The sequence below is a fragment of the Aquibium sp. A9E412 genome (assembly GCF_030398335.1).
Taxonomy (GTDB): Bacteria; Pseudomonadota; Alphaproteobacteria; order Rhizobiales; family Rhizobiaceae; genus A9E412.
In genome coordinates, this window is the sequence record NZ_JAOAOP010000018.1 from 1 (window position 1) to 54,908 (window position 54,908).

Consider the following 54,908-nt stretch of genomic DNA (forward strand, 5'->3'; position numbering starts at 1 on the left):
CCGGCTCGTCTCGCGGCGCGGCGACGGCGTCCTCGAGGCCGAGATGACGCAGCAGCGCGGTGTCGATCTGGCCGGTCACCGACAGGCCGACGGCGCGCTGATAGCTCTCGATGGCGCTCTGCGTCATCGGCCCGCTCAGCCCGTCGACCGGACCCTTGTAGAGCGCCAGCTTGCCCAGCACCTGCTGCACCGCGCGCACCGTGGCGTCGCCGGCCGGCGCCTCGGCGCGTGCCGCCTCGCTCGCCGCCTGCTCGGGCGGCGGCGGCACGGCTCCGGTCGTCTCGCGGCGGTCGGGCGGCGGGGCGGGCACGGGCAGCGGCTCGGCGTCGCGCCGTGCCGCCTGCGGGGCGGCCGGCTGCGGCGCGGCGACGGTGCGCAGCGGCCGCTCGAGGCCGCTCGCGCCCGGCCGGGTGGCGAAGAAGGCGCCACCATGCGGGTGCGGCTGGTACCACAGCGCGTTGGCGGCGACGAAGGACAGCGCCACGACAAAGGCGGTCGCACCGCCGGCGACGGCGGGCCGGCGCAGCGCCGCGCCGGCGGCGGCCGCCAGCCCGGCGCGCAGCAGGCCGGGTGCCGGTTCGTCGGCGTCAAGCAGTCTTGCGTTGCGGCTCATCGATCCACTCGCTGTTGTGTAGCGCGACCGGCCGGCCGGCGGCGGTGCCGTCGCCGTCCGCCGCGGCGTCGGCCAGCGGCAGGCGGATGGTCACCGCCGTGCCCTCGCCGGGCGCGCTGTCGATGGTCATCGCCCCGCCCTGCAGCTCGACCAGGCCCTTGACCACGGCAAGCCCCAGCCCGGTGCCCTCGTAGCGGCGCGTGTAGTCGTTCTCGACCTGCATGAACGGCTTGCCGATGTGCTCGAGGTCGGCGGCCGCGATGCCGATGCCGTCGTCGGCGACGCAGAATTCCAGCATGCGGCCGCTGCGCCGGGCGCTCAGCGTCACGCTGCCGCCGGCCGGCGTGAACTTCACCGCGTTGGACAGCAGGTTGATGAGCACCTGCTGCAGCGCCCGCCGGTCGCAGGTCACCTCGGCCAGCGCCTCGTCGACGTCGCTGGTCAGCGCGATGCCCTTTTCCGCCGCGCGGCCGGCCGACAGCGACAGGCAGAGCTCCACCGCCTCGGCGAAGCGGAAGGGCTCCGGCTTCAGCTCGTAGGTGCCCGATTCGATCTTCGAGGCGTCGAGGATCGCGTTGACGACCGACAGCAGATGGCCGCCCGCCTCGCGGATCAGCCGCACGTGCTCGCGCTGGCGCTCGCCGCCCAGCGGGCCGAACATCTCGCTCGCCAGCACGTCGGAGAAGCCGAGAATGGCGTTGAGCGGCGTGCGCAGTTCGTGGCTGACGGCGGCGAGAAAGCGGCTCTTGGCGAGCTCGGAGCTTTCGGCGCTCTCGCTGGCACGGGCAAGCTCGGCCTCCAGCCCGGCGACCCGCGCGTCGTCGCGCAGCAGCGCGACCACCGCGCCGGCGTCGTCGCCGCGCATCAGCGTGAGCACGAAGGGGGCATGGTGCGCCGGGCCGCCGGTCTCGGCCGGTGCCGGCCGCAGGCGCAGGCGCACCTCGCGCGTCGCAGCGCCGTCGCGCAGCTGCGACAGCGCGCACAGATAAGGCACGCGGTCGGCCACCTGGACGCGCTCGAACAGGCCGTTGCCGAGCAGCATCTCGGGTGCCACGCCGAGCAGCGCCCGCGCGCGCTCGGAAGCCCCGGTCACCTCGCCCGCCGGCGACATGCGCAGCACGACGGCGTCGAGCAGCGCCTCCTCCACCACCGCCGGAGCCGGCACCTCGGCGCCCGCCGCGACGGCGCTCGCCCGCTCAAGGCGCAGCCACACGCTCGCGGCATAGATCAGCGGCACCAGCCAGTGCCAGGCGCTCGCGGCGGCGACCGCCGCGCCGGCCCACGCGAGCGCCAGAGCGGCGGCAACGGCAGCGGCGGCCAGCCCGGCCCCTCGCGCCCGGCGCGAGCGGCAAACCCAGTGCGCCTCGAAGGGCAGCGCGGCGAGGAGCAGTGCCAGCGGCGTCGCCAGCCCGCCGGCGGCGGCAAGCGTCGCGCCGATCGCCAGCGCCCCGGCGGCCAGCGCCGAAAGCCCGGCCACGGTGCTGCGCGCGCCGGCGGCCACCAGAAGCACGGCGAACCAGGCAGCGCCGAACAGCGCGCACATCAGGGCCAGCGTCAGCGCCACGCCGAGCTCGGCGGCGAAGACCTGCGCCGCCGCTCCGGCGAGCGGGAACGGCGCGGCCACCAGCACCGCCACCAGGCGGCGCCGCTCGGCGCGCTCCGCCGCATCGTTCAGCGCCGGCGGCACCAGCCTGTCGCAGGCCGCCGCGGCGGCCGTCAGCCATTCGCTCGGTTGGGACACGCCTGCACTCACTCGACGCACTCGCATGGGGGTCCGCTTTGCGGATCGTTCGTTGCAGGCGACCCTCGCACCGCAGCCTTTAAGGAAAGGATAAACGCCCGCCCCGCCCCGGCCACGGGCGGGCGCAATCGCGCCCTCTGCGGGCGGCGCGACGACCGGTTTTTGCCGTATGGTTAAGCGCCGGTAAACGGCCGGCATGCGCCCCGCGGCGGGCTACCCGCCTGGGGACGAAGGCGATTTCCGCGTCATTCCAGCGGCTTGGCTGGTTGACGTCCGGTTGCCGCGACCGCGACAATTCGATTGAAACCCGATGCGTCGGCGATCGTTCAAATTGATGCAAAATTTGCCGCGAATCGTCGCCATCGCCGCAAGCCCTCCTTTGCCCGCGGCGGGCAGTCTCGCGGGCAAGGACGCCGCCCCGGCCGCATCGGCAGGGCGGACGGGACCAGGGGACAGACGATGGGATTCTTGATCCGCTCCGCATTCTGGCTTTCGCTCGTGCTTCTGATCATTCCGATCGACGCGGGCAGCGGCGAGACGAAGGTCGAGCCGGTGGGCCCGATCGACGCCTTCTTCGCCGCGCGCGGCGCCATCCAGGACGTCGCCGGCCTGTGCGAGCGCCAGCCGCAGGTCTGCGAGACCGGCCGCGCGGCGCTCAGCACGATCGGCGCGCGCGCCCGCGAGGGCGTGCGCATGGCCTACGACGCCTTCGACGGCCCCGAGGCCGGGACCGCCGCGCCGGTGACCGCCGAGGCCACCGGCCCGGCCGGCGCCGGCGACGACGCGGCGCTGACCACCGGCAGCGTGCCCGCCGCCGACTGACCGCCGGGCGCACAATCTCGGCCGCGCCCCGTGACGCGCGCGGCCGCCTCGCCTATATCCGGGGCATGAGTGCTTCCATCGACACGATCCGCGACGACTTCGCCTTCCTGGACGACTGGGAAGACCGCTATCGCTACATCATCGACCTCGGCCGCGAGCTGCCGGCGTATCCGGACGCCGCGCGCGACGACGCCCACAAGGTCAAGGGCTGCGTCAGCCAGGTCTGGCTCGACACCCGGTTCGGCGAAGGGCCGGACCCGGTCATCACCTTTCGCGGCGATTCCGACGCGCACATCGTGCGCGGCCTGGTCGCCATCATGCTGGCGCTCTATTCCGGCCGCCGGGCGAGCGAGATCGTCGAGACCGACGCGGAGGAGACGATGCGCGCGCTCGGCCTCGACGAGCATCTCACGCCGCAGCGCGCCAACGGCCTGCGCGCCATGGTGCAACGCATCCAGCAGGAGGCGCGCGGCGCGCTGGCGCCGGCCGGCTGAGCGGGCGGCCGGCGCCGCTCAGCGGCTGATCGTCGGCCGGTAACCCGCGCCGCCCCAGTGCAGCGTCCTGCGGCCGGGCGCGGCTTCGGGCGGCGGCGCGTAGTGGCGCGCCAGGACGGCGAGCGCGGTCTTGAGCATCAGCTTGCCCGAGCGCACCGGCCAGCCGCGTTCGGCCTCCACCTGGCCGAGCCCCTTCAGGAAGCAGCACACGTCGACCAGCACGCCGGAAAGGTCCGGCCCGACGGCCTCGAGCGCGCGCTCCACGCGCCGGCGCGCGGCGAGCGCGGCGTCGTGCAGCTCGACGAGGTCGCGCGCCCCGCCGGCGCGCCGGCCGCCGGCCACCGCCGCCTCCCAGTTGGCGCCGAGCCGCGGCATGATGCGGCCGCGGTCGTAGTCGGCGCGCAGCCGCTCGCCGGCGGCCAGCTCGGCCGCCGTCAGGAACGGCGCGCCGTCCGGCCGCCGCAGGCGGGCGAGCTGGCCGAGCGGCGATTCGGCGCGGTTGACCAGCACGCGCTCGCGGCCGTTCGCGCCGGCAATCGTCGCCGTCTCCAGGTCGCGGTGCTGCGCGGCATGCGGCGCCTCGGCACACGCGGCACGGCGCGCGAAGGCGCGACCATCGGCCGTCAGGGCGTGCTCGTCGCCGCGGCGCGCCACCAGTCCGCGCCGGCACATCGCCGCCAGCACCGTCGCCTCGACCGCCACCGCGCCGCCGGCCGTGCCTTCCAGCACCACGCGGTCGTCGCGCGCCGCCGGCTGCGCCCGCGCCGGGCCACGGGCGAGAAAGCGCGCCACCCGGACCGCGCCGGCGCCGGCCTGCCGCCCGCGGCGTTCGCGCCCCGCCATCTAGCGCAGCTCCCGGTTGCGAAAGGCCGCCGCGGTCACCCGTTCGGTCATCGCCACCATGCGGTCGAACTCCGCGTCGTCGCGCAGGTCCTCGATCAGATGGCAGGCGTGCTGCACCGTCGTGCGGTCGCGGCCGAAGCCGCGGCCGACCTCCGTCATGTTCAGCCGCAGCACGACATGCGCCACATACATGCCGATCTGGCGCACCCGCGACACCGTCGTGGGGCCGCGACCGGAGCCGCGCAGCTCGCGGCCGCTGACGCCGAACAGCGCCGCCACGATATCGATCACGCATTCGCAGATGTCGACGACGCGCTCCTCGGCGACCGGGCTCAGGCGCGGCGCGCAGGCGGCGGCCTGCGTCGCATCGTCCGGCGGCGGGGAGACGGCTTGGAAGGACGCTGGAGACGGCACGGATCGACCTCGCGGCATGCAGGAAAAGGAATATTTTCCTTATATCCCCGCAACCGGGCCGTGTGAACAGACAAAGAACACGGCCGCCTTTCGGCGTCCGGTCAAGCCTTTGTAATGCCTGATCTTTCCGTCTTTTTCCGGCGCCGGTCGGCAGCCGCTTTGTCCCCGCCCGGCGCGCCGCACGGACAGTGGTCGCCCCCGGAAGCGTTCAAGGAGCGGTGGCGTGAGAGAATGGTACAGCGAGATCGCGGCGTTTCGCCGGCGCAAGGCGGATGCCGCGGCCGAGGCGGGCCAGGTCGCCGCCCTGCGGCTCATGTGCGGGCTCGATCTCGAAGCGGCGCTGGCCAGCCGCGGCGCCCGGCGGGCGGAGATCGTGCGCCAGGTGGCGCGTCTCGTCGAGCGCGAGCGGCTCAAGGGCGCGCACGGCCACTGGAGCTACGACCTCAACCGCCACATCGCGCTCAAGCAGGCGCTCGACCGGTTGCGGCCGCCGCGGGCCGCTGCGCCAAAACAAAGAAAAGGCGGCGCCACGGGGCGCCGCCAGGAGATTGATACGCGCGGTCACACTCGGGAGAAACGACCCGGATCACGGCGCAACACGGGTTAGCTGCGCTTGCGGCCGAGGCCCATCTTCTTGGCGAGCTTCGAGCGCGCCGCCGCGTAGCTCGGCGCGACCATCGGGTAGCTCGGATCGAGGCCCCACTTCTCGCGATACTGCTCCGGCGTGAGGTTGTAGTGGGTCATCAGGTGCCGCTTGAGCGACTTGAACTTCTTCCCGTCCTCGAGGCAGATGATGTAGTCTTCCTGCACCGAGCGCTTGGGATTGACGGCCGGCTTAGGCCGCTCCGCGGGCGCCTGCTCCTCGGCGGCGCCGACGCGGCCGAGCGCGGCGTGAACATCCGCGATCAGATTGGAAAGCTCGCTCACCGGGACCGGGTTGTTGCTGACATAGGCGGCCACCACGTCGGCGGTCAGCTCGATCAGCGTGTCCTGGTTGTTTGTCGGATTTTCGGTCATGTCCATCTCGTTTGCCCCATACTCAGTCGGTTGACCCCGTTTCGTTGCCGGAGCCTCTTTAGTTGCGGGCGACCGTTCTTGCGCCGTCCCGATTCGTGTTCCGTATCTAGTACGCACCGCCAGTAAAGCAAGTCAATTCAACATTGCTTTTCTGAAATGTTTTTTTTCGTCTGGCGAGCATTTGTACCGAAATCGAACGTATTGGTCGCGCGAAGCATGAAATTCATGCAACTTCACGTAAAGGGCGTGCAGCAAGACTGGTCGTCCTGCGGCGCGCCTCAGCCGGCGTCGGGCCTGTCCTTCATGTCGTCGTGCACGGAGTGGCGCCACAGCCGGTAGCCCGCGGCATAGGCGGCCTTGGCCAGGAGATGCGCCGAGATCGGCGCGGTCAGCAGGAAGAACACCACGCCGGCCAGCGCGCGCGTCACCGTCGCCTCGTCCTCGGCGAACACGGCGAGCGCGATGATCATCACGCCGGAGCCGAGCGTGCCGGCCTTGGAGGCGGCGTGCATGCGCGTGTAGAGGTCGGGCAGGCGCAGCAGGCCGATCGCGGCCACCAGCACGAAGAACGAGCCGACGATCATCAGCCCGCCGGCCACCAGGTTTTGCACGGTCCCGATCATTCGCCCCTGTCGACGTAGATGCCTTCGTCGTCCTCTTGCACGAACTCTTCCTCGTAGCGCCGGCTCATGATGAAGCGGGCGAAGGCCACCGTCGCCAGAAAGCCGACCAAGCCGAGCGCGATGGCGATGTCGATGTAGAGCGTGAAGCCGGTGCGGATGCCCAGAACGGCGATGAAGCCGATGGCGATGATGACCAGCATGTCGAGACCGAGCACGCGGTCCGGCAGGCTCGGCCCGACCATCACGCGGATCACGGTGAGCAGGAAGGACAGGCTGAGCACGGCGAGCGCGATCAGCTCGGCCAGCCGCAGGAACTCCTCCGGGCTGATCATCGGAACGCCTCCAGGATCTTGCGCTCGAAGCCGTCGGCGATGTCGCGGCGCGCGCTCTCGGGGTCGGAGCAATCGATGGCGTGGATGTAGAGCGTGCGCCGGTCCTCCGACACGTCGACCGACAGCGTGCCCGGCGTCAGCGTGATGAGGTTGGCCAGCATGGTGATCTCGAAGTCGCGGTCGACCTTGAGCGGATAGGCGAAGATGCCCGGCTTGATGTCCATGCGCGGCGACAGCACCAGCGTGGCCACGCGCACCGACGACAGCACCAGCTCGTAGAAGAACATCACCGCCAGCGACAGAAGCCGCCAGGTGCGCGTCAGGTAGCCGAGCGTGCCGATCTGCTCGCGGATCAGATAGAGCACCGCCACGCCCATCAGGAAACCGAACGCCAGGTTGGGCAGCGTGAAGGACCCGGTGACGGCGGCCCAGACGAAGGCGAACAGGAAGTTGACCAGATAGGGGGTCACGGCTGCACCCTTTCCGGAAAGACCGCGCCGACATAGCCGGTCGGATCGACGAGAACCGCGGCGGCCGCCTCGGCGACGTTGATGAACGGCTCGGGATAGAGGCCGAGCGCCAGGATCGGCAGCATCAGCGCGGCGAGCGAGGCGTAGCCGAGCCGCAGCACCGGCGCGGCCTCCGCCGGTGCCGCGGGCGCGGTGTCGCCGCCGTCGCTGCGCCAGAAGGTCAGCGCGAAGACGCGGCCGAGCGCCAGCGTCGTCAGGATGCCGGTCGCCAGGATGGCGAAGGCGAGCCAGGGCGCGCCGGCGGCCAGCGAGGCCTGCACCAGCATCACCTTGGGCCACAGGCCGGAGGCCGGCGGCAGACCCGCCGCCGCCAGCACGAGAAGCAGCGCGAAGGCCGTCAGCAGCGGATGGCCGCGGTAGAGCCCCTTCAGCGTCTCGACCGAATAGCTGCCGCCGACGCCGTTCATCACCCCGGCCAGCAGGTAGAGCGCCGTCATCGCCAGCATCGAGTGGACGGCGTAGACGATGGCGCCCGCGAGCCCCGCCTCGGTGCCGAGCGCGATGCCGGCCAGCATGATGCCGACGCCGGAGATCACCACGAAGCCGAGCACCCGGCGCATGTCGGACTGGGCGAGCGCGCCCATGATGCCGAGCACCATGGTGGCGGCCGCCACCCAGGCGATCACGTCCGACAGCAGCGCGCGCTCCGGTTCGAACAGCATCACCAGCACGCGCAGCAGCGCATAGACGCCGATCTTGGTCAGGATGCCGCCGAACAGCGCCGCCACCACGATGCGCGGCGTGTGATAGGAGGCGGGCAGCCAGAAGTTCAGCGGAAAGGCCGCCGCCTTCATGGCGAAGGCGAACAGGAACAGCGTGGCCAGCGTCGCCAGCGGCGCGGTGTCGCGCAGCTCGGCGGCCTTGCTCTGGACGTCGGCCATGTTGAGCGTGCCGAAGGTGCCGTAGAGCAGCGCCGTGGCCGTCAGGAAGAGCGTCGTGCCGACCAGGTTGAGGATGGCGTATTTCAGCGCGCCGTCGAGCTGGCGATGCTCGCAGCCGAGCACCAGCAGGCCGAACGAGGCGATCAGGAAGACCTCGAACCAGACGTAGAGATTGAACAGGTCGCCGGTCAGGAAGGCGCCGCTGACGCCGGCCATCATCAGCAGCATGAAGGGATAGAAGCCGTAGCGCCGCCCGGTCGTGCCGATGTCGGCGACGGCGAACACCGCGCACACCGCCGCCACCAGCACGCCGACCAGCGACAGCGCGACGCCGAGCGGATCGGCCACGAAGCTGATGCCGAACGGCGGCAGCCAGCGCCCCATGGTCATGGCGAGCGGCCCTTCCGCGAGCACGCGCGCCAGAAGCCCGGCATTGGCCGCCAGCGTCAGCGCGAAGGCGACGAGCGCCACGCCGGCATGCAGCCAGGTGCGGTGGCGCACCGTCAGGAGGAAAGCGGCGAAGACGAGCGGGATCGCCACCGGCGCGACGATCAGCCAGTCGGCCAGCGCCACCGGCTCGGTGATCATCGCCTGCGACAGGTCGGCGGCCTTTTCGGTGTCTGCGGCCATCGGCGCCTCAGTATCCCAGCGGCGGCATGGCATCGTCCTTCGGCTCGGCGACGCGCATGCCCTCCGCGTCGTCGGTGCCCAGCTCCTGGTAGGCGCGGAAGGTCAGCACCATCAGGAAGGCGAAGATGGAGAACGCGATGACGATCGCCGTCAGGATCAGCGCCTGCGGCAGCGGGTTCGCCGTCAGTTCGGGCGGCACCGGCAGCGCCTCGGGAATGATCGGCGGCACCTCGCTGACCACCCGGCCGGCGGTGAACAGCGTCAGGTTGACCGCGTTGCCGAACAGCACCACGCCCAGCATGATGCGGATGATGTGCTTCGACAACATCAGGTAGATGGCGGCGGCGAAGAACAGGCCGACCAGCACCGAAAGCACGGTTTCCATTATGCGCGCTCCCTTTCTTCCAGCGCCAGGGCGATGGAGGTGATCGAGCCGACGACGACGAGATAGACGCCGATGTCGAAGAACAGCACGGTCGACAGGTCGAGCTCGACGCCGAGGAAGCTCACCTTCGCCCACAGCCCCGTCAGCAGCGGCACCTGGAAGAAGATCGAGAACACGCCCGACAGCGCGGCCATCAGCAGGCCGAAGCCGGAGATCGCCATGGGATGGAAGTAGACGGCGCGGCGCACCGGCGCCACGCCGCAGGCGATGCCGTAGATGGCCAGCGCCGAGGCGGCGATCAGCCCGCCGATGAAGCCGCCGCCGGGCTCGTTGTGGCCGCGCAGCAGCACGAACACCGAAAACAGCAGCATCAGGCTGGTCAGATAGGGCGCGACCGTGCGGAAGATGACCGTGCGCATCTCAGCCCTCCGTTTGCGCCGCCGCGTCGCGCCGCCGGCGCGGCCGGATGCGCACCAGCGCGAGGATCGCCAGCCCGGCGACCATCACCACCGCGATCTCGCCCAGCGTGTCGAGGGCGCGGTAGTCGACGATGATGACGTTGACGATGTTGCGGCCGTGCGCGATCACCCGCGCGTGCTCGGCGAAGAAGGCGCTGAGCTCGCCGTCGAACGGGATCTGCGTGACCCGCAGCAGGATCAGCGTCAGCGCCAGGCCGCAGACGCCGGCCACCGCCATGCCGGTCAGTTTTTCCGGCGTCGGCCGGTGGTCGGCCGGCGACAGCCTGAGCCGGGTCATCACCAGCGCCAGGATGACCACCGAAAGCGTCTCGACCATGAACTGGGTGAACGACAGGTCCGGCGCGCCGAGCAGCATGAACAGCACCGCCAGCGCCAGGCCCTGGATGCCGAGCGAGACGATCGCCGTCAGCCGGTTGCGCGCGCGCAGCACCGCCCACAGGCCGAAGGCGGCGATCAGGATGATCGTCCACTCGTAGAAGGCGATGACGGGGAAGCGCGGCTGCGTCGGCAGGTCGCCGAAGGCGAGCATCGGCACCAGAAGCGCCAGCGCGAAGACGGCGAAGGTGGCCAGCATGTAGTAGTCGAGCCGGCCGCTCTGGACCACGCGCGTCACCGCGTAGGACAGCCGCACCGTGCCGCCGACGGCCTGGTCGAAGCCGCGGTCGGGGCCCCAGCCGATCGCCGCCAGCGTCGCGGCCATCGCCGCGCGGCCCCGCGCCAGCGCCAGATAGGCGAGGATGCCGAGCGCCACCGTGCCGATCGACAGGTAGAGCGCCATGCCGACATGCGGGATCAGCGAGATGGTGACGGTGGCCGGCTCGCCGTAGACGGCGCTCGTCATCGGGTCGGTGACGAAGCGATGGCTCGTCTGCGACCACAGGGCGGCGGCCAGCGCCACCAAGCCGAGCGTCAGCGGCCCGAGCCACATCAGGGCCGGGCCCTCATGGGCGTGCTTGGGCGTTTCCACCTTCTCGCCAAGAAACGGCTTGAGCGCGACCGCGAAGCCGACGGCGAACATCAGCGCGTTGCCGACCACCGCCACGATGGTGAACAGCGTGCTCCAGCCGTCGGCGAAGCCGAGCGCGGCATACATCTCCTCCTTGGCGAGGAAGCCGAACAGCGGCGGCAGGCCGCCCATCGAGACGGCGCCGAGCACGGCGGCGGCGAAGGTGATCGGCATCGCCCGCATCAGCCCGCCGAGCCGCGTGATGTCGCGCGTGCCGCTCTCGTGGTCGACCAGGCCGGCGACCATGAACAGGCCGCCCTTGAACAGCGAATGGGCGACCAGATAGAGCACGGCGGCGGCGACCGCGAGCTTGTTGCCGAAGCCCGTCAGCATGACCAGCAGGCCGAGCGAGGCGACCGTGGTGTAGGCCAGCATCAGCTTGAGGTCGGTCTGGCGCACCGCCAGCAGCGTGCCGACGATCAGCGTCGTGCCGCCGAACACCGGCAGCACCGTCTCCCACAGCGCCGTGTCGCCCATCGCCGGGTTGAGGCGCATGACGAGATAGACGCCCGCCTTCACCATCGTCGCCGAATGCAGGTAGGCCGACACCGGCGTCGGCGCCTCCATGGCGTTGGGCAGCCAGAAGTGGAAGGGAAACTGCGCCGACTTGGTGAAGGCGCCGCCGAGCACGAGCAGGAACGCGGCGAGATAGAGCGGGCTGTCGCGCAGGAGGTCCGGCGCGGCGAGCAGCTCCGACATCGCGCCGGCGCCGGTCGCCGCGCGGATGACCAGCAGGCCGGCGAGCAGCGCCAGGCCGCCGAGCCCGGTCACCACCAGCGCCTGCAGCGCGGCCCGCCGGGAGGCCTCGCGGCGGTGGTCGAAGCCGATCAGCAGGAAGGAGGTGATCGACGTCAGCTCCCAGAAGACGAACAGCGTCAGGAAGGAGTCGGCGACCACGAGCCCGAGCATCGAGCCCATGAACATCAGCATGAAGGACAGGAAGCGGCCCTGATGCGGGTGCCCCTTCAGATAGCCGCCCGAATACAGCACGATCAGCGTGCCGATGCCGGTGATCAGAAGCGCGAAGGTCAGGGACAGCCCGTCGATCAGCCAGGAGAAGTCGACGCCCAGGCTGGGGATCCACGGATAGCCCGCCACCACGGTCTCGCCGGCGGCGACGGGACCGAGAAAGCCGAGGAAATGGACGAAGGCGGCGAGCGGCAGCAGCGCCAGGAGCCAGGCCGCGTTGTGGCCGAACCAGCGCACCAGGACGGGTGCGACGAGGGCGCCGGCAAAGGGCAGCGCAAGGATCAGGGCCGTGATGAGTTGCCCCTCGACGACGTCCACGGCCTCTTGTCCCCCCGCACCAGGTCACTTTGCTGTTCGAACGTTCGGCGTGAGATAGACATTCGTCTAACGCCGGGCAAGTCCGGTGTGACAATCCATCCCGTGCAAGTCGTGCCGGGCGCCTTTGCAAGTCTTGCCGGCAGCGAACCGCTGACAATCGCCGGCCGCCTTCCTAAATAGGGGGCGAACATCATTCCGGAGAGTGCCGATGACCGCCGAAACCAGCCTCAAGGTGGAGAAGAGCGACAGCGAATGGCGCGAGCAGCTCACGCCCGAGCAGTATCGCGTCACCCGCAAGCACGGCACCGAGCGGGCCTTCACCGGCCCCTACTGGGACAACAAGGCGCAGGGGACGTATGCCTGCGTGTGCTGCGGCAAGCCGCTGTTCAGCTCGGAAACGAAATACGATTCGGGCACCGGATGGCCGAGCTTCTATGCGCCCGTCGCGCCCGAGGCGGTCAGCGAGCATCGCGACCGCTCGCTGTTCATGGTGCGCACCGAGGTGCGCTGCGCGGACTGCGACGCCCATCTCGGCCACGTCTTCAACGACGGGCCGGAGCCGACGGGCCTGCGCTACTGCATGAACGGCACGGCGCTCGACTTCCGCCCGGCCGGCGACCGGCCGGACGACGCGGCCTAGCCGTCGCCGGACCCGCACCGCGGCGCCGGGCCGGCCGCCCTTCCCGCACCGGCTAATCCGGCCTGATCCGGCGCCGGCCTCGCGCGGCGTGCGGCGCCATCCGCACCGCCGGCCTTGTCCCGGCCGCGGGCGGCGTGTTCATTTTCTCCGTCAACCGAACCACCCGGGATTTTTCATGCAGGATCGCACCACGCCCCGCCGCCCCTTTCCCGATGCCGCGCCGCCGCGCCCGGCCGCGCGCCCCGTCGACGACGAGCGCCACGGCATCGCCCGCACCGACGACTACGCCTGGATGCGGGCCGACAACTGGCAGGAGGTGTTCAAGGATCCGGCCGTGCTCGACCCGGCGATCCGCGCCCACCTGGAGGCCGAGAACGCCTATCAGGACGCGCTGATGGCCGACACGGCCGCCCTGCGCGAGACGCTGTTCGCGGAGATGAAGGGGCGCATCAAGGAAGACGATTCCTCGGTGCCGATGGCCGACGGCCCGTTCGCCTACGGCACCGCCTACCGCACCGGCGGCGAGCAGCCGCGCTTCTTCCGCACGCCGCGCGAAGGCGGCGCGGAGGCGGTGCTGCTCGACGGCGACGCGGAGGCCGAGGGCAAGCCCTATTTCCGCATCGGCGGCGCCGACCACAGCAGCGACCACGCGCGGCTGCTGTGGGCCTATGACGACAAGGGCTCGGAGTTCTACACGCTCAAGGTGCGCGAGCTCGACAGCGGCCGCGACCGCGACGACACGGTGGCCGACACCGGCGGCTCCGGCACCTGGGACGGCCGCAACGAGGGCTTCTTCTACACCCGGCTCGACGCCAACCACCGGCCTTCGCGCATCTTCCACCACGCGCTCGGCGGCGCGCCCGAGACCGACCGGCTGATCTACGAGGAGGCCGATCCCGGCTTCTTCATGAGCGTCGGCGGCAGCCGCCGCAACGACTGGATCTTCATCGCCATCAACGACCACGAGACGTCGGAGTACCGCATCCTGCCGGCCGACCGGCCGGACGCCGAGCCGCGCCTGGTGGCGGCGCGCGAGACCGGCGTGCAGTACGACCTCGAGGAAGGCGGCGACGTCTTCTTCGTGCTGACGAATGCCGGCGGCGCGAAGGACTTCAAGATCATGACCGCGCCGGTCGACGATCCGCGGCCGGAGAACTGGCAGGAGCTGGTGCCGCACGAGCCGGGCCGGCTCATCCTGTCGATCCTCGGCTTCGCCGACTTCCTCGTGCGGCTGGAGCGCAAGGACGGCCTGCCGCGCATCGTCGTGCGCGAGCGCGCCAGCGGCGCCGAGCACGTCATCGCCTTCGACGAGGAGGCCTATTCGCTGGGGCTGGCGGGCGCGCTGGAATACGACACCGACACCTTCCGCTTCAGCTACTCCTCGATGACCACGCCGGCGCAGGTCTTCGACTACGACATGCGCACGCGCGAGCGGGTCTTGCGCAAGACGCAGGAGGTGCCGTCGGGCCACGACGCCGGCGCCTATGTCACGCGGCGCCTGATGGCGCGCGCGCCGGACGGCGAGACGGTGCCGATCTCGGTGCTGCACCGCCGCGACACGCCGCTCGACGGCAGCGCGCCGTGCCTGCTCTACGGCTACGGCGCCTACGGCATCACCATCCCGGCGAGCTTCAACACCAACTGCCTGTCGCTGGTCGACCGCGGCTTCGTCTATGCCATCGCGCACATCCGCGGCGGCAAGGACAAGGGATTCGCCTGGTACGAGGCGGGCAAGCGTGCCGGCAAGCCGAACAGCTTCACCGACTTCCTTGCCTGCGCCCGCCACCTCGTCGCCGAGGGCTACACCGCGCACGACCGCATCGTCGCACAGGGCGGCTCGGCCGGCGGCATGCTGATGGGCGCGGTCGCCAACATGGCGCCGGAGTGCTTCGGCGCGATCGTCGCCGAGGTGCCGTTCGTCGACGTGCTCAACACCATGCTCGACGAGACGCTGCCGCTGACGCCGCCGGAATGGCCCGAATGGGGCAATCCGATCGCCTCGCCCGACGACTACCGCACCATCGCCGGCTATTCGCCCTACGACAACGTCGCCGCGCAGGCCTATCCGCCGATCCTGGCGCTGACCGGGCTGACCGACCCGCGCGTCACCTACTGGGAGCCGGCCAAATGGGTGGCGCGGCTGCGCGCGGTGAAGACCGATGACAATCCGGTCTTGTTCAAGATCAACATGGCGGCCGGCCACGCCGGCGCCTCGGGCCGCTTCTCGCGGCTCGAGGAGATCGCCTATGTCTACGCCTTCGCGCTCAAGGTCACGGGGCGGGCCGATGCCCGTCCGGCCGGCCGGGAATAGCCTTCAGATAGGCGGCGATCGCCTGCCGGTCCTCGGCCGGCAGCTCGGCCATGTTCTCCTGCACGGCGACCATCGCGCCGCCGACGGTGTCGAAGCTCGGGGTGAAGCCCGATTCCAGGTAGTAGGCGATGTCGGCCGCGCTCCACCCGGCCAGGCCGTCCTCCGACGGCGTGATGTTGGGCACCACGCCGTCGCCCTCGGCCGCCGCGGCGCCGGCCAGCCAGTTGGCCAGGTCGAGCCCGCCGAAGCCGTCGCGCGGCGTGTGGCACTCGCCGCAGTGGCCCGGCCCCTCGACCAGATAGCGGCCGCGCGCCACGGCCTCGTCGCCGTCGCCGAGCGCCACCACCGGGCCGGGGTGCATGTTCAGCCGCTTCCACAGCCCGATGCCGCGGCGAAACGCGTAGGGAAAGCCGAGCGCATGCCCGTCGGTCTCGCCCTCCACCGCCGGCAGCGTCTGCATGAAGGCGTGCAGGTCGACGACGTCCTGCGGCCGCATGCGGGCATAGGAGGTGTAGGGAAAGGACGGGTAGTAGTGCCGGCCGTCGGGCGACACGCCGCGCAGCATGGCGTTGGCGAAGGCTTCGTCCGACCAGCCGCCGATGCCGTCGGCGTGCGGCGAGATATTGGGCGCGACGAAGTCGCCGAACGGCGTCTCGAGCCGCAGCCCGCCGCCGAGCCGCAGCCGCGCCTCGCCCTCGGCGTCCTCGGCCGCGTGGCAGGAGGCGCAGCCGCCGGCCCAGAAGACGCGCTCGCCGCGCGCGGCGTCGCCGTCCTCCAGCCCGGCAAGCGCCTCGGCCGGCAGCGTGCCGGGCGCGCTGGCGAGCCAGAAGACGAGGCCGCCGGCCACGACGAGCGCACCGGCGGCCAGGGCCGCTTTCATGGGCATGCCGGATCAGTTGCGCTTGAGCTGGTAGTCCTCGTGGCAGCTCCGGCAGTTCTCCAGCACCGGGCCGACGGCGGCCTGGAAGGCCTCGCGGTCGGCCGGGCCGTTCTCGCCGGCCGCCTGGACACCGGCCATGGCGTCGGAGCGGAACTCGCCGACTGCCGCCTGGAAGCCGTCCATGTCCTCCCAGATGGCCGGCGCGGCGCGCGTGTCGCCAGCGTCGGAGCCCTCGGGGAAGTAGTCGCCGAAGGCCGAGGCGACGCCGTAGAAGGTTGCGAGCGCGGCCTTGGCGACCGCGGGATTGTAGTCCATCTCCCCCTTCAGCATGGCAGCCGACACGCCGGCGGCGCCCGCATTCGCCTGCATCAGCGCCTTGCGCACGGCGATGGGATCGTCGGCGGCGACCGTGGCGGTCGCCGAAAGGGCAAGCACGGACAGGGCGAAAACGGCTTTCTTCATCACGGGCCTCCGGTTCCTGGCACTGGTAGGTTTGGCGAGCGCGATCATGGCGCAAAAGAAAAGCGCCGCCGCATCACGCTTTCGTGAGACCCGCCTGCGACCGGTTGACGCACCGTCAACGAAAAGGACCCGGCCGCGCGCGGCCGGGTCCTGCAGGCTTTGGTGCCGTGGCGCCTCAGCGCGCCTTTTCGTAGCACTCCAGCACGTAGTCCCAGTTGATGAGGTTGTCGACGAAGGCCTCGAGATACTTCGGCCGCGCGTTGCGGTAGTCGATGTAGTAGGAATGCTCCCACACGTCGACGCCGAGAATCGGCACGCCGCCGTGCACCAGCGGATTCTCGCCGTTCGGCGTCTTCATGATCTCGAGCTTGCCGTCCTTCATCGCGACCCAGGCCCAGCCGGAGCCGAACTGCGTGGTGCCGGCGTTGATGAAGTCGGCGCGGAACTTGTCGTAGCCGCCAAGGTCGCTGTCGAAGGCCTTGGCCAGCGCCTCCGGCAGGCTCTTGCCGCCGCCGCCCTTCTTCATCCAGTTCCAGAAGTGCATGTGGTTGTAGTGCTGGGCGGCGTTGTTGAAGAGACCCTGGTTGCTGCCGAAGGACTTCTTGACCACCTCCTCGACCGACAGCCCGTCCATGCCCGCCTCGGCGGCCAGCTTGTTGCCGGTCTGCACATAGGTGTTGTGGTGCTTGTCGTGGTGATACTCGAGCGTCTCCTTCGACATGTAGGGCTGCAGCGCCTCGTAGTCGTAAGGCAGGTCCGGCAGTTCAAAGGCCATGGTCAAATCTCCCTCGCATGACGGGTTGAAAAAAGAAAACGCTCGCACCGGCAGATAGGGTCGCGACGTCGCTTCAGCAACGCCGCAGCCGGTCGCGCGTTCCGGCGCCGGCTCAGGCCGGCGTCCCGGAGTGGGCCCACTCCCAATACAGATCGCGCGCCGTCTTGGCCACCGGGCCCGGCTGCAGGTCGCGGTCCTCGATGCGGATCACCGGCACGACCTTGGAATGGTTGCCGGTCGAGAAGATCTCGTCGGCGGCGCGGAAGTCGCTGACGGTCAGCGTCCGCTCGACCGTCTGGATGCCCTTCTCGGCGAGCAGCGCGATGGTGCGCGCGCGCGTGATGCCCGACAGGAAGGTGCCGTTCGGCACCGGCGTCATCACCACCCCGTCCTTGACCATGAAGACGTTCGACGTGCCCGTTTCCGCGACGTTGCCCAGCATGTCGAGCACCAGCGCGTTGTCGAAGCCGCGCGACTTGGCCTCGAGGATGGCGCGGCCGTTGTTGGGGTAGAGGCAGCCCGCCTTGGCGTTGGTCGGCATGGTCTCGACCGACGGACGGCGGAACGGCGAGACCGTCACCGAGAAGCCGGCCGGGGCGATCATCGGCGCCTCGTAGAGGCACAGGCAGAAGCGCGTCGATTCGGGATCGGCCGGCACGCTCATGTAGCCGCCGTGCTCGGCCCAGTACATCGGCCGGATGTAGACGGCCGTCTTGCCGTCGAACTTCTTCAGCCCGTCGCGGGTCAGCGCGACGATCTCCTCGGCGCGCATCGTCGGCTTGAGGCCGAGGCCGGTCGCCGAGGCGTTGACGCGCTCGGCATGGCGGTCGAGGTCGGGCGCCACGCCCTCGAACCAGCGCGCGCCGTCGAAGACGCTGGTGCCGAGCCACATGGCATGGGTGCGCGGACCGGCGATCGGCACGTTGCCTTCGTGCCAGTCTCCGTCGACATAGGTCCAGGTGGTCGTCTCGGCTTTGGTGGTCATGGTCATGGCGGGGTCCGTCCTCTCTGCCCGGCCATCGAAAGGGCTTTGCCGGCCGCCGTCAATCGGCAGCGCCGGCGGCCCGTGATGCCAGGCGCGCATGTCTCTGTCCGCTCCTTGACCGCAACCGGACGATACGGTCAAGTTCGCGCACCACGCAGAGGATGCGCCATGCCGCACGCGGCCTACGTCTTCGACGCCTACGGCACCCTGTTCGACGTGCATGCGGCGGTGCGCCGGCACGCCGGCGAGATCGGTCCCGACGGGCAGCAGCTTTCCGAGATCTGGCGCGCCAAGCAGCTCGAATACTCCTGGGTGCATTCGCTGATGGGCGCCTATGTCGACTTCTGGACGCTGACCGAGCGCGCCCTCGACTTCGCCTTCCAGAAGGTGCCGACGGCCGACCGGTCGCTGCGCGACGCGCTGCTCGCCGCCTACTGGAAGCTCGACTGCTATCCCGAGGTGCCGGCGGTCCTTAAGGCGCTTAAGGCCAACGGCGCCCGCCTCGCCATCCTGTCGAACGGCTCGCCGGCGATGCTGGAGGCGGCGGTGCGCTCCTCCGCGCTCGACACCGTGCTCGACGACGTCTTCTCGGTCGACACGCTGCGCCGCTACAAGACCGACCCGGCGGTATACGAAATGGTAACCATGTCGTGGCGTATTTACCCCGAAGCCGTCTCCTTCCAGTCGTCGAACCGGTGGGACGTCGCGGGCGCGACCAGGTTCGGGTTCCGCACCGTGTGGATCAACCGCGCGGGGCAGCCGGACGAGTATGCCGATCGGCCGCCCGCCCTCATCCTGCCGTCGCTCGACGGGCTGGTGACGGCGAGCTGACGCATTTGTCATTTGCCACCACCGTTGCACGAAAGGCACAGTCGCTCCCGTTCACACCGTCGCCAAGCAAATTTCCCGTTTCAGCCCGAATTGGCCGGTCTACAGGCGTGAGCCAGCAGACGGCATGGAACCGGAGGGTCCACCGACCGTTTGGCCGCAACCGAAAAGCAACAAGATGATCGAGCCCTTGACCGACCTGATCCGACCCGCCGCCTCGCCGCTCACCCGCCGCCGCTTCCTGTCGATGGCCGCCGTCGGCGCCTCGTCGGCCGCGCTCGCCGCCTGCACCACCACGCCGCGCGAGGGCGCGGATGCCGCGCCGGCGCCGAGCCCGAAGCTCGCCTACTACCGCGACATGTATGGCGCGGTCGTCGACCAGGGCTACGAGATCCCCGCCATCCCGATCGACAAGGTCGATCCGCGCTACTACCGCCAGGAGGTGCGCGACCCGACCGGCGAGGCGCCCGGCACCATCGTCGTCGACACGTCGAACCACTTCCTCTACCTGGTGCGCGAGCGCGGCAGGGCGATGCGCTACGGCGTCGGCCTCGGCCGCGCCGGCTTCGAGTGGGCCGGCCGCGCCGTCATCGAGTGGAAGCAGCCCTGGCCGAAGTGGTTCCCGCCGGCAGAGATGATCGAGCGGCAGCCGGAGCTGGAGAAGTACAGCGCCGACAATGGCGGCATGGAGCCCGGTCTGCAGAACCCGCTGGGCGCCCGCGCGCTCTACATCTTCGAGAACGGCAAGGACACGCTCTACCGCGTGCACGGCTCGCCGGAATGGTGGTCGATCGGCAAGTCCGTCTCGTCGGGCTGCGTGCGGCTGATGAACCAGGACGCGATCGACCTCTACGAGCGCGTGCCGGAAGGGTCGCCCATCCTCGTCACCTCGGGCCTGGCGACCGTCTGAGCGGCACGCCGGCCACCGCGTTGCGGCGCCGTCAGCGCCGCTTCTTCAGACCGCCGAGAATGCCGCGCACCAGCGCGCGGCCGAGCGACGTGCCGACCGAGCGCGCGATCGACTTGATCGCCGCCTCGGTCGCCGTCTGCCGCTGATAGCCGCCGCGCCGGCCGGACCGCCTGCTGCGGCTGCGCGAGCGGCGCCGGTCGTCATCGTCATCATCATCGTCGTCGTCGTCGAAATCCGGCAGCGTCCAGCGGTCGCGCCCGGCGCGGTTGCGCCGCTCCGCGTCCTCCTCCGCGGCCGCGCGGCGCTCGGCCTCCTCGGCCGCGGCAGCCGCCTCCTCGGCGCGGCGCGTCAGGATCTCGAAGGCCGATTCGCGGTCGACCGCCTCGTCGTACTGGCCGGCCACCGGGCTCTGCGCCAGGATGCCGCGCCGCTCCGGCTCGGTGATCGGCCCGAGCCGCGAGGACGGCGGGCGGATCAGCGTGCGCTGCACGATCGACGGCACGCCCTTGGCCTCCAGCGTGGAGACCAGCGCCTCGCCGACGCCGAGCTGGGTGATCGCCGCGTAGCAGTCGAAGTCGGGGTTGGGGCGAAAGGTGTCGGCCGCCGTCTTGACCGCCTTCTGCTCGCGCGGCGTGTAGGCCCTGAGCGCGTGCTGGATGCGGTTGCCGAGCTGGGAGAGCACCGTGTCGGGCACGTCGAGCGGGTTCTGCGTGACGAAGAACACGCCGACGCCCTTCGAGCGGATCAGCCGCACCACCTGCTCGACGCGCTCGAGCAGCGCCTTGGGCGCCTCGTCGAACAGGATGTGCGCCTCGTCGAAGAAGAAGACCAGCCGCGGCCGGTCGGGATCGCCCACCTCCGGCAGCTCCTCGAACAGCTCCGACAAGAGCCACAGCAGGAAGGTGGCGTAAAGCCGCGGGTTCATCATCAGCCGGTCGGCGGCCAGCACGTTGACCGCGCCGCGGCCGTCCGGCGTGGTGCGCATGATGTCGGCGATCCTGAGCGCCGGCTCGCCGAAGAAGTGCTCGCCGCCCTGCTGCTCGAGCACCAGCAGCGAGCGCTGGATGGCGCCGACGGAGGCGCGGCTGACATTGCCGTAGCGCGCGCCGATCTCCTCGGCCCGGTCGGCGACATGGGCGAGCAGCGCCTGCAGGTCCTTGAGGTCGAGCAGCAGCATGCCCTCCTCGTCCGCGATGCGGAAGGCGATGTTGAGCACCCCCTCCTGCGCGTCCGACAGGTCCATCAGCCGCGACAGCAGCAGCGGCCCCATCTCGCTGATCGTCGTGCGGATCGGATGGCCGGCCTCGCCGAACAGGTCCCAGAAGATGACCGGGAACTCCTGCTGCTCGTAGGGCGCGAGCCGGATGGTCGCCGCCCGCTTGGCGAGGAAGTCCTTGTCCTCGCCCATCATGGCGATGCCCGACAGGTCGCCCTTCACGTCGGCGCAGAAGACGGGCACGCCGGCGTTGGAGAAGCCCTCCGCCAGGATCTGCAGCGTCACCGTCTTGCCGGTGCCGGTCGCGCCGGTGATCAGGCCGTGCCGGTTGGCATATCTGAGCAGCAGCGTCTCGGCCTGCTGGTAGCTGTCGTCCGGCCGCCGGCTGGCGCCGAGAAAGATGCTGTCGTTGTCGGCCATGGCCCCTCGCCCTCGATCGCGACCCATCCCTATACTGGGCCGCCGCGCCGGCCACAACGGCCGTGCGCCGGTTGCGCCCCATGGTGCATTGCGGCACAAGACGCCGCGACCTAAACTCGGCCGGCGGCCGACGGGCATCACCAGGGAGGCATGATGGACCCGAGCATCCTGAGCGACGTTGCTTTCGACCCCGTCGACCGGGCGCGCTGGCTGGCGCTCGTGGACAAGGCGCTGGGGCCGGACGCGGGCTACGAGAGCCTCGTCTCGCGCACCGACGACGCGATCGCGGTCGAGCCGCTCTACGAGCGCGTCGCCGGCGCGGCCCGGGTCGGCCGCGTGCGCGCGGATGCCGACTGGGACGCCGTGCAGCGCATCGACGATCCCGACCCCGAACGGGCCAACCGCCAGGCGCTCGACGACGTCGCCGGCGGCGCCACCGGCCTGACCGTGGTCTTCGCCGGCGCGCCCAACGCCTTCGGCTACGGCCTGCCCGCCACGCCCGAGGCGCTGGCCGCCGCGCTCGCCGACGTGCCGCTCGGCAAGGTGCGGCTGCGCATCGACGTGCACCCGCAAAGCCGCGGCTCGATCGACTGGCTGGCCGAGCTGCTCGCCGCCCGCCGCGTCGACCCGGCGCGTACCCGGCTGTCCTTCGGCATCGACCCGGCCGCGCTGTTCGCCGGCACCGGCCGGCTGCGCATGTCGATCGAGGCGCTGAAGGCCTCGATGCCGCAGTCGCTGGCCGGCTTCTTCGCCATGGGCCTGCCGGCGGTGCTGCTGGAATCCGACGGCCGCGTGTTCCACAATGCCGGCGCGTCGGAGGCGCAGGAGCTCGCCGCCATGCTGGCCTCGGCGGTCTCGCATCTCAGGATGTTCGAGGAGGCGCGCCAGCCGCTCGTCTATGCCGCGCCGCATATCGGCTTCGCGCTCGCCGTCGATCAGGACCTGGTGCTGTCGATGGCCAAGCTGCGGGCGCTGCGCAAGCTGTGGGCGCGCGTTCTGGAGGCCTGCTCGGTCGAGCCGACGGCCACCGTGCTGCACGCCGAGACGTCCTACCGCATGCTGACCTCGCGCGATCCGGAAACCAACATCCTGCGCAACACCATCGCCGCGAGCGCGGCGGCGCTCGGCGGCGCCGATTCGCTGTCGGTGCTGCCGCACACGCTGCCGCACGGCCTGCCCGACGGCTTCGCCCGCCGGCTGGCGCGCAACACCCAGCTCGTGCTGGCCGAGGAGAGCCATCTCGGCTTCGTCGCCGACCCCGGCGCCGGCGCCGGCGGGCTGGAGGCGCTGACCGAGGCGCTGTGCGAGGCGGCGTGGAGCGAGTTCACCCGCATCGAGGCGGAAGGCGGCGTGCTGCGCAGCCTCGAGGCCGGCCGCATCCAGGAGCGCGTCGAGGCGACCCGCCGCGAGCGCCTGGCCGCCTATGCCGGCGGTGATCGCCACATCGTCGGCACCACCATCTACCCGCTGGACACGGAGCGGCCGGTATCGACGCTCGAGGCGGAGCGCATGCCGATGCCGAGCGACGGCACGGTGTTCTGCCGCCAGCTCACGGCCGAGCGGCTCGACGAAGGGCTGGCCGAGCAGGAGGCCGTGGCATGATCCCCGATTTCTCCAGCCTGCCCTGGTCCGCGCCGTCCGCCCTGCCCTTCGAGACCGGCGAGGGCACCCGGCCGACGCCCGAGGGCATCGACATCCGCCGCGCCTACGGCGACGGCGATCTCGACGGCGTGCGCTTCCTCGACAGCCATCCCGGCGCGCCGCCCTTCCTGCGCGGCCCCTACCCGACGATGTATGTTCGCCACCCGTGGACGATCCGCCAGTATGCCGGCTTCTCCACGGCCGAGGAATCGAACGCCTTCTACCGGCGCAACCTCGCCGCCGGGCAGAAGGGGCTGTCGGTCGCCTTCGACCTGGCCACCCACCGCGGCTACGACAGCGACCATCCGCGCGTCGCCGGCGACGTCGGCATGGCCGGCGTGGCGATCGATTCCATTCTCGACATGCGCCAGCTCTTCGACGGCATTCCGCTCGACAAGATGACGGTGTCGATGACCATGAACGGCGCCGTCATTCCCGTGATGGCGCTCTACATCGTGGCGGCGGAGGAGCAGGGCGTCGCCCAGAAGGACCTCGCCGGGACCATCCAGAACGACATCCTCAAGGAGTTCATGGTCCGCAACACCTACATCTATCCGCCCAAGCCCTCGATGCGGATCATCTCGGACATCTTCGCCTACACGTCCGAGCACATGCCGCGCTTCAACTCGATCTCGATCTCCGGCTACCACATCCAGGAGGCCGGAGCGACGGTCGACCTGGAGCTCGCCTACACGATCGCCGACGGCATCGAATACGCGCGCGCCGGCATCGCCGCCGGTCTCGACATCGACCGCTTCGCGCCGCGCCTGTCGTTCTTCTGGAACGCCGGCATGAGCTACTTCATGGAGATCGCCAAGCTGCGCGCCGGGCGGCTCCTGTGGGCGGCGCTGATCCAGAAGACGTTTCAGCCGAAGGACGCGCGGGCGCTGTCGCTGCGCGCGCACACCCAGACGTCGGGCTGGTCGCTCACCGCGCAGGACCCCTACAACAACATCGTGCGCACGATGATCGAGGCGATGGCCGCCGTGCACGGCCACACCCAGTCGCTGCACACCAACGCCTTCGACGAGGCGCTGGCGCTGCCGACCGACCACTCCGCCCGCATCGCGCGCAACACGCAGCTCGTCCTGCAGCGCGAATCCAACGTCAACCGCATCATCGACCCGTGGGGCGGCTCGGCCTTCATCGAGCGGCTGACGCACGACCTCGCGGCGCGCGCGCTGACCCACATCGAGGAGGTCGAAAGCCTCGGCGGCATGGCCGCGGCGATCGAGAAGGGCGTGCCGAAGATGCGCATCGAGGAGGCCGCCGCGCGCACCCAGGCGCGCATCGACGCCGGCGAGCAGGCGGTGATCGGCGTCAACCGGCACCAGCCCGACCACCAGATCGACGTCGACGTGCTCAAGGTCGACAACGCCGAGGTGCGCGCGCGCCAGCTCGCCAAGCTGCAGCAGCTCAAGGGCACGCGCGACGTGGCGGCGGTCGAAGGCGCGCTCGCCGAGCTCACCCGCGCGGCCGAGGGCGACGGCAACCTGCTCGCCTATGCCGTGCGCGCGGCACGCGCCCAGGCCACCGTCGGCGAGATCTCGCTGGCGCTGGAAAAGGCGTTCGGCCGGCACGTCGCCGAGATCCGCACCATCTCCGGCGTCTATCGCAAGGCGATCGGCGAGAACCCGGTGGTCGACCGGGTGGCCGCCAAGGTCGAGCGTTTCCGCGACAGGACGGGCGGCAAGCCGCGCATCCTGGTCGCCAAGATGGGCCAGGACGGGCACGACCGCGGCCAGAAGGTGATCGCCACCGCGTTCGGCGATCTCGGCTTCGACGTGGTGGTCGGCGCGATGTTCCAGACGCCGCAGGAGATCGCCCGGCTGGCGGCCGAGCACGACGTGCACATCGTCGGCGCCTCGTCGCTGGCCGCCGGCCATCTCACCCTGATCCCGGAGCTGCGCGAGGCGCTCGCCGCGGAGGGCCGCGAGGACATCCTGATCGTCGCCGGCGGCGTCATCCCGCCCGACGACTACGAGGCCGTGCGCCAGGCCGGCGCGAAGGAGATCTTCCCGCCCGGCACGGTGATCCCGGAAGCCGCCGAGCGCCTGATGGACGCCCTTCTGGAAGCCTGAGGCGCGCTGCCGTGCGCGGCACCGCCAAGCGGGACCCGCAGGACACGGCGTCGACCGTCCTCCTTCCGGCGCCCGGCCGGGCCGCCCAAAACGGCGCCGGCCGGGGTCGCACGTCTGCGACTGGCAGGTTTCTTGCTTCGACCTGGTGACGGAGCTCGGAGCTGTGCCAATGCTGAACAGACGCGCCTTCCTGGCCGGGCTTGCCGGCACAGCCGCCGCCGGCCCGGCGGCGGCCCTGCCGTCCGGAATCGAGACGGCCTCGATCCGCGGCACGCTCGACGCCGCCGAGCTCGGGCTGCGGCCCGGCGTCTACGACGACCAGAGCGAGGCCTTCGCCCGCATCCTCGCCAAGGCGGCCGAGCGCGACGCCCCTGTGCATCTGCCGCCGGGCGACTACGTCGTCTCCAACATCGTGCTTCCGCGCCGGCTGCGCCTCGTCGGCGTGCCCGGCGCCTCGCGCATCCTCTATGGCGGCGACGGCCACCTGTTCCTGGCCGAGGCGGCCGACCACCTGGAGTTCTCCGGCCTCCTGCTCGACGGCGCCAACCACCGCCTCGGCGATCATGTCGACGGCCTTCTCACGGTGCACGGCGCGCGCCATCTCGTCGTCGACAACTGCCGGCTGCTCGGCAGCGGCAAGAACGCGCTGGCGCTGGAGGCCGTCGCCGGCCGCATCGAGCGCTCGCACATCTCCGGCGCGGCCGAGGCCGGCATCTACAGCGTTCAGGCGGCCGGCCTGGCGATCGCCGGCAACACCGTCACCGACTGCGCCAATGGCGGCATCCTGGTGCATCGCTGGCAGGCCGGGCCGGACGGCACGCTGGTCACCGGCAACCGGGTCGCCCGCATCGCCGCCCAGCGCGGCGGCACCGGGCAATACGGCAACGGCATCAACCTGTTCCGCGCCGACGGCGCGGTCGTCACCGGCAACCATGTCTCCGACTGCGCCTTCTCGGCGATCCGCGCCAACGCGGCCGGCAACCTGCAGGTCGCTTCGAACACCTGCCTGCGCTCCGGCGAGACCGCGCTCTACGCCGAGTTCGCCTTCGAGGGCGCGGTGATCAGCGGCAACATCGTCGACGGCGGCGCCAACGGCATCTCCGTCGTCAACTTCAACGACGGCGGCCGCATGGCCACCGTCAGCGGCAACCTGGTGCGCAACCTGTCGACCGAGGGTCCCTACCCGGCCGATCCGCCCGGCTTCGGCGTCGGCATCACCGTGGAGGCCGACACCGCTGTCACCGGAAACGTGGTGGAGAACGCGCCGCTCTACGGCCTCAAGCTCGGCTGGGGCCCGTTCATGCGCAACGTCGTGGCGACCGGCAACGTGGTCCGCGGCGCCCCGACGGGAATCGCGGTCTCGGTGGTCGAGGGCACCGGCGCGGCCGTCGTCGCCGACAACGTGATCGACGGCGCCGCGCGCGGCGCGGTGGTCGGCTACCGCTGGATCGAGGCGGCGACGGACGACCTCGCCGCCGGCGGCCGTCACACGGCGCGCCACCTCACCGTCGCCGGCAATCAGGTGTCCTGACCGGCCTTTGCCAGCGCGCCGGCCGGTCGCAGCGCACCGACCGTGCGGCCGCGCCAGTTCGTCAGCGTCGGCCGGGCAAGGCCGGCGAGCCGCGCACCGAGCGGATCGTCCGCGCCCAGCAGCCGGGCGAGGAGCGCGGCCATCGTCACCTCCGCCGCGCGCGTCGCGCCGTCGTCGCACTTGACCGCGATGCCGAGGCCGCGCTCGGGCAGCGCGCCGCAATAGACGCCCTCCGCCCCGGTCTTGACGAACAGCCGGCCGCCGCCGAGGCCGAGCACGGTGGTGTCGAAGCGCTCGCTGCCGGCGACGAAGAAGGGCTGCGCCGCGCAGGCCGCGAACAGCCGCCGTGCCGCCGCCGCGCGCTCCGGCTTAAGGCCGGTGCCGCTCGCCATGCGGGCGAAGCCCTGCGCCAATTGCCTGAGCGGCACCGCATAGGTCGGGATCGAGCAGCCGTCGATGCCGCATGCGGACACCGCGTGCGGCGCGCCGGTGACCGCCTCCAGCGCCGCGCGCACCAGGCGCTGCAGGGCGTGGTCGGGCGCGGTGTAGCCCTGCGGCGCAAGGCCCAGATGACGGCACACGGCGAGGAAGCCGGCATGCTTGCCCGAGCAGTTGTTGTGCAGCGCGCTCGGCTCTTCGCCGGCCGCCGCCAGGCCGCGCGCGGCGGCCTGGCCCGAAGGCCAGTGCGCGCCGCATTCCAGCGCCTCTGGAGAAAGCCCGGCGGCCGCCAGCATGGCCGCCGCGCACGCGGCATGCGCCGGCTCACCCGAATGCGAGGCGCAGGCGAGCGCCAGCTCGCGCTCGCCATAGCCGAAGGCGTCGGCCGCGCCGCTTTCGACCAGCGGCAGCGCCTGGATCGCCTTGACCGCCGAGCGCGGAAACACCGGCCGGTCGACCGCGCCGGCCGCCAGCAGCGTCGCGCCCTCGGCGTCGACCACGGCGAAGGCGCCGCGGTGGCGGCTTTCGACCAGCGGGCCGCGCAGAACCTCGACGAGAACCGGATTGGCCATCACATCACCCGAAACGCGCTGACGATCAGTGGCGACGGGTAGTTGACGGCCGGGCGGAAGGCAAAGCAAATCGCTGCATGCGTCTCGTCAAGCGGTGCGCGCTCGCGCTTCTCCTGGTCTTCCTTGTGCCGGCCGCGGCCACCGCGGGCTGGTGGGCGCTCAAGGAGCGGCCGGCGAGCTGGCATGCCGCCGACTGGTCGGCCTCCGGCGTGCTGCCGCCGCCGGCCGGCGACGCCGAGGCGGCGGTCTATCTGATGGCGGCGCGCACCGGCGGGCTCAAGGGCGCCTTCTCGGTGCACAGCTGGCTCGTCGTCAAGAAGCCCGGCGCGGCGGCCTACGAGCGCTACGACAAGGTCGGCTGGGGCCGGCCGGTGCGGCGCAACGGCTATCCCGCCGACGGGCGCTGGTACTCGAACCGCCCGGTCGTCGTGCATGCGGTGCGCGGGCGCCGGGCCGAGGCGCTGATCCCGCATATCGAGGCGGCGATCGCCGCCTACCCCTTCGCCCGGCGCGGCGACTACCGGCTCTGGCCGGGGCCGAACTCCAACAGCTTCGTCGCCCACGTGCTGCGCGCCGTGCCGGCCTTCGGCGCCCGGCTGCCGCCCAATGCGGTCGGCCGCGACTACCGGCCGGGCCTCGTCGCGCTCGACTGGAGCGCGGCGCCGTTCGAGCTGTCGGCCACGCTGGGCGGCGTCGCCGGCCTCTCGCTCGGCGCGCGGTCGGGCTTCGAGGTGCATCTGTTCGGCCTGGTCGCCGGCGTCGACCTCGCCCGCCCGGCCCTCAAGATCCCCGCCTACGGCCGGCTGGAGCTGTTGCGCCGGTAGATCTCGAGCAGGCCGCGGATCGTCACGTCGGGGTCGAAATCGTCGATCGCCGCGGTGGCGTCGTAGAACAGCGCCGCGATGCCGCCGGTCGCCACCACCGTCATCGGCTCGCCGCGCTCGGCCTTGATGCGCGCGATCATGCCCTCGATCAGCGCCACGTAGCCCCAGAAGACGCCCGACTGCATGGCGCTCACCGTGTCGGTGCCGATGACGCGGCCGGGACGGCGCAGCGCCACGCGCGGCAGCTTGGCGGCTGCGGCGTGCAGCGCCTCGACCGACAGGTGGATGCCCGGCGCGATGGCGCCGCCCTCGAAGCCGCCGTCAGCCGCCACCACGTCGATCGTCGTCGCGGTGCCGCTGTCGACGACGATCAGCGGGCCGGAATGTGCGGCATGCGCGCCGATCGCGTTGACGATGCGGTCGGAGCCCACCTCGGACGGCTTGTCGACGCGGATCGGGATGCCGAGCGCGACGTTCTCGCCGATCACCAGCGGCTCGACGCCGAGATAGCGGCGCGACAGGTTGCGCAGGTTGAACACCGACTGCGGCACCACGCTCGACACGATGCAGGCGTCGAGCGCCTCGAAGCTGAGCCCGCTCATGGCGAAGAGCTGCGTCAGCCACACGGCGTATTCGTCGGCCGTGCGGTTGGCCTCGGTCGCCGAGCGCCACTGCGCCACCCAGGTGGTGCCGTCGTGAACGGCGAACATGCTGTTGGTGTTGCCCTGTTCGATGGCCAGAAGCACGGCGCGTCCCCCCTTCCTCGACCCTTCCCGGGCCTTGAGCCGCCCGGCCGCGCGGCCGAAGCCGGCGGCCGGGCGGCGTCGATCAGGAGCCGCCGGCGGCGAGCCGGCCGCGCAGCGTGTCGGCGTCGCCCGTCGCACCGTAGCGGACGTCGTCGACGACCAGGGCGCCGTCATGGCGCACCAGCACCAGCCTGTCCACCCAGTCCTCACCCGAGGCGTCGGGGAAGGCGTAGCGCACCTCCACCACGGTCGTCCCGTCCTCGGCGGAAACCGCGCCGGCCGCGCACTGCGGCGCGCGCGCCGCCACGCTCTGCCACGGCACGCCGTCGGCGAGCGGTCCGCCATCCGCCGCGCCGCCGGTCCGGGCGGCCAGCGCCGCGGTCACCGCCTCGGCGAGCGCCGGCGAAGCGAGGTGGATGCGGCCGGCGCCGTCCTCCAGGTCGCGCAGCCCGCAGAAGGCCTGGGCGAAGGCGGTCGCCTCGCCCTCGTCGGCCTGGGCGGTCGCGCCGGCGGCAAGACACAAGGTGATGGCAAGGGCAAATCTGCGCATTCTCGGGGTCTCCTCTCTCTCAGGGGGCTCTCAGGCATTCGCGGTGGGGCGGGCGGCGGGGCTGTCAGTCGGCGCGCATGATGCCGGCCACGGTGAAGCCGCCGTCGATGACCAGCGTGTGGCCGTTGACGAAGCCGGCCTCCGGCGACAGCAGGAAGGCGACGCCCGCGGCGACCTCGCCGGCCCGGCCGTAGCGGCGCTGCGGCACGCGCTCGAGCCACTGCCGGCGCTCGGCCTCGCCGTGCAGGCGGGCGACCAGCGGCGTGTCGACGGGCCCCGGCGCGACGCAGTTGACGCGCACGCCGCGGCTGGCGAGCTCGAGCGCCATCACCTCGCTCATCATCTTCACCGCCGCCTTGGAGGCGCCGTAGGCGGTGCGGCCGCGATTGGCGCGCAGGCCGGACACCGAGGCGAGATTGACGATCGCCAGCGTCTCGGCCATCCGCTCAACGGCCGCCCGGGCCGCGATGAAGGAGCCGACGAGATTGACCTCGAGCACCTCGCGGAAGAGCTCCGCGCTGGTCTCCTCGAAGGCCACGTCGCGCGCCACCGCGGCGCAATTGACCAGTCCGCCGAGCGGACCCAGCGCCTCGACGGTCTCGTCGAAGGTGTCGGCGACCTCGTCCTCGTCGGTGATGTCGGCGCACAGCAGCAGCGCGCTCTCGCCGGCCAGCCGGTCCTCCGCCTCGTCGAGCGCGCGGCGGTCGGCATCGACCACCGCCACCGCCCAGCCGTCGTCGAGCAGGCGCTCGGCAACGGCCAGGCCGATGCCCGAGGCGCCGCCGGTGACGACGGCCGCGCGGCTCACTTGATGCGTTCCAGGATCGACACGTAGTTGGCCACCGCCGCGCCGCCCATGTTGAAGATGCCGCCGAGCGCCGCACCGGGCACCTGGATGCCGTCGGCCTCGCCGGTGAGCTGCATGGCGGTCAGCGCGTGCATCGAAACGCCCGTGGCGCCGATCGGGTGGCCCTTGGCCTTGAGCCCGCCGGACGGATTGACCGGCAGCCGCCCGTCCTTCTCCGTCTGGCCCTCGAGCGCCAGCTTGGCGCCCTGGCCCGGCTCGGCGAGCCCCATCGCCTCGTACTCGATCAGTTCGGCGATCGTGAAGCAGTCGTGCGTCTCGACGAAGGACAGGTCGTCGAGCCCGACGCGCGCCCTGGCCAGCGCCCGCGTCCACGCCTCGCGGCAGCCCTCGAAGGCGACGATGTCGCGCTTCGACATCGGCAGGAAGTCCTGCACGTGCTCGTTGGCGCGGAAGGCCACCGCGCGGCGCATCGACAGCGCCGTCTCGGTGTCGGCCAGCACGATCGCAGCCGCGCCGTCGGAGACCAGCGAGCAGTCGGTGCGCTTCAGCGGGCCGGCGACGTACGGGTTCTTGTCGCTCTCCTGGCGGCAGAACGCATAGCCGAGATCCTTGCGCATCTGGGCGTAGGGGTTGTCGACGCCGTTCCTGTGGTTCTTGGCGGCGATCCTGGCCAGCGCGTCGGACTGGTCGCCGTAGCGCTGGAAATAGGCGCTGGCGATCTTGCCGAAGACGCCGGCGAAACCGGCCGGCGTGTCGCCGTCCTCCGGCAGGTAGGAGGCCTTGAGCAGGTTGGCGGCGATCTCGGCGCCCGGCGTCTTGGTCATCTGCTCGGCGCCGACCACCAGCACGATGCGCGCGGCGCGCGCGTCGATGGCGCGCAGGCCCTGGCGCACCGCCGCCGAGCCGGTCGCGCAGGCGTTCTCCACCCGCGTCGCCGGCTTGAAGCGCAGCCGGTCGTCGGCCTGCAGCACCAGGCTGGCGGTGAAGTCCTGCGGCGAGAAGCCGGCGTTGAAGTGGCCAAGCACGATCTCGTCCACGTCCTGCGGCGCCACGCCGGCATGCTCGAGCGCGGCGGTGGCCACGCCCGTGATCAGGCCTTCCAGCGTCTCGTCCTCGAGCTTGCCGAAGCGCGAATGCGCCCAGCCGACGATCGAAGCGGTCATACGGGTCTCCAGGAGATCATTGCGCGTTGGCCGCAGTATCTCACATTCCGCGGCGCACAACAAGATGTTCAAAGATGAACTATCTTGCGTTTGCCGCGTTCTGGCCGCAGGATTTTTGTTGATTGACGGATCAATCAAAACTAGCCTCCCCGCAACGCTGAGAGGAGCCCCAAGAGGAGCCGCATGCCGCGAACGGGAATGGAGCCGGTGCGCCGGCAGGCGTTGATCGACGCCGCGATCGAGGCGATCGGCGCGCGCGGCTCGCTCGACGTGACGATGGCCGACATCGCCGGCCGGGCCGGCGTCTCCTCGGCGCTGGCGCATCACTATTTCGGCGCCAAGGAGGCGCTGCTCGCCGCCACCATGCGCCACATCCTGGCCGCGCTCGGCGCCGACGCCCGGCAGGCGCTGGCCGCCGCCGCGAGCCCGCGCGCACGCGTCTCGGCGATCATCCGCGTGTCCTTCTCGCCGGCCCAGTTCCGGCCGGAGATCGTCGCCGCCTGGCTCGCCTTCTACGTCGAGGCGCAGCGCTCGGCGGTGCTCAAGCGGCTGCTCACCGTCTACGCCCGGCGGCTGCGCTCCGACCTGATGAGCGGTCTCGTGCGGCTGATGCCGCGCCCGGCGGCCGCGCGCGCGGCCGAGGGCATCGCCGCCTTGATCGACGGGCTCTACATCCGCCACGCGCTCGCCGACCGCGCGCCAGACGCCGCGGCCGCCGTCGCGCTGGTCGAGGACTATCTGGCGCTGCAGCTCGCCGCCGCGGCGGGGCGCGCGTCATGAGCCGGCGGCCCAACATCCTCGTGCTGATGGCCGACCAGCTCACCGGCACGCTGTTCGACGACGGCCCGGCCGGCTTCCTGCACGCGCCCAACCTGGCCGCGCTGGCCGGGCGCTCGGCGCGCTTTTCGGCCGCCTACACCGCCTCGCCGCTCTGCGCGCCCGGCCGCGCCTCCTTCATGAGCGGCCAGCTTCCCTCGCGCACCCGCGTCTACGACAACGCCGCCGAGTTCGCCTCCGACATCCCGACCTTCGCGCATCATCTGCGCGCGGCCGGCTATCTCACCTGCCTGTCGGGCAAGATGCACTTCGTCGGCCCCGACCAGCTGCACGGCTTCGAGGAGCGGCTGACGACCGACATCTATCCGGCCGATTTCGGCTGGACGCCCGACTACCGCCGGCCCGGCGAGCGCATCGACTGGTGGTACCACAATCTCGGCTCGGTCACCGGTGCCGGCACGGCCGAGATCACCAACCAGCTCGAATATGACGACGAGGTCGCCTTCCAGGCGATCCAGAAGCTCTACGCGCTGGCGCGGTCGCGCGACGACGCGGCGCGGCGGCCGTGGTGCCTCACCGTCTCCTTCACCCACCCGCACGACCCGTTCGTGGCGCGCCGGCGCTTCTGGGACCTCTATGCCGACAGCACCGCGCTGGCGCCGCAGGTCGCCGCCCTGCCCTTTGCCGCGCAGGACCCGCATTCGCAACGCCTGCTGCGCGCCAGCGACCACGAGGCCTACGCGATCGGCGCGGCGGAGATCGCCCGCGCCCGGCGCGGCTACTTCGCCAACATCAGCTATGTCGACGCCCAGATGGGCGCCATCCTCGACGTGCTGCGCGCCACGCGCATGGAGGACGACACCGTCGTCCTGTTCACCTCCGACCACGGCGAGATGCTCGGCGAGCGCGGCCTGTGGTTCAAGATGAGCTTCTTCGAGGGCTCGGCGCGCGTGCCGCTGATGATCGCCGGGCCGGACATCGCGCCCGGCCGCATCGCCGAGCCGGTCTCCACCCTCGACGTCAACCCGACGCTGTGCGCGCTCGCCGGCGTCGACCTGGCGGCCGTGGCGCCGTGGACCGACGGCCGGCCGCTCCTGCCGCTCATGCACGGCGAGCCGCGCGGCGCGCCGGTGCCGATGGAATACGCCGCCGAGGGCTCCGAGGCGCCGATGGTGGCGCTGCGCGAGGGCCGGCACAAATTCGTCCACTGCGCGATCGACCCGCCGCAACTGTTTGATCTGGAATCGGATCCGCAGGAGCGGGTCAACCTGGCCGAGGATCCCGCGCATGCCGGGCTGGTCGAGGCCTTCGCCGCCCGCGTCGCCGCGCGCTGGGACATGGACGCCTTCGACCGGGCGGTGCGCGAGAGCCAGGCACGCCGCCTCGCCGTCTATCCGGCGCTGCGCAACGGCGCCTACTACCCATGGGACTACCAGCCGCTGCAGCGCGCCTCGGAGCGCTACATGCGCAACCACATGGACCTCAACGTGCTCGAGCAGGACAAGCGGTTTCCGCGCGGAGAATGACATGCTGACGATCTGGGGACGCGCCACTTCGGTCAACGTTCAAGCGGTGATGTGGACGGTCGGCGAGCTCGGCCTCGCGCACCGGCGCATCGATGCCGGCGGCCAGTATGGCGGCCTCGACGCGCCCGACTTCCTGGCCATGAACCCGAACGGGCTGGTGCCGGTGCTGGAGGACGGCGCGCTGACCCTTTGGGAGAGCGCGGCGATCGTGCGCTATCTGGCCGCCGTGCACGGCGACGCCCGCTTCTGGCCCACCGATCCGGCCGAGCGCGCGCGGCTCGACATGTGGGCGGAGTGGGCACGCGCCAGCTTCTATCCCGCCTTCATCGGCGGGCTGTTCGCGTTGATCGTGCGCACGCCCGGCCGCACGCCGCAGGCGGTCGCCGGGGCGGAGGCGCAGGTGGCGCGGCTCGCGGCCATCGCCGACCGGCACCTCGCCGACCGGCCCTTCCTCGGCGGCGCGGCGCCGTGCTTCGCCGACATCATGCTCGGCAGCCAGCTCTACCGCTACTTCACGCTCGACTGCGCGCGCGCCGACACGCCGCATCTGGCGGCCTACTATGCGCGGCTCGCCGAACGGCCCGCCTATCGCGAGCATGTGATGGTGTCCTACGAGAGCCTTTGGGTGCGATGATCCCGTCGCTTCGAGAGCTTGAGGCCGCGCACGCGGCGACCGCCCGGGTGGCGCAGGAGACGCCGCTGCTGCGCTCGGCCGCGCTCGCCCGGGCGACCGGTGCGCGGGCCGTCCACGTCAAGGCCGAATCGCTGCAATGGACCGGCTCCTTCAAGCTGCGCGGCGCCTACTGGCGGCTCCGGCAGCTCGCGCCCGAGGACGCCGCGCGCGGCGTGGTGGCGCATTCCTCCGGCAATTTCGCGCAGGGGCTGGCGGCCGCCGGCGCGGCGCTCGGCGTGCCGGTCACCATCGTCATGCCGGCCGACGCGCCGGCCGCCAAGCGGCAGGCCGCGCAGGACCACGGCGCCACCGTGATCTCCACCGAGCACGGCGATCGGCCGCGCGAGGAGGTGGCGGCCGAGCGCGCCGACGCGATCGCCGCCGACGAAGGCCTGGTGCGGCTGCACCCCTTCGACGATCCGCATGTGGTGGCCGGCCAGGCGGGCGTCGGCATGGAGGCGCTCGACCAGTACGAGCGGCTCGGCACGCAGGCCGACATCGTGTTGTGCTGCGTCGGCGGCGGCGGGCTGATCGCCGGCGTGGCGGCCGCCTTCCACCACCGCTCGCCGGAAACCCGCGTCGTCGCCGTCGAGCCGGAAGGCTTCGACGGCATGGGCCGCTCGCTCGCCGCCGGCGCGGCGCTGACCGTGCCGCTCGGCGCGCCGAGCATCTGCGACGGGCTGATGGCGCGGCGGCCGGGCGCCGCCCCCTTCGCCGTCGTGCAGGCGGCCGGCGTCGCCGGTGTCGCCGTCGGCGACGCGGCGGTGCGGCGCGCCATGCGCTTTGCCTTCGAGCGGCTGAAGCTGGTGCTCGAGCCGTCCGGCGCGGCCGCGCTCGCCGCGCTGCTCGACGGCGCGGTCGACGTCGACGGCCGCCGCGTCATGGTGGTGGCGACCGGCGGCAACGTGGCGCTCGAGGCCTTCATGCGGCATGTCGGCCATGGCTGAGGCGGACTATGTCATCGTCGGCTCCGGCTCGGCCGGCTCGGCCCTCGCCGCCCGGCTGTCGGAGGACGGCCGCCATTCGGTGATCGTCATCGAGTTCGGCGGCTCCGACGCCGGCCCGCTGATCCAGATGCCGGCGGCGCTGTCCTTCCCGATGAACATGAGCCTCTACGACTGGGGCTACACCAGCGAGCCCGAGCCGCATCTCGGCGGCCGCCGCCTCGCCACGCCGCGCGGCAAGGTGATCGGCGGCTCGTCGTCGATCAACGGCATGGTCTATGTGCGCGGCCACGCGCGCGACTTCGACCACTGGGCCGAGAGCGGCGCGGCCGGCTGGTCCTTCGCCGACGTGCTGCCCTACTTCAAGCGCCTGGAGACCGCGCATGACGGCGAGGCCGGCTGGCGCGGCACCGACGGGCCGATGCATGTGCGCCACGGCACCCGGCTGAACCCGCTCTACGCCGCCTTCACCGAGGCGGGCCGCCAGGCCGGGTTCGAGCTCACGCCCGACTACAACGGCGCCAAGCAGGAAGGCTTCGGCGCGATGGAGCAGACGATCCACCAGGGACGCCGCTGGTCGGCCGCCAACGCCTATCTCAAGCCGGCGCTCAAGCGCCCGAACCTGACGCTTTTCAGGGGCTTGGCGCGCCGCGTGGTGATCGAGAATCAACGCGCCACCGGGGTCGAGGTGGACGCTCGCGGAACGATTCAGGTCGTTCGCGCGCGACGCGAGGTGGTGCTCGCCGCCTCCGCCGTCAACTCGCCGAAGCTGCTCATGCTGTCGGGCATCGGGCCGGCGGCCCATCTGAATGCACACGGCATCGGCGTGGTCGCCGACCGGCCGGGCGTCGGCCAGAACCTGCAGGACCATCTCGAGCTCTACATCCAGCAGGAATCGACCCAGCCGATCACGCTCTATTCCAAGCTCAATCTGTTCTCCAAGGCGCTGATCGGGGCGCAGTGGCTGCTCTTCAAGTCCGGCCTCGGCGCCAGCAACCACTTCGAGGCGGCCGCCTTCGTGCGCTCGGCGCCGGGCGTGGAGTATCCCGACATCCAGTTCCACTTCCTGCCCGTGGCGATCCGCTACGACGGCAAGGCGGCCGCCCGCGCGCACGGCTTCCAGGCGCATGTCGGGCCGATGCGCTCGCCCTCGCGCGGCAGCGTGTCGCTGCGCTCGCCCGACCCGGCCGACAAGCCGGTGATCCGCTTCAACTACATGGCCCATCCCGACGACTGGCGCGACTTCCGCCACTGCATCCGGCTGACGCGCGAGATCTTCGCGCAGCCCGCCTTCGACGCCTTCCGCGGCCGCGAGATCGCGCCCGGCGACGCCGTGCAGTCGGACGCCGCGCTCGACGACTTCATCCGCGACCACGCCGAAAGCGCCTACCACCCGTGCGGCACGTGCCGCATGGGCCACGCCAACGACCCGCACGCCGTCGTCGATCCGCAATGCCGGGTGATCGGCGTCGAGGCGCTGCGCGTCGCCGATTCGTCGATCTTCCCGCGCATCACCAACGGCAACCTGAACGCGCCCTCCATCATGGTCGGCGAGAAGGCCTCGGACCACATTCTCGGCCGCCAGCCGCTGGCGCCGTCGAACCGGGAGCCGTGGATCAACCCGCGCTGGCGCGACAGCGACCGCTGAGCGGACCGCGGGATCGGGCCGCGGCCGAAAAGCGTTGTTCGTCAATTCGCTGCGGCGAAGACCGCACAAACCGATTCCGGCCGCCGCCGCCAGGACGGCAGGCCGACAGCGCAAGGAGGCAGCGATGCGCGCCCAGCCGAAGGCATCCCACTTCATCGACGGCCGGCCGGTCGAGGACACGGCCGGAGCCCCGATCGAGGTCGTCTACCCGGCGACCGGCGAGACCATCGCGCGACTGCACGCCGCCACCGAAGGCATCGTCGCCGAGGCGGTCGACTCGGCCCGCCGGGCGCAGGCCGACTGGGCCGGCCGCCGGCCGATGGAGCGCGGCCGGGTGCTGCGCCGCGCCGCCGAGCTGCTGCGCGAGCGCAACGCGGCGCTCGCCCGGCTGGAGACGCTCGACACCGGCAAGGCGCTGCAGGAGACGCTGGTCGCCGACCCGGCCTCGGCGGCGGACGCGCTGGAGTTCTTCGGCTGCGCGGTCGCCGCCCGCAACGGCGAGCATGTCGAGCTCGGCGGACCGTTCGGCTACACCCGGCGCGAACCGCTCGGCCTGTGCTTCGGCATCGGCGCCTGGAACTACCCGATCCAGATCGCCGGCTGGAAGTCGGCGCCGGCGCTGGCCGCCGGCAACGCCATGATCTTCAAGCCGTCGGAGGTCACGCCGCTGTCGGCGCTGGCGCTGGCCGAGATCTACGTCGAGGCCGGGCTGCCGGCCGGCCTGTTCAACGTCGTGCAGGGCGGCGGCGACCTGGGCGCCGCGCTGACCGCACATCCCGCCATCGCCAAGGTGTCGCTCACCGGCTCGGTGGAGACCGGGCGCAAGGTGCTGGCGGCGGCCGGCGGCGGGCTCAAGCACGCCACCATGGAGCTCGGCGGCAAGTCGCCGATCCTGGTGTTCGACGACGCCGAGCTGGACGACGCCGTCGGCGGCGCCATGCTGGGCAATTTCTACTCGACCGGCCAGGTCTGCTCGAACGGCACCCGCGTCTACGTGCAAAAGGGGCTGTACGACCGCTTCCTCGAGCGGCTCGGCGCGCGCACCAAGGCGATCCGCATCGGCGATCCGCTCGACCCCGACACCCAGCTCGGCCCGCTGGCGAGCCGCGCCCAGCGCGACAAGGTCGCCCGCTATGTCGAGATCGGCAAGGCGGAGGGCGCGCGGCTGCATCTCGGCGGCGGCGCGCCGGTGCTGCAGGGCTTCGAGGGCGGCTTCTTCTTCGAGCCGACCATCTTCACCGAGGTCGACGACACCATGCGCATCGCCCGCGAGGAGATCTTCGGCCCGGTGCTCAGCCTGTTTTCCTTCGACGGCGAGGAGGAGGCGCTGGCGCGCGCCAACGACACCCCCTACGGCCTGTCGGCCGGCGTCTTCACCCGCGACATGGCGCGCGCCCACCGGGTGGCGGCCGCGCTGCAGGCCGGCACCTGCTGGATCAACAGCTACAACCTGACGCCGGTCGAGCTGCCGTTCGGCGGTGTCAAGCAGTCCGGCCTCGGCCGCGAGAACGCCCTTGCCGCGCTCGACCACTATTCCCAAATCAAATCCGTCTATGTCGAGACCGGCGGCGTCGACAGCCCCTATTGAGACGGCGCGGCAATTTGCCTTGCCGCGCCGATGCGGCCTTGCGGAGCCGCGGCACGCCCGCTATAAGCCCGCCGTCTGGTCGCGGAGTGTAGCGCAGCCTGGTAGCGCACCTCGTTCGGGACGAGGGGGTCGCAGGTTCGAATCCTGCCACTCCGACCAGTTTTCCCGAAAATCAGTCGCATGCGGCCGAGACGGCCTGGCTCAGGCGCCCGTCGCCGCCGTCTTGCGCGGGTCGAGGAACGGCGTCTCGACGACGCGGGCGTCGCGGCGACCGCCCGGCGCCTCGACCGCCAGCGCCCCGCCCGTCGCCGAATGCTCGCGCGCCACCATCGCCAGGGCGATGTTGGCGTCGAGCCGCGGCGAGTGGACCGCCGATGTCACCCTGCCGATCGTCCGGCCGGCGCTGGCGACCGGCCAGAAGCTGGTGTTCGGCCCGGCCAGCGGCGGCCCGTCCACGTGCAGGCCGACCAGGCGGCGCGCCACGCCCTCCGCGCGGATGCGCTGCAGGGCCTGCTTGCCGATGAAGTCGGCCGGCATGTCGAGATCGACCAGCCGGTCGAGGCCGAGCTCGAACGGGTTGGTGTGGATGTCCATGTCGGCGTGATAGGACAGCATCGCCCCCTCGATGCGGCGGATCGTCGAGGTGTGGCCCGGCGCCAGCCCGTGCGGCGCGCCGGCGGCCATGATGCGCTCCCACAGCGCGTCGCCATGCGCGCCGTCGCGCAGATAGAGCTCGTAGCCGAGCTCGCTCGACCAGCCGGTGCGCGAGACGACGAGCGGGATGCCGTCGAGCGTCAGTTCGCGCAGCCTGAAGTAGCGCAGATCCTCGATCCCGGCGCCGAACAGCGCGGCCATGATGGCGCGCGAGCGCGGCCCCTGGAGCTGCAGCGGCGAGACGTCCGGCTCGCGGATCGTCACGTCGAGGCCGGCATGCACGGCCACCCCCTGCGCCCACAGAAGCACGTCGCTGTCGGCCAGCGAGAACCAGAAGTGGTTCTCGCCGAGGCGCAGCAGGATCGGGTCGTTGATGATGCCGCCCTCGGCATTGGTCAGCAGCACGTAGCGGCACTGGCCGACCGCCATCGTCGCGACGTCGCGCGGGCACAGGCGCTGCACGAACGCGGCCGCGTCGGGCCCGGTCACCTCGACCTGGCGCTCGACCGCCACGTCGCACAGGATCGCCGCGTTCACCAGGTTCCAGTAATTCTCCACCGGGTCGCCGAAATCGCGCGGAATGTACATGTGGTTGTAGACGGAGAAGGCCTTCGCCCCCCAGCGCAGCGTGGCGGCGAAATAGGGGGACTTGCGGATCTGTGTGCCGAAACCGACCGCCTCGCCGTCCTGCATCGCGCCTCCCCCCTCGCGTCTCTGTCGGCCGGGCACCGGCAGCCACGCCGGTGCCTGAAGCTCCAGCCGCATCGGTAGCAGTCCCGGACGGTGCGGGCAAACGCGGCGCGCACCGGACCGGCCACCGGCCGCGAAGAAAATCTTTCGCGGTTCGGCGGCATTTTAACGGTTCGGCAAAGGTTTTCCCAACGGCTGCCGCCCACCCTGCGGCCATTGCAACCGACAGGGGGACCGGATCCGGCCAATGCTTCGCCGTTTCCGCAAGGACGAGAACGCCAATGTCGCCGTCTTCACGGCGCTCGCCGCCGTGCCGTTTGTCGCCGCAGTGGCCGGCGCGATCGACTTCGCCTCGGCCCAGCGCAAGGCCGAGCAGCTCCAGAACGCGCTCGACGCAGCGGCCTTCGCCATCGCCATCCGCTACTATGACGGCATGGGCGAGGCCGAGCTGCAGGCGATCGGCCAGGACTTCGTGGAAGCCAACGGGCCGGGCGTGGCGATCGAGGCCGGCAGCGTCGGCTACACCGACGGCTGGTGGGACAGCTTCGCCGCCAAGATCATCACCATCGACGGCTACGACCACGTCACCGTCGATGCGGCGACGCGGCACCAGGGCATCCTCGGCAGCTTCGACTGGCCGCTGCGGCGCAGCAGCGTCGTGCGCATCCAGCCCGGACCGCCGGCCTGCGCCCTCGCGCTCGACCGCGATGCGGCCGCCGCGGTCAAGATCCAGGGCTCGACCGACATCACCATGACCGGCTGCGTCATCGCCGCCAACTCGCGCTCGTCGAGCGCCATCGACCGCGGCGGCTCGGCGCGGCTGACGGCCGCCTGCGTGTCGACGGCGGGCGCGACGGAAGGCATCGACGGCACGTCGAACGTCGCGCTCGACTGCGCCGCGGCGCTGGAGAACCAGTATCCGTCGGCCGATCCGCTGGCCGGCGTGGCACCGCCGAGCTACACCGGCTGCCAGCCGCTGCCCGGCGGCAAGTCCGTCTCCCTGTCGCCCGGCACCTATTGCAACAAGACCTTCTCCGGCGAGATCGTGCTCAGCCCGGGCAGCTACATCCTGCGCGGCGGACGCATCAATCTCGGCGGCAACGGCTCGCTCACCGGGCACGGCGTGACGCTGTTCCTGATGGACGGGGCGGAGTTCTCGATCAACGCCAACCAGATCGTCGACCTGACGCCGCCCGACAGCGGACCCTATGCCGGCATCACGATCTATCAGGAAGCCGACAACACCAATGCGGTGACGATCAACGGCACCTCCGGCTCGCATGTCGAAGGCTTCGTCTACGCGCCGGGCGCGCATGTCTTCTATGCCGGCAACGCCACGACCCAGGCCGACCGCTGCCTGCGGCTGGTCGGCCGCACCATCGAGCTCACCGGCAACGCCTCCATCGCGCTCGACTGCGCGGCCGAGCTCGGCGGCCGCGAGATGCGCGCCGGCCGGGTCGTCGGCCTGGTCGACTGAGCTCAGGCGGATTCGCGGGCGATCAGCCGGCGCGGCACGAGCGACACCGGCGGCGCGCTGCCGCCGCCCGCCAGCGCCTTCAGGACCGTGCAGAAGCCCTTGCCGAAGGCCGACGTGTCGGCATCGAGCGTCGTCAGCGCGGGGCGCACATAGCCGCCCCACTCCAGCCCGCCGAAGCCGAGGACGGCGACGTCCTCGGGAATGCGCAGGCCGGCGTCGCGCGCCGCCGCCATCGCGCCGAGCGCCAGCTCGTCGCTGCCGGCGATCACCGAGCGCATGCCGACGCCGCGCGCGATGGCGTCGCGCATGACGTTGTAGCCGGCCTTGAAGCGGTAGGATTCGGCGATGTCCCACTCCATCGCGGGATCGCGCGCGATGCCGTGCTCGGCGAGGCCGGCGAGATAGCCGGCGAAGCGCACCCGGCCGGTGGCCGACTTGCGGATGCGGCTCATATAGGCGATCGGCGTGTAGCCGCGTTGCACGAGATGGCCGACGGCGATGCGGCTGGCCTGCTCGTCGTCATGCGCGACGGAGGGGATGCCGATCTCCTCGAGATTGCGGCCGACGGCGATCAGCGCGATGCCGGCCTCGGCCAGCCGGGCGCGCACCGGCTCGAGTGCGGCGCCGGGAATGTGGTCGCTGGTCGCCAGCGCCACGCCGCGCAGCCGCATCGACACGGCGCGCTCCAGCACCTCCCTCAGCCGCGTCTCGCTGTGGCCGAGGTTGAACAGGAGGAGGTCCATGCCCTCCTCCTCGAGCGCGACCTGCATGTCGCGCGCCAGCGAGGCGTACCAGCCCTGCTCGATGTCGCCGACGAGCAGCGCCACCGCGTTGATGTGCCCCGCGCGCAGCGCCTGGCCGAGCGGGTTGGGCGCATAGCCGAGCGCGGCGACCGAAGACAGGACGCGCTCGCGCGTGTCCGGCGCGATCGACGAGATGCCCCGGAGCACACGCGACACGGTGGCGATGGAAACGCCGGCGTGTCTGGCGACGTCATGCAGCGTGGGCATCGAGCGGCATCATTCTACCTGCGGCGGTGCGGGGTCGACGGCGTGCTGCGCGAGCGGCACGACCTGGATATCCATGTACGGCCAAATCGGCAGGCTGGAAAGCACGGCATGCATCTCGGTTCCGTCCTTGGCGCGCCACAGCCCCCAGTTCTCGCGCCGCCCGATGACGCGCCACATGCGCACCAGATGGCCCTGCTCGGTCAGTTCCGCGGCGCGGGCGAGCTCCTCCTCGCGCAACCGCTTGCGCTCCTCGGGTGTGATCGTGTCGGGCCAGTTGAACCGGATGTTGACTAGGAATTCCACACTTCGCTCCTTTCCTGCGGCATCGAAACCGTGTGCCTGGTGTGAGTGCCCAGCCGTCCGGCGGCGAGGTCGCCGAGGATGCGGTGGGCGGTGTTGTGGCCGGGCAGGCCGGACACGAAATTGCCGGGCCAGGTGCCCGCGCCGCTGAGATAGAGGCCGGCGGTCGGCGTGCGGTAGCCCGACAGGCCGGGCAGCGGCCGCATCCAGAACTGGTTCCACGGCAGCGTGTCGCCATGCGTGATGTTGGCCTCGACCAGGCCGTAATCGGACTCGAACTCGACCGGGTCGATGCAGCGGTAGTCGCTGACGATGTCCGGCAGGTTGGGCATCCAGCGCGCCGCCGTCTCGATGCAGCGGCGGGCCAGCCGGTCGCGCTCCTCGGCCCAGTCGCCCTGCTGGAGGCAGTAGGGCGCGTTGCCGATGTTCATCGACATGATGTGCTTGCCCTCCGGCGCCAGCCCGGGTGAGGTCATCGACGGGCACAGCCCCCAGATCACCGGGTTCTGCGGCGCGCGGCCGAGCATCATGTCGGCGTGGCTTTCTTCCAGATAGTCGAGCGTCGGCGCGGTGCGGTACTGGGCGCTCGCCAGCAGCGCGGCCTCGGCGTCGTCGGCGGCGGCCGCGTAGCGCGGCATGGCGTCGAGCGCCAGGATCAGCTTGTAGGCCTTGCCGCGCATGCTCCTGCGGCCGATCCTGGCCTGCATGTCGGCCCAGTCGGGATGATCGCCGATCAGGTCGAGCAGCGTCGTGCGCGGGTTGATCGCCGACACCACCACCGGCGCGTCGATCTCCTCGCCGTCCTCGGTGACGACGCCCTTGACGCGCTCGCCGCGGATGCGGATCGCCGACACGCCGGTCTCCCGGCGCAGCGTCACGCCGGCCGCACGCGCGCTCGCCACCATGGCGTCGATGATGGCGCCCATGCCGCCGATCGGCAGCCCGGTCGAGCCGCGCAGCGGCATGCGGCGCGGGTCGTAGCCCTCGTCGAAGGCCACCGAGGCGATCGACAGCGGCCGCATCATCAGGTTGATCGGCGTGCCGGGCGTCGACGGGCTGACCTGGCCGCTGACAACCGCCATCGGGCCGACGATCGCCTTGGCCTCTTCGGAATCGAGAAAGTCGTCGAACAGCGCGCGGGCGCTGCCGAAGAAGACGCGGGCGAAGGCCTCCTCGTCCTCGCGCGTCGTCAGGTTGCGCGTCAGCTGCGCCAGCGTCGGCGGCGCGTCGAAGACCGACACGCCGAGCCGCCGGGCGAAGGCCTCGAGATACTCGAACATCCGCCGGTAGCGCTCGGCCTCGCCGGGCGCGTAGGATTCGAGCTGCGCGTCGCCGCGCGCCCGGTCGCGCCAGCCGACGAACAGCCGGCCGTCCTCCAGCGGATGGACCAGCGTGGGGTCCGGCTTGACGAAGCGCAGGCCGAAGGATTCCAGCTCCATCTCGCGGACGATCTTCGGCTCCAGCGAGCCCGGCGAGTTGGTCACCGAGCAGAAGTAGCCGGGCATCCACTCGACCTTGGCGGCCGGGCCGCCGAAGGCGCTGCGCTTCTCCAGCACCAGCACCCGCAGGCCGGCGGCGGCGAGGTAGCGGGAGGCCACAAGGCCGTTGTGACCTCCCCCCACGATGATCACGTCGTAACGTGCCATGGTATGCGCGTCAGCCACGGCTTACGGCTCGACGGCGGTGGTGTAGTAGGCCGAGGCCGGCGCGTCGGACTCGATCTCGCCGATCTCCTTCAGCGTGCCGACCAGCTTTTCCCACTCCTCCTCCGACTGGTGCCCCCAGTCGTCGGCGCCGGGCGTCGTCGACAGCCCGACGAGGTTGGAGAAGTAGTCGATGCAGCCCTCCATCGAGCCGACGAGATCGACGGCGTCCATCATGAGCTGGCACGAGGCCTCGTAGTCCTGGGTCGCCTCGACATAGGCCTGCTTGGTGACCTCGAGGAAGGTGCGGATCGCCTCGGGCTTCTCCTCCAGAACCTCCTCGTTGGCGGCGAAGCCGAAGCCGAGCAGCGGCACGCCGAGATCGGCATGGGCAAGCGTCACCGGCTCCTCGCCGCCGGCCCGCACCAGCGCCAGGAAGGCGTAGGTGTCGCCGGACACGACGTCGACCTGGTCGGTCAGCAGCGCCGCCGTCTTGGTGTTGCCCTCCAGCGAGACGATGTTCAGCTCCTCCTTCGGAATGCCGGTGACCTTGCTGAAGATCGTCAGGCCGAGCGCGTCGGAGCCGCCCGGCGTGCTGCCGATCTTGACGCTCTTGAGGTCTTCCGGCTCGTTGAGCTCGACGCGGCCCTTGATGCCGATGAAGGCCGAGGCGGTGCGGTGCTGGTAGACGGCGACCACCTTGATCGGCACGCCCTTGCCGATCGCCTGCGCGGCGTTGGTGACGTTGAGATGGGCGAGCTCGAAGTTCTTCTGGCCGACGAGCACCGCCGAGGAGGCCGAACCGCGGCCCTGCTCGATGCGCACGTCGAGGCCGGCATCCTTGTAGTAGCCCTTCTCCATGGCCAGCACGAAGGGGGCGTGGTGCGGGCGCCAGGCCCAGTCGAGCACGACGCTGAGGCTTTCGGCCTGGGCCGATGCGGCGCCGGCCAGGAGGCCGAGGGCGGCGGTGGCGATGCCGACCAGGCCGCGCGCGGTGTGTTTCCGGTGGATGCGCATTGGTGTTCCCTCTTCTGGTTTCGTGGTGGTTAGTGAGTGGACGCGGTGCGCTGGCTCGCGTGCCACGGGATCGACAGCCGTTCGATCGCTTCGGCGGCGTACCAGATGGCAATGCCGAAGATGGAGATGACGACGACCGCGGCGAAGGCGAGCGGCGTCTCCAGGCTGCCCACGGCCTGGATCAGCACATGGCCCAGGCCGACATTCGAGGCGACGAACTCGCCGATCACGGCACCGACGGGCGCCATGGTGATCGAGATCTTGATGCCGGCGAAGATCGTCGGCAGAGCCCCGGGTATCTTGATCTTCCACAGCGACTGCAGCGGGCTGGCCGTCATCGAGCGGGCGAGCTGCAGCATCTCGGGGTCGGCGCTCTTCAGGCCGGCCACCGTGTTGACGACGATGGGGAAGAAGGTGAAGACGACGACGAACAGCACCTCGCTGGTCATGCCGAAGCCGAACCACACCAGGAACAGCGGCGCGATCACGACCTTGGGGATCGCGTGCGAGATCACCAGCCACGGATAGACGGCGCGGTCGAAGATGCGCGAGGCGCTGATCGCCGCGCCGACGGCGATGCCGCTGACCAGCGCGATGACGAAGCCGAGCGCAGACGCCATGGCGGTGAAGCCGAGCTGGCGCATCAGCAGATCGAAGCGCTCGATCAGCACCGTGAGGATCAGCGTCGGCGCCGGCAGAAGATAGGCCGGCACGTCGTTGAGCCGCACGAACCCCTCCCACACCGCCAGCACCAGCACGGCGCTGAGGATCGGCGGCAGAAGCGAGATGGCCAGGTCCGGCATGCGGTAGGCGGCGACGGCGCGCGTGCGCGCGGTTCGACCGGTATCGGTGACACTGCTCATCCGACGAGGACCCCCGTGCGTTCGAAGTGGATGCGGATGCGGCGGACGATCGCCGTGAAGTCGGCGTCCTCGCGCAGGCTGAGCTTGCGCGGGCGGGCGAACGACACGTCGATGTCGTCGAGGATGGTGCCCGGGCGGCCGGACATGACGAGCACCCGGTCGCCGAGGAACACGGCCTCGGCGATGCTGTGCGTGATCAGCACGGTGGTGACGTTCTGCTGCCGGCTGATGTCCTGCAGCAGCACGTTCATCTGGTCGCGCGTCAGCGCGTCGAGCGCGCTGAAGGGCTCGTCGAGCAGCAGCATGGCCGGCCGGCAGACCAGCGCGCGGGCGATCGCCACGCGCTGGCGCATGCCGCCGGAAAGCTGCCACGGATAGCTGTCCTTGAAGCCGCCGACGCCGAGCTGCTCGAGCAGCTCGGCGGCCCGCTCGCGCGTCGCCCGATCGTTGGTGCCGCGGAATTCCGCCGGCAGCAGCACGTTGTCGAGCGCGGTGCGCCAGTCGAGCAAAAGGTCGCGCTGGAACACCAGACCGACGTCGCCGAGCGGCCGCTCGACCGCCTTGCCGGCGAAGCTGGCGCGGCCGCTCGTCGCCGGCTCGAGGCCGGCGAGGATGCGCAGCAGCGTGCTCTTGCCGCAGCCGCTCGGACCGACGATCGACAGGCTGGTGCCGTCCTCGATGCTGAAGCTGACCGGGCCGAAGGCGTGCACCTCGCCGTAGCGCTTCGAGACCTCGTCGAGGACGATGCCTTCGGCCGGCGCGGCGCTTCTCGTTGCCGGGGCCGCCGCCATCACGCGGCCGCCTTCTCGACCTTGGCCGGCTCGAACGCCTCGGAGAAGAGGCGCAGCCAGTTCTGGCCGAGGATCTTGCCGCGCTCAGCTTCCGAGAAGCCGCGCCTGGCCAGCCCGTCGATGATGTTGGCGAAGTCGGCCGGCGAGCGGAACCACTCCTGCCATGCCTCGTGCGGCGCGTAGGGCGGGATCTTCGCCTGCTCGCGCGACCAGCGGGCGTAGCGCCACCAGGTGCGGATCGAGGCGGGATGGCCGGCGCAGTAGTCGGTGCCGATGCCGACCGCGTCGACGCCCATCAGGTCGACGGTGCGCGCCACCAGCTCGGTGAACTCCTCGAGCGTGGCGTCGGTGCCCTTGGCGATCAGCGAGCGGTTGGGGCACACGCCGAGGACGCCCTTGCGCCGCGACAGCGCCTTGAGCGCCTCGCTGGTCTTCAGCCGGCCCGGCCCGAAGCCCGGGTCCTCGACGAAGGCGCGGGCGTTGGAATGGGTGATGGCGACCGGCCGCGAGGAGTATTCGATGGCGTCGAGCGTGGTGCGCTCGCCGCAATGCGACAGGTCGATCAGGACGCCGACGCGGTTCATCTCGTCGACGGCGGTGCGGCCGAAGCGCGACGACAGGCCGCTGTCGCTCTCCTCCCAGTAGCCGGCGCCGATGTAGTTCTGCAGGTTGTAGGTGAGCTGCATGATGCGCACGCCGAGCTCGCGGAAGGTGGCGATCAGCTCGATGTCGTGCTCGATGGGCGCGGTGTTCTGGAAGCCGAGCACGACGGCGGTGCGGCCCGAGGCGGCGATCTTCTCGATGTCGCCGCCGCGCAGCGCCGGCGCGACCAGGTCGGCGTTGTCGGCGAAGGCCTGGCGCCAGGCCGCGAGCCGCTCGAGGGTGGCCTTGGCCCCCTCCCAGATGGCCACGGTGACGTGCACGCAGCCGACATTGCCGGCGCGCCACTCCTCGAACCAGCGCCGTTCGGGCACCGGGTACTGCAGCGCATCGATGATCAGGGGATGGGCGGTGCTGTCGGACATGGGTCTTCCTGTTGCGTGTTGCGGGATGGCCGGGCGCCTCAGGCGGCGAACGGATCGGCCGGCGGCGCGTGATCGGTGACGGTGGCCTTGACGATCTGGAACTCGCGCATCGCCTCGAGGCCGTTCTCGCGGCCGAGACCGGACTGCTTGTAGCCGCCGAAGGGCACGCGGTAGTCCATCATGCGGTAGGCGTTGACCCACACGGTGCCGGCCTTGAGACGGCGCGAGACGCGGTCGGCACGCGCCATGTCGCGCGTCCACAGGCCGGCGGCCAGGCCGTACTGGCTGTCGTTGGCGATTGCCACGGCCTCCTCCTCGTCGTCGAACGGCACCACGGCGACGACCGGGCCGAACACCTCCTCGCGCCAGATCTCCGATTGCGAGGCGGCGCCGAGCACCAGCGTCGGGCTGAAGAAGAAGCCCTTGTCGAACGGCGCCGGCAGCTCGGGACGGCCGCCGCCGACCACCGTCGCGCCGGCCGCGGCCGCGCCTTCGACCATGCCGGACACGCGCTCGAACTGGCGTGCGGAGGCGAGCGGGCCGATATGGGTCGACGGATCGAGCGGGTTGCCGAGGCGCAGTTCCGCCGCGCCCGCCGTCAGTCGCTCGACGAAGGCATCGAAATGGCGGCGGTGGACGAGGAGCCGCGAGCCGGCGACGCAGGTCTGCCCGGCGTTGGAGAACACGCCCTGGCGGGCGGCGACGTAGGCGGATTCGACGTCGGCGTCGTCGAACACGATGTGCGCCGACTTGCCGCCGGCCTCGCAGACGAAGCGCTTCATGCGCGCGCCCGCCTCCGCGCCGATGCGCCGGGCCGTCGCCGAGCTGCCGGTGAAGGAGATCATCGCCGTGCGCTCGTCCTCGATCAGCGCGCGGCCGACCGCTTCCGATCCCGGCACCACGTTGAGCACGCCGCGCGGAATGCCGGCCTCGACGGCCAGTTCGCCGAGCAGCAGCGTCGTGCCCGGACACTCGATCGGCGGCTTGACGACGATGGCGTTGCCGGCGGCGAGTGCGGGCGCCATCTTCCAGGCGCCGAGCGAGAACGGGCCGTTGAACGGGGTGATCGCCGCGACGACGCCGACCGGCTCGAGGGCCGTCTTCGCCTCCGCGCTCTTCGACAGGCGGATCGTCTGGCCGGCGATCTTGTCGGCCATGCCGCCGTAGAAGCGGTACCAGGCGGCCGCGCGCGCCATCTCGCGCTGCGTCGTCTTGAGCAGTTTGCCGGCGGCGCGCACCTCGAGCGGCGCCAGGCGCTCGGCGTTCTGCTCGATCAGATCGGCCAGCCGGAACATCAGCCGGCCGCGCTGGGTGGGATCCATCTCGCGCCACTCGGCGCTGTCGGCGGCACGCGTCGCCGCGTCGAGCGCGGCATCGACCAGGTCGGCGGAATCCGTCGCCTCGCCCCAGGCCTCGGCGGTCGCGGGATCGACCAGCGGAACCCGCTCGCCCGACCCGGAAACCGCCGCTCCATCGACAAAGGCGCCGAAGCGCGAAACACCGTCTGCAGACATTCAAAACCTCCTGATATGCTCGCTTTGTAAACGTTATCTCACGCCTTGTCAACGTTTACATGACGACTGATTCACCGCCATGGCCGGTCCGGCACGCGCGCGGAAAAGCAAGGCTGCAGCAAACGGTCGAAGGGTGTTCGCGGCGTGGCCGCGCGCGTGCCCGCAAGCCTGGCGGGACGCAGCAGCACGGGCCGATCCGCGCTTCCGTGAAACGCAGAACGGCGCTAGAGCGGCGGCTCGTCGCGCAGGTAGCGGGCGAGCGTCGCGGCGACCTCGGCCACCGGCGTGTCCTCCGGCACGAGCGCCCAGCGCCGTTCCGGCGACGGCGCATTGCGCGCCAGCGGCACCACGCCGGCATCGGTCATGCAGGGGAAGTCGGGGGTGTCGGGGCTTTCCAGGCCGCCGCTGTCGAAGCGGCGCGCCACCGCCAGGAATTCGGCCGGGTCGGCGGCGAACACGTAGCCGCGGCAGCTCACCTGCGGCCCGTCGGCGCCGGGTGCGCTGTCGACGAGGCACAGATAGTGGCCGGACCCCTCGCCCGCCGCGGCCACCGGCAGCACGAAGCGGGTCATCATCTGCACCGCGCCGAAGACGTCGTTGACGAGGCTGACGGGGCGCGGCCGCGCGCCCCAGCCGGTGTCGTCGAGCACGCGCGCCAGCTCCCGCGCGGCCCCGGAAAAGCGCGACGTCGTGCCCCACACCCAGCCGTTCAGGCACAGGTTGGTCACCATGCTTGCGGTCAGCGCCGGCGGCGGCGCGACGCCGGCGAGCTCGACGCCAATGCGCACCAGATCGCGCACCGTGGCGACCGCGTAGAGCGCGTCGCGCTGCGGCGTCATCATGTCGGCGGCCACGTCCGGCGGCACCGCCAGATCCTCCGCAATGCGGATGAAGTCCGTCACCGTGCGGATCGCGTGATCGTAGGCGCGCTCCACCACCGCCTCGGTCAACGCGCCGTCCGACAGCGCCAGAAACGGCGCGTGAAAGGCGACGCGCGCGCCCGCCTCGATGCCGCGCGCCACAGTGGTCATGCCTTCCTCGCCGCTCGCCGTGCCGCCGAGAAAGGCGATCGCGCAGGCCGACAGGCAGACGTCGCCCGCCTCGACCAGGGTGCGCACCTGCGCTGCGGCGAAGAAGGCGGCCAGCGCCAGCCCCTCGCGATAGCTGCCGCCGGCGCTGTCGAGCGTCACCACCGTCGCGTCCTCGGCGACGGCGAGCCGCTTCAGCCGCGCCAGGTCGCCGGGCACGATCGGCCCGGCGAGGCGGATGCGGCGCAGCTCCGACCAGCCGTCATGCGCCGTGCCGTCGAGGCGGATGTCGGCCGGCAGCGCGGCCGGGGGTGCCGCCAGCAGCAGCACGAGAACGAGAAACCGGCGCAGCACCCCACCTCCCCCGGCGCCTCGGCGATACCGCGACCGGCGCCCTGCCGGGCATAGCGCCACCGCCGGCGCCGGCCGTCAAGATGCCGCTCAGAGGGTGCTCGTGTAGTAGAAGATGTGGCTGCCCACCTTGCCGGTGCGCTGCAGCTTGTCGGCCCACCACGGCTCGACCCAGTCGGCGTGGTAGTGCGTCGAGCGGCCGACCGGCCCGCTGGCCTGGCGGCAGGTGCTGTCGCAGCGCAGCGTGTCGGAGGCGATGCGCTTGGCCTTGTCGTAGGCGCGCGGCTCGGCGATGCGCTCGGGCAGGCCGTCGCAGGCGAAGGAGAACTGGCAGGCGTCGCGCATGTGCTCGTTCTGGAAGACGACGCCGCACACGCTGTCGGGATAGTAGGCGCTGTCGACCCGGTTGAGGATCACGCGGGCGACGGCGCGCTGGCCGTCGAGCGGCTCGCCGCGCGCCTCGAAGTAGATCGCCTGGGCCAGGCACTCGGCTTCCTTCTGGAAGCTGCGGTAGACGGGCGGTTCGGGCCGGATGAGCGGCGCGGCCGCGGCCGCGCCCGCCCACGCCAGGACAAACGCGGCGCACAGCGCGCCGGCGACGGGCCGCAGGCCCGCGAGCGATCGGTTCATGATGCAACCCCAGTGTTTTCTTGCTGTTGTGGCCGCCTTTCCCGAATCAATGGGGCAGCAAGTTGAAAGGCCTGCGGCAGAACATGGGCCTTTGCGGTCGGCGGCGATTTTTTCGCCGCGCGGCGCCGGCCGGGCGCTTTCGCGCGGCCCGCCGCTCGGGCATAAGGTGCGGCCGGATGCCACGCCGCGCCCGCTGCGCGGCCAGCCGAGGAGAGCCGCCCTGCCTGCCGTGACCCGACGCCCGCGCCCCGTCGGCGCCCGCCGCCCCGGCTCCGGCCGTGGCTGAGCGCGGCGGCCGTCCGGCGCTCGCCGCCGTCGACTGGGGCACCAGCAGCTTCCGGCTGTGGCTCGTCGACGAGGCCGGCACGGTGCTCGCCGCGCGGCGCAGCGACGAGGGCCTGGCGCGCGGCGCGGCGGAGGGCTTCGCCACGATCCTCGAGCGCCACCTTGGCGCGCTTGCCGCGCCGGCCGGGCTGCCGGCGCTGGTGTGCGGCATGGCAGGCTCGCGCCAGGGCTGGCGCGAGGCGCCCTATGTCGACACGCCGGCGCGGCTCGCCGATCTCGCCGCGTTCGCCGTCGCCGCGCCCGATGCCCTACGCCCGGTGTGGCTGATGCCCGGCATCGCGCAGCGCGACCCCGCGCGGCCCGACGTGATGCGCGGCGAGGAGACCCAGCTCCTCGGCGCCTTCGGCGCACGGGCCAACGGCGTCGCCTGCCTGCCCGGCACGCACGCCAAGTGGGCGCGCATGGCGGCGGGCCGCGTCGTCGCCTTCGCCACGCACATGACCGGCGAGCTCTATGGCGCGATCGGCCGGTCGACGATCCTCAGCCACGCGCTCGAAGCCGGGACGGGCGAGCCGGGCCCCGCCTTCGAGGCGGCGGTCGGCGACGCGCTCGCCGATCCGGGCGGGCTGACGGCGGCGCTGTTCGGCATCCGCGCCGGCCAGCTTCTCGGCCAGGCCGCGCGGACCGACGGGGCGGCCCGGCTGTCGGGACTGCTGATCGGCACGGAGATCGCCCACGCCCGCGCCGGCCTGGCGCCGGGCGAAACGGTGACGCTGATCGCCGCCGGCGCGCTCGGCGCGCTCTACCGGCGCGCGCTGGCCGTGGCCGGCCTCGCCGTGCGGCCGGTCGATGCCGAAACCGCCGTGCGCGACGGGCTGCTTCGCGCCTGGACCGCGCACGGCAGAACCGCAGAGGACACACGCCCATGAGCGAACGCATCGCCTGGCCCGGGCTCGCCCGCGGCCTCGTCGCCATCCTGCGCGGCATCACGCCCGACAGCGCCGTCGACGTCGCCGGGGCGCTGGCCGAGGCCGGCTTCGAGGCGATCGAGGTGCCGCTCAACTCGCCCGACCCCTTCGATACGATCGAGCGCATCGCCGCCGCGCTCGGCCAGCGCTGCCTGGTCGGCGCGGGAACGGTGCTCGAGGCGGACGACGTCGCGCGGCTGGCGGCGGCCGGCGGCCGGCTGTGCGTCAGCCCGAACGTCGATCCGGCGGTGATCGCGGCCGCACGGGCGGCCGGCATGGTGACGCTGCCTGGCGTCTTCTCGCCGAGCGAGGCGCTGACGGCGGCGCGCGCCGGCGCCTCGGCGCTCAAGTTCTTTCCGGCGAGCGTGCTCGGCCCGTCCGGCATCGCGGCGGTGGCCGCGGTGCTGCCGGCCGGCCTGCCGCTGGCCGCCGTCGGCGGCGTGTCGGAGCGCGATTTCGCCGGCTATGCGACACGCGGCGTGTCGCTGTTCGGGCTCGGCTCCAGCCTCTACCGGCCGGGCGCCACGGCCGACGAGACGGCGACGCGCGCGGCCGCCGCGGTGGCGGCCTACGATGCGGTGTTCGGCGCGGAGGCCGCACGGCCGGAGACGGGCTGAGGTTCGGCGCGGGCGCGGCCGTCGCCGACGGCCGGCCGGGCCGGAGGCCGGCGGTGCCGCCTCAGGCGACCGCCTGGCCGGCGCGCACCACCGCATCCATGGCGTCGTCGGCCAGGAAGTCGGCGCCCATGGCGGCGAAGAGGCGCGGCTCGCCGGCCACCGCCGCACCGCCCAGGCACACCTTGATGGCGCGGTTGCGCGAGACCTTGCGCGCGGCCTTGATCGTCTCGGCCAGGCCCTCGGCCGCGGCGATCGAGCCGACCGACAGGCCGAGCACGGAATAGGAGCGCGACTGCAGCTCGGAGAACAGCGCCGAATCCGCCTCCAGCACGGCGCCGCCGCAGGCTTCCCAGCCGGCGCTGCGGAAGCAGGCCTCGACGATGGCGAGCCCGATGGTGTGCGCCTCGCCGCGCGGCCGGGCGAGCAGCACGCGGCGGTCGAGCGCGGCGCGCGGCGGATCGAGATCGACATGCGCGGTGAGCTCGTTGACGACGAACTGCAGCCGTGCGGAGGCCACCGTCACGTCGACGAAGGAGGCGCTGTCGTCGCGCCACATGTTGCCGAGCCGGGCGGCGACGGGGACGAGCAGCGCGCGGTAGAGATGCACCAGCCGGGGACGCTGCTCGCGCAGCGCCTCGACCAGCAGCGCCAGGCGCGTGCGGTCCTTCTCGAACAGCGCCGACAAGAGCTCCTCGACCCGCGCCTCGAGGGGGCGGCCCGCTTCGCGACCGGCGGTGCTCACCGAGTCGGCCTCCGCGGACCGGCCGCAGCGCATGCGGCGCGCAACCTCGGCGTTGATCGCGCGAGCCAGGATCGCCTGGCGCGCTGCGATGGAATCGGCGGCATGATGTCGGATGTCTTCTCGGTCAGGTCGAGTCCAATCGATACCCAGCACTCGGCCGCCCGGCGTCGCTCCGTGACGGGCCATCTTCCCTCCCTCGCACGGGAATGGGGCAATTTCCCGTGCCTTGCGAGAAGCATACACCTTTTTCGCCGTGCGGTGCGACAAAA

At 71.5% G+C, this 54,908-nt stretch carries 54 protein-coding genes and 1 tRNA gene; 21 read left to right on the plus strand and 34 right to left on the minus strand.

All coding sequences use genetic code 11. From position 1 onward, the window contains the following. Positions 1-613 (minus strand): peptidoglycan-binding domain-containing protein (locus N1F89_RS08975; RefSeq protein WP_290083514.1); only part of this gene is annotated, 613 nt, incomplete at its 3' end. Continuing rightward, positions 588-2,354: a PAS domain-containing sensor histidine kinase gene (locus N1F89_RS08980; protein WP_290083516.1), complete on the minus strand. Its 1,767-nt coding sequence runs from the start codon at positions 2,352-2,354 to the stop codon at positions 588-590. The genes N1F89_RS08975 and N1F89_RS08980, both read right to left, overlap by 26 nt. A gap of 459 nt (positions 2,355-2,813) precedes the next feature. Between N1F89_RS08980 and N1F89_RS08985 the strand changes: the two genes are divergently transcribed. Both N1F89_RS08985 and N1F89_RS08990 read left to right on the plus strand, forming a co-directional pair. Continuing rightward, on the plus strand, positions 2,814-3,176 hold the full coding sequence (locus tag N1F89_RS08985; protein ID WP_290083518.1) for a DUF5330 domain-containing protein: 363 nt from the start codon (positions 2,814-2,816) through the stop codon (positions 3,174-3,176). Between the two features lie 65 nt (positions 3,177-3,241). Further along, on the plus strand, positions 3,242-3,670 hold the full coding sequence (locus tag N1F89_RS08990; protein ID WP_290083519.1) for a SufE family protein: 429 nt from the start codon (positions 3,242-3,244) through the stop codon (positions 3,668-3,670). An 18-nt stretch (positions 3,671-3,688) separates the two neighbouring features. On the opposite strand, the gene N1F89_RS08995 is transcribed toward N1F89_RS08990, so the two are convergent. After that, positions 3,689-4,513: a DUF6456 domain-containing protein gene (locus N1F89_RS08995; protein ID WP_290083521.1), complete on the minus strand. Its 825-nt coding sequence runs from the start codon at positions 4,511-4,513 to the stop codon at positions 3,689-3,691. Further along, positions 4,514-4,927: a helix-turn-helix domain-containing protein gene (locus N1F89_RS09000; protein WP_290083523.1), complete on the minus strand. Its 414-nt coding sequence runs from the start codon at positions 4,925-4,927 to the stop codon at positions 4,514-4,516. A 223-nt stretch (positions 4,928-5,150) separates the two neighbouring features. Here N1F89_RS09000 and N1F89_RS09005 point away from each other — a divergent pair, with 223 nt between their 5' ends. Beyond that, positions 5,151-5,534 carry a hypothetical protein gene (locus N1F89_RS09005; protein ID WP_290083525.1) on the plus strand — a complete coding sequence of 128 codons (384 nt, stop codon included), beginning with the start codon at positions 5,151-5,153 and terminating at the stop codon, positions 5,532-5,534. Here the strand turns inward: N1F89_RS09005 and N1F89_RS09010 are convergent. The 8 genes from N1F89_RS09010 to N1F89_RS09045 all read right to left on the minus strand — a co-directional run bounded on the left by N1F89_RS09010 (position 5,531) and on the right by N1F89_RS09045 (position 12,097). Beyond that, positions 5,531-5,950 (minus strand): MucR family transcriptional regulator, encoded by a 420-nt coding sequence (locus tag N1F89_RS09010; protein WP_290083527.1) that lies wholly within the window; start codon positions 5,948-5,950, stop codon positions 5,531-5,533. The two genes, N1F89_RS09005 and N1F89_RS09010, sit on opposite strands and share 4 nt — an antisense overlap. A gap of 272 nt (positions 5,951-6,222) precedes the next feature. Continuing rightward, the gene (gene mnhG, locus N1F89_RS09015; protein WP_290083528.1) at positions 6,223-6,567 is read right to left on the minus strand and encodes a monovalent cation/H(+) antiporter subunit G; all 345 of its coding nucleotides are present in this window, start codon (positions 6,565-6,567) and stop codon (positions 6,223-6,225) included. Continuing rightward, entirely contained in the window at positions 6,564-6,899 is a 336-nt protein-coding gene (locus N1F89_RS09020) for a cation:proton antiporter (RefSeq protein WP_290083530.1), read from the minus strand. The genes mnhG and N1F89_RS09020 overlap by 4 nt, the downstream gene beginning before the upstream one ends. Further along, entirely contained in the window at positions 6,896-7,369 is a 474-nt protein-coding gene (locus N1F89_RS09025) for a Na+/H+ antiporter subunit E (RefSeq protein ID WP_290083532.1), read from the minus strand. Before N1F89_RS09025 ends, N1F89_RS09020 begins: the two co-directional genes overlap by 4 nt. Next, positions 7,366-8,940, minus strand: a complete 1,575-nt coding sequence (locus N1F89_RS09030) for a Na+/H+ antiporter subunit D (protein WP_290083533.1) — start codon at positions 8,938-8,940, stop codon at positions 7,366-7,368. The genes N1F89_RS09025 and N1F89_RS09030 overlap by 4 nt, the downstream gene beginning before the upstream one ends. Before the next feature lie 7 nt (positions 8,941-8,947). Next, positions 8,948-9,325 (minus strand): Na+/H+ antiporter subunit C, encoded by a 378-nt coding sequence (locus tag N1F89_RS09035; RefSeq protein WP_290083534.1) that lies wholly within the window; start codon positions 9,323-9,325, stop codon positions 8,948-8,950. Further along, positions 9,325-9,744 (minus strand): Na+/H+ antiporter subunit B, encoded by a 420-nt coding sequence (locus tag N1F89_RS09040; protein WP_290083536.1) that lies wholly within the window; start codon positions 9,742-9,744, stop codon positions 9,325-9,327. The genes N1F89_RS09035 and N1F89_RS09040 overlap by 1 nt, the downstream gene beginning before the upstream one ends. 1 nt (position 9,745) lies before the next feature. Beyond that, positions 9,746-12,097 (minus strand): putative monovalent cation/H+ antiporter subunit A, encoded by a 2,352-nt coding sequence (locus tag N1F89_RS09045; RefSeq protein WP_290083538.1) that lies wholly within the window; start codon positions 12,095-12,097, stop codon positions 9,746-9,748. A gap of 208 nt (positions 12,098-12,305) precedes the next feature. Between N1F89_RS09045 and msrB the strand changes: the two genes are divergently transcribed. Both msrB and N1F89_RS09055 read left to right on the plus strand, forming a co-directional pair. Next, positions 12,306-12,737 (plus strand): peptide-methionine (R)-S-oxide reductase MsrB, encoded by a 432-nt coding sequence (msrB, locus tag N1F89_RS09050; protein WP_290083540.1) that lies wholly within the window; start codon positions 12,306-12,308, stop codon positions 12,735-12,737. Positions 12,738-12,912: 175 nt separating this feature from the next. After that, positions 12,913-15,048: a S9 family peptidase gene (locus tag N1F89_RS09055; RefSeq protein WP_290083542.1), complete on the plus strand. Its 2,136-nt coding sequence runs from the start codon at positions 12,913-12,915 to the stop codon at positions 15,046-15,048. Here N1F89_RS09055 and N1F89_RS09060 read toward each other — a convergent pair. The 4 genes from N1F89_RS09060 to N1F89_RS09075 form a co-directional block, all read right to left on the minus strand. Further along, entirely contained in the window at positions 15,008-15,934 is a 927-nt protein-coding gene (locus tag N1F89_RS09060) for a cytochrome c (RefSeq protein ID WP_290083544.1), read from the minus strand. The two genes, N1F89_RS09055 and N1F89_RS09060, sit on opposite strands and share 41 nt — an antisense overlap. A gap of 6 nt (positions 15,935-15,940) precedes the next feature. Next, entirely contained in the window at positions 15,941-16,390 is a 450-nt protein-coding gene (locus N1F89_RS09065; protein WP_290083545.1) for a cytochrome c, read from the minus strand. A gap of 175 nt (positions 16,391-16,565) precedes the next feature. Then, entirely contained in the window at positions 16,566-17,165 is a 600-nt protein-coding gene (locus N1F89_RS09070) for a superoxide dismutase (RefSeq protein ID WP_290083546.1), read from the minus strand. A 112-nt stretch (positions 17,166-17,277) separates the two neighbouring features. Next, positions 17,278-18,156: a branched-chain amino acid aminotransferase gene (locus N1F89_RS09075; protein ID WP_290083548.1), complete on the minus strand. Its 879-nt coding sequence runs from the start codon at positions 18,154-18,156 to the stop codon at positions 17,278-17,280. A 162-nt stretch (positions 18,157-18,318) separates the two neighbouring features. Here N1F89_RS09075 and N1F89_RS09080 point away from each other — a divergent pair, with 162 nt between their 5' ends. Then, complete coding sequence (locus tag N1F89_RS09080) at positions 18,319-18,981, plus strand: haloacid dehalogenase type II (RefSeq protein ID WP_290083550.1); 663 nt, start codon at positions 18,319-18,321, stop codon at positions 18,979-18,981. 175 nt (positions 18,982-19,156) lie between these two features. Next, complete coding sequence (locus N1F89_RS09085) at positions 19,157-19,888, plus strand: L,D-transpeptidase (protein WP_290083552.1); 732 nt, start codon at positions 19,157-19,159, stop codon at positions 19,886-19,888. Positions 19,889-19,919: 31 nt separating this feature from the next. Here N1F89_RS09085 and N1F89_RS09090 read toward each other — a convergent pair whose 3' ends face one another. After that, positions 19,920-21,524, minus strand: coding sequence for a helicase HerA-like C-terminal domain-containing protein (locus tag N1F89_RS09090; protein WP_290083554.1), 1,605 nt, complete (start codon positions 21,522-21,524; stop codon positions 19,920-19,922). A gap of 153 nt (positions 21,525-21,677) precedes the next feature. Between N1F89_RS09090 and N1F89_RS09095 the strand changes: the two genes are divergently transcribed. The 3 genes from N1F89_RS09095 to N1F89_RS09105 all read left to right on the plus strand — a co-directional run bounded on the left by N1F89_RS09095 (position 21,678) and on the right by N1F89_RS09105 (position 26,777). After that, complete coding sequence (locus tag N1F89_RS09095; RefSeq protein ID WP_290083556.1) at positions 21,678-23,126, plus strand: methylmalonyl-CoA mutase family protein; 1,449 nt, start codon at positions 21,678-21,680, stop codon at positions 23,124-23,126. Next, positions 23,123-25,246, plus strand: a complete 2,124-nt coding sequence (gene scpA / locus N1F89_RS09100; protein ID WP_290083558.1) for a methylmalonyl-CoA mutase — start codon at positions 23,123-23,125, stop codon at positions 25,244-25,246. Before N1F89_RS09095 ends, scpA begins: the two co-directional genes overlap by 4 nt. A 169-nt stretch (positions 25,247-25,415) precedes the next feature. Continuing rightward, positions 25,416-26,777 carry a TIGR03808 family TAT-translocated repetitive protein gene (locus N1F89_RS09105; protein WP_290083560.1) on the plus strand — a complete coding sequence of 454 codons (1,362 nt, stop codon included), beginning with the start codon at positions 25,416-25,418 and terminating at the stop codon, positions 26,775-26,777. On the opposite strand, the gene N1F89_RS09110 is transcribed toward N1F89_RS09105, so the two are convergent. After that, positions 26,765-27,787 carry an asparaginase gene (locus N1F89_RS09110; protein WP_290083561.1) on the minus strand — a complete coding sequence of 341 codons (1,023 nt, stop codon included), beginning with the start codon at positions 27,785-27,787 and terminating at the stop codon, positions 26,765-26,767. The two genes, N1F89_RS09105 and N1F89_RS09110, sit on opposite strands and share 13 nt — an antisense overlap. A gap of 77 nt (positions 27,788-27,864) precedes the next feature. Between N1F89_RS09110 and N1F89_RS09115 the strand changes: the two genes are divergently transcribed. After that, positions 27,865-28,611: a DUF3750 domain-containing protein gene (locus N1F89_RS09115; RefSeq protein WP_290083563.1), complete on the plus strand. Its 747-nt coding sequence runs from the start codon at positions 27,865-27,867 to the stop codon at positions 28,609-28,611. Here N1F89_RS09115 and N1F89_RS09120 read toward each other — a convergent pair. From N1F89_RS09120 to N1F89_RS09135, 4 genes are all read right to left on the minus strand, one after another. After that, positions 28,581-29,357, minus strand: a complete 777-nt coding sequence (locus N1F89_RS09120; RefSeq protein WP_290083565.1) for a type III pantothenate kinase — start codon at positions 29,355-29,357, stop codon at positions 28,581-28,583. The genes N1F89_RS09115 and N1F89_RS09120 overlap by 31 nt on opposite strands. An 82-nt stretch (positions 29,358-29,439) precedes the next feature. Then, a complete protein-coding gene (locus N1F89_RS09125) occupies positions 29,440-29,907 on the minus strand; it encodes a hypothetical protein (RefSeq protein ID WP_290083568.1) in 468 nt (155 codons plus the stop codon). Between the two features lie 64 nt (positions 29,908-29,971). After that, entirely contained in the window at positions 29,972-30,715 is a 744-nt protein-coding gene (locus N1F89_RS09130; RefSeq protein WP_290083570.1) for an SDR family NAD(P)-dependent oxidoreductase, read from the minus strand. Beyond that, positions 30,712-31,878, minus strand: a complete 1,167-nt coding sequence (locus N1F89_RS09135) for an acetyl-CoA acetyltransferase (protein ID WP_290083572.1) — start codon at positions 31,876-31,878, stop codon at positions 30,712-30,714. Before N1F89_RS09135 ends, N1F89_RS09130 begins: the two co-directional genes overlap by 4 nt. Positions 31,879-32,061: 183 nt before the next feature. On the opposite strand from N1F89_RS09135, the gene betI reads away from it, so the two are divergent. The 7 genes from betI (at position 32,062) to N1F89_RS09170 (ending at position 39,193) form a co-directional block, all read left to right on the plus strand. Next, positions 32,062-32,658 (plus strand): transcriptional regulator BetI, encoded by a 597-nt coding sequence (gene betI, locus N1F89_RS09140; protein ID WP_290083573.1) that lies wholly within the window; start codon positions 32,062-32,064, stop codon positions 32,656-32,658. Continuing rightward, complete coding sequence (gene betC / locus N1F89_RS09145) at positions 32,655-34,181, plus strand: choline-sulfatase (RefSeq protein ID WP_290083575.1); 1,527 nt, start codon at positions 32,655-32,657, stop codon at positions 34,179-34,181. Before betI ends, betC begins: the two co-directional genes overlap by 4 nt. Position 34,182: 1 nt before the next feature. After that, on the plus strand, positions 34,183-34,815 hold the full coding sequence (locus N1F89_RS09150; RefSeq protein WP_290083576.1) for a glutathione S-transferase family protein: 633 nt from the start codon (positions 34,183-34,185) through the stop codon (positions 34,813-34,815). Next, positions 34,812-35,801, plus strand: a complete 990-nt coding sequence (locus N1F89_RS09155; RefSeq protein WP_290083578.1) for a pyridoxal-phosphate dependent enzyme — start codon at positions 34,812-34,814, stop codon at positions 35,799-35,801. The genes N1F89_RS09150 and N1F89_RS09155 overlap by 4 nt, the downstream gene beginning before the upstream one ends. After that, entirely contained in the window at positions 35,794-37,446 is a 1,653-nt protein-coding gene (betA, locus tag N1F89_RS09160; RefSeq protein WP_290083581.1) for a choline dehydrogenase, read from the plus strand. Before N1F89_RS09155 ends, betA begins: the two co-directional genes overlap by 8 nt. A 124-nt stretch (positions 37,447-37,570) precedes the next feature. Further along, on the plus strand, positions 37,571-39,034 hold the full coding sequence (gene betB / locus N1F89_RS09165; RefSeq protein ID WP_290083582.1) for a betaine-aldehyde dehydrogenase: 1,464 nt from the start codon (positions 37,571-37,573) through the stop codon (positions 39,032-39,034). An 82-nt stretch (positions 39,035-39,116) separates the two neighbouring features. After that, positions 39,117-39,193: transfer RNA gene (locus tag N1F89_RS09170), tRNA-Pro, on the plus strand. A 42-nt stretch (positions 39,194-39,235) separates the two neighbouring features. On the opposite strand, the gene N1F89_RS09175 is transcribed toward N1F89_RS09170, so the two are convergent. Beyond that, positions 39,236-40,381, minus strand: a complete 1,146-nt coding sequence (locus N1F89_RS09175) for a glycine cleavage T C-terminal barrel domain-containing protein (protein ID WP_290083584.1) — start codon at positions 40,379-40,381, stop codon at positions 39,236-39,238. Between the two features lie 244 nt (positions 40,382-40,625). On the opposite strand from N1F89_RS09175, the gene N1F89_RS09180 reads away from it, so the two are divergent. Then, entirely contained in the window at positions 40,626-41,855 is a 1,230-nt protein-coding gene (locus tag N1F89_RS09180; RefSeq protein WP_290083586.1) for a pilus assembly protein TadG-related protein, read from the plus strand. Between the two features lie 2 nt (positions 41,856-41,857). On the opposite strand, the gene N1F89_RS09185 is transcribed toward N1F89_RS09180, so the two are convergent. From N1F89_RS09185 to N1F89_RS09230, 10 genes are all read right to left on the minus strand, one after another. Next, a complete protein-coding gene (locus N1F89_RS09185; protein ID WP_290083588.1) occupies positions 41,858-42,865 on the minus strand; it encodes a LacI family DNA-binding transcriptional regulator in 1,008 nt (335 codons plus the stop codon). A 9-nt stretch (positions 42,866-42,874) separates the two neighbouring features. Continuing rightward, positions 42,875-43,168, minus strand: coding sequence for a muconolactone Delta-isomerase family protein (locus N1F89_RS09190; RefSeq protein ID WP_290083590.1), 294 nt, complete (start codon positions 43,166-43,168; stop codon positions 42,875-42,877). Then, positions 43,156-44,811: an NAD(P)/FAD-dependent oxidoreductase gene (locus tag N1F89_RS09195; RefSeq protein WP_290083592.1), complete on the minus strand. Its 1,656-nt coding sequence runs from the start codon at positions 44,809-44,811 to the stop codon at positions 43,156-43,158. Before N1F89_RS09195 ends, N1F89_RS09190 begins: the two co-directional genes overlap by 13 nt. Before the next feature lie 21 nt (positions 44,812-44,832). Then, positions 44,833-45,825, minus strand: a complete 993-nt coding sequence (locus N1F89_RS09200; protein ID WP_290083594.1) for an ABC transporter substrate-binding protein — start codon at positions 45,823-45,825, stop codon at positions 44,833-44,835. 29 nt (positions 45,826-45,854) lie between these two features. Beyond that, complete coding sequence (locus N1F89_RS09205) at positions 45,855-46,688, minus strand: ABC transporter permease (RefSeq protein WP_290083596.1); 834 nt, start codon at positions 46,686-46,688, stop codon at positions 45,855-45,857. Further along, positions 46,685-47,479: an ABC transporter ATP-binding protein gene (locus tag N1F89_RS09210; RefSeq protein ID WP_290083598.1), complete on the minus strand. Its 795-nt coding sequence runs from the start codon at positions 47,477-47,479 to the stop codon at positions 46,685-46,687. The genes N1F89_RS09205 and N1F89_RS09210 overlap by 4 nt, the downstream gene beginning before the upstream one ends. Next, positions 47,479-48,504 (minus strand): membrane dipeptidase, encoded by a 1,026-nt coding sequence (locus N1F89_RS09215; protein WP_290083600.1) that lies wholly within the window; start codon positions 48,502-48,504, stop codon positions 47,479-47,481. Before N1F89_RS09215 ends, N1F89_RS09210 begins: the two co-directional genes overlap by 1 nt. Positions 48,505-48,542: 38 nt before the next feature. Then, positions 48,543-50,018 carry an aldehyde dehydrogenase family protein gene (locus tag N1F89_RS09220; RefSeq protein WP_290083602.1) on the minus strand — a complete coding sequence of 492 codons (1,476 nt, stop codon included), beginning with the start codon at positions 50,016-50,018 and terminating at the stop codon, positions 48,543-48,545. 224 nt (positions 50,019-50,242) lie between these two features. Further along, complete coding sequence (locus N1F89_RS09225) at positions 50,243-51,400, minus strand: hypothetical protein (protein WP_290083603.1); 1,158 nt, start codon at positions 51,398-51,400, stop codon at positions 50,243-50,245. An 87-nt stretch (positions 51,401-51,487) separates the two neighbouring features. After that, positions 51,488-52,027 carry a cell wall hydrolase gene (locus N1F89_RS09230; protein WP_290083606.1) on the minus strand — a complete coding sequence of 180 codons (540 nt, stop codon included), beginning with the start codon at positions 52,025-52,027 and terminating at the stop codon, positions 51,488-51,490. 278 nt (positions 52,028-52,305) lie between these two features. Between N1F89_RS09230 and N1F89_RS09235 the strand changes: the two genes are divergently transcribed. Continuing rightward, positions 52,306-53,241 (plus strand): 2-dehydro-3-deoxygalactonokinase, encoded by a 936-nt coding sequence (locus N1F89_RS09235; RefSeq protein ID WP_290083607.1) that lies wholly within the window; start codon positions 52,306-52,308, stop codon positions 53,239-53,241. Then, positions 53,238-53,897, plus strand: coding sequence for a 2-dehydro-3-deoxy-6-phosphogalactonate aldolase (locus N1F89_RS09240; RefSeq protein WP_290083609.1), 660 nt, complete (start codon positions 53,238-53,240; stop codon positions 53,895-53,897). The genes N1F89_RS09235 and N1F89_RS09240 overlap by 4 nt, the downstream gene beginning before the upstream one ends. Positions 53,898-53,958: 61 nt before the next feature. Here N1F89_RS09240 and N1F89_RS09245 read toward each other — a convergent pair whose 3' ends face one another. Beyond that, entirely contained in the window at positions 53,959-54,639 is a 681-nt protein-coding gene (locus N1F89_RS09245) for a cobalamin B12-binding domain-containing protein (protein WP_290083611.1), read from the minus strand. Positions 54,640-54,908: the final 269 nt, after the last annotated feature.

Excerpts from the sequence above, each read along its gene's own strand:
- N1F89_RS09035 (WP_290083534.1), bottom strand. The coding sequence starts at position 9,325 with ATGGAAACCGTGCTTTCGGTGCTGGTCGGCCTGTTCTTCGCCGCCGCC.
- betC (WP_290083575.1), top strand. The coding sequence starts at position 32,655 with ATGAGCCGGCGGCCCAACATCCTCGTGCTGATGGCCGACCAGCTCACC.
- betA (WP_290083581.1), top strand. The coding sequence starts at position 35,794 with ATGGCTGAGGCGGACTATGTCATCGTCGGCTCCGGCTCGGCCGGCTCG.
- N1F89_RS09240 (WP_290083609.1), top strand. The coding sequence starts at position 53,238 with ATGAGCGAACGCATCGCCTGGCCCGGGCTCGCCCGCGGCCTCGTCGCC.
- N1F89_RS09150 (WP_290083576.1), top strand. The coding sequence starts at position 34,183 with ATGCTGACGATCTGGGGACGCGCCACTTCGGTCAACGTTCAAGCGGTG.
- N1F89_RS09210 (WP_290083598.1), bottom strand. The coding sequence starts at position 47,479 with ATGGCGGCGGCCCCGGCAACGAGAAGCGCCGCGCCGGCCGAAGGCATC.
- N1F89_RS09175 (WP_290083584.1), bottom strand. The coding sequence starts at position 40,381 with ATGCAGGACGGCGAGGCGGTCGGTTTCGGCACACAGATCCGCAAGTCC.
- N1F89_RS09185 (WP_290083588.1), bottom strand. The coding sequence starts at position 42,865 with ATGCCCACGCTGCATGACGTCGCCAGACACGCCGGCGTTTCCATCGCC.
- N1F89_RS09040 (WP_290083536.1), bottom strand. The coding sequence starts at position 9,744 with ATGCGCACGGTCATCTTCCGCACGGTCGCGCCCTATCTGACCAGCCTG.
- N1F89_RS08985 (WP_290083518.1), top strand. The coding sequence starts at position 2,814 with ATGGGATTCTTGATCCGCTCCGCATTCTGGCTTTCGCTCGTGCTTCTG.
- betI (WP_290083573.1), top strand. The coding sequence starts at position 32,062 with ATGCCGCGAACGGGAATGGAGCCGGTGCGCCGGCAGGCGTTGATCGAC.
- N1F89_RS09200 (WP_290083594.1), bottom strand. The coding sequence starts at position 45,825 with ATGCGCATCCACCGGAAACACACCGCGCGCGGCCTGGTCGGCATCGCC.
- N1F89_RS09065 (WP_290083545.1), bottom strand. The coding sequence starts at position 16,390 with ATGAAGAAAGCCGTTTTCGCCCTGTCCGTGCTTGCCCTTTCGGCGACC.
- N1F89_RS09075 (WP_290083548.1), bottom strand. The coding sequence starts at position 18,156 with ATGACCATGACCACCAAAGCCGAGACGACCACCTGGACCTATGTCGAC.
- scpA (WP_290083558.1), top strand. The coding sequence starts at position 23,123 with ATGATCCCCGATTTCTCCAGCCTGCCCTGGTCCGCGCCGTCCGCCCTG.
- N1F89_RS09010 (WP_290083527.1), bottom strand. The coding sequence starts at position 5,950 with ATGGACATGACCGAAAATCCGACAAACAACCAGGACACGCTGATCGAG.
- N1F89_RS09135 (WP_290083572.1), bottom strand. The coding sequence starts at position 31,878 with ATGACCGCTTCGATCGTCGGCTGGGCGCATTCGCGCTTCGGCAAGCTC.
- N1F89_RS09205 (WP_290083596.1), bottom strand. The coding sequence starts at position 46,688 with ATGAGCAGTGTCACCGATACCGGTCGAACCGCGCGCACGCGCGCCGTC.
- msrB (WP_290083540.1), top strand. The coding sequence starts at position 12,306 with ATGACCGCCGAAACCAGCCTCAAGGTGGAGAAGAGCGACAGCGAATGG.
- N1F89_RS09125 (WP_290083568.1), bottom strand. The coding sequence starts at position 29,907 with ATGCGCAGATTTGCCCTTGCCATCACCTTGTGTCTTGCCGCCGGCGCG.
- betB (WP_290083582.1), top strand. The coding sequence starts at position 37,571 with ATGCGCGCCCAGCCGAAGGCATCCCACTTCATCGACGGCCGGCCGGTC.
- N1F89_RS09105 (WP_290083560.1), top strand. The coding sequence starts at position 25,416 with ATGCTGAACAGACGCGCCTTCCTGGCCGGGCTTGCCGGCACAGCCGCC.
- N1F89_RS09220 (WP_290083602.1), bottom strand. The coding sequence starts at position 50,018 with ATGTCTGCAGACGGTGTTTCGCGCTTCGGCGCCTTTGTCGATGGAGCG.
- mnhG (WP_290083528.1), bottom strand. The coding sequence starts at position 6,567 with ATGATCGGGACCGTGCAAAACCTGGTGGCCGGCGGGCTGATGATCGTC.
- N1F89_RS09110 (WP_290083561.1), bottom strand. The coding sequence starts at position 27,787 with ATGGCCAATCCGGTTCTCGTCGAGGTTCTGCGCGGCCCGCTGGTCGAA.
- N1F89_RS08990 (WP_290083519.1), top strand. The coding sequence starts at position 3,242 with ATGAGTGCTTCCATCGACACGATCCGCGACGACTTCGCCTTCCTGGAC.
- N1F89_RS08995 (WP_290083521.1), bottom strand. The coding sequence starts at position 4,513 with ATGGCGGGGCGCGAACGCCGCGGGCGGCAGGCCGGCGCCGGCGCGGTC.
- N1F89_RS09155 (WP_290083578.1), top strand. The coding sequence starts at position 34,812 with ATGATCCCGTCGCTTCGAGAGCTTGAGGCCGCGCACGCGGCGACCGCC.
- N1F89_RS09230 (WP_290083606.1), bottom strand. The coding sequence starts at position 52,027 with ATGAACCGATCGCTCGCGGGCCTGCGGCCCGTCGCCGGCGCGCTGTGC.
- N1F89_RS09195 (WP_290083592.1), bottom strand. The coding sequence starts at position 44,811 with ATGGCACGTTACGACGTGATCATCGTGGGGGGAGGTCACAACGGCCTT.
- N1F89_RS09085 (WP_290083552.1), top strand. The coding sequence starts at position 19,157 with ATGATCGAGCCCTTGACCGACCTGATCCGACCCGCCGCCTCGCCGCTC.
- N1F89_RS09090 (WP_290083554.1), bottom strand. The coding sequence starts at position 21,524 with ATGGCCGACAACGACAGCATCTTTCTCGGCGCCAGCCGGCGGCCGGAC.
- N1F89_RS09060 (WP_290083544.1), bottom strand. The coding sequence starts at position 15,934 with ATGCCCATGAAAGCGGCCCTGGCCGCCGGTGCGCTCGTCGTGGCCGGC.
- N1F89_RS09215 (WP_290083600.1), bottom strand. The coding sequence starts at position 48,504 with ATGTCCGACAGCACCGCCCATCCCCTGATCATCGATGCGCTGCAGTAC.
- N1F89_RS09030 (WP_290083533.1), bottom strand. The coding sequence starts at position 8,940 with ATGGCCGCAGACACCGAAAAGGCCGCCGACCTGTCGCAGGCGATGATC.
- N1F89_RS09095 (WP_290083556.1), top strand. The coding sequence starts at position 21,678 with ATGGACCCGAGCATCCTGAGCGACGTTGCTTTCGACCCCGTCGACCGG.
- N1F89_RS09070 (WP_290083546.1), bottom strand. The coding sequence starts at position 17,165 with ATGGCCTTTGAACTGCCGGACCTGCCTTACGACTACGAGGCGCTGCAG.
- N1F89_RS09180 (WP_290083586.1), top strand. The coding sequence starts at position 40,626 with ATGCTTCGCCGTTTCCGCAAGGACGAGAACGCCAATGTCGCCGTCTTC.
- N1F89_RS09115 (WP_290083563.1), top strand. The coding sequence starts at position 27,865 with ATGCGTCTCGTCAAGCGGTGCGCGCTCGCGCTTCTCCTGGTCTTCCTT.
- N1F89_RS09020 (WP_290083530.1), bottom strand. The coding sequence starts at position 6,899 with ATGATCAGCCCGGAGGAGTTCCTGCGGCTGGCCGAGCTGATCGCGCTC.
- N1F89_RS09080 (WP_290083550.1), top strand. The coding sequence starts at position 18,319 with ATGCCGCACGCGGCCTACGTCTTCGACGCCTACGGCACCCTGTTCGAC.
- N1F89_RS09055 (WP_290083542.1), top strand. The coding sequence starts at position 12,913 with ATGCAGGATCGCACCACGCCCCGCCGCCCCTTTCCCGATGCCGCGCCG.